The following is a 57671-nucleotide window of genomic DNA, read 5'->3' on the forward strand; positions in this document are numbered from 1 at the left end:
GATCTCATTGCCCGAGGCGTCGTAGAGAGAGAGCAGCGGGTTGCCGCTCACCCCCGAAAGGGACAGCGCCACCGTCGTCGGGCCGGTGACGGAGACTTTATAATAATCATCGGTGTCGGAGGTCCCGACCCAACCGGCCACGGTCTTGGCGGCGGCGGTCAGCGCGCCGAGCGCGGTGGCGTTGGCTCCAGCAATGTCGTTGCCGGCGTTGTCCGTCGCCGACGCGGTCCCGACCGTGGGCGCGCCGGTCCAATAGGACAGGGTATAGGCGTTGTCGTAGGAACTATTGACCTTGACGTAATAGGTCCCGGCGGCGAGCGCGTTGGACAGCAGCGGGTAGCCCGAACCGGGCGAGGCCGAGGCGATCTCGGCGCCATTGGCGTCATAGAGGGTGAGCGAATCCAGGGTCGAGCCGAGCTTGAAATTGACGGTCGCCGCGCTCGCGAGCGTGAACGTATAAAAATCGTTGGGCGCGGCGGCGCCGACCCAGTCGGACACGCTGGCGACCGTCGCCGTGGGCGCCGCCAAGGCGGTGGCGGCGGCGAAACTTTGCCCGGTCGCATTCGGCAGCGCCGTCGCCGAAGCGCTCAGCGTGAAAGGCGTGTCGTTGGTCGAATTGACGTGGAGGTAATAGGTCCCGGCGGCGAGATCGGAGAAAAACAGCGCCGGATTGGACGAAGACGCGGAATAGGAGCGGATCTGATTGCCGTTGGCGTCGAGAAGCGAAATCGACACCGAATCCAGCAACCCCGCCAATTGCAGCGACACATTCGACAACGACCCGACGCTGAACTTGTACCAGTCGTCCGGAACCGCCTGGCCGACGAAATCGGAAACCACCGTCGCCGTCGAAGTGAGAGTCCCCAGCGAAGCGGCCGCAGCGAGAGTCGAAGCGCCAGTTCCCTTTTGCGAAGCGTTTCCAGCCATTGCAGTCCCCTTCTGGTCGCCGCCAGAGCATTGCGAACAAATGCCGTCCCGCGCGGCTGCTGTGGACCAGCAGTTCATGCGGGCGCGTCTTGCAGGACCGGCGCTGGACGAAGAACGTTTGTTGCTGCCTGGGTGGATGGAGCGCTTTAAGAATTATCCAATAATTCCAAAAAATTAGACTCCAAATTCCGCAACACCGAAATCATTCCCCTCAACTCCGCCGCGAAGACGTTCGTTGGTTTCAAATACCTACCTGAAGTTGTGCACGAAAAACGCGCACAGCTACGTTATAGGTTAGAAATAACGAATTAAAACAGCTGCGTCAACAGCAACGAAGCTGATGATTTCACAGCATTTGCGCGAATCTCCAAATGAGAGCTTCGAATTGCCGCCCGCCTCCATATGGAGAATCGGCCCGCACATTTCGCGCCCAATCCAGCACAGAGCAACACGGGACGAGGTCTCAAAATGGCTAAAGACGGCCCTCGCGCCACGCAATGGCCGTTCGCTCACAGACATTGAACGCAGGCGTGTCGCCCGCAACGCGATGAAAGACCTCACCGCCTCCAGAACCGTGTCCGCGCCCTCATCGAACCTTGAAGACACCCCGCCAACTTATATCGCTCAAATACAATGAAAATCCGCCGCTCACCTATTCTAGACACGCCCTACCCCCCAATACGGAGCCACGCGCGCCCACCTTCAATATTTGCGATATTTATTGACAAAAAAACAAAATTATGACCTATTAGTTACTCGGTAGCTGCTTTTACGACAGGCAAGCAATAAAAAAATACAGACAATTGCTGTCATGGAGGTCCATTTGCTCAACTCTTTCAAAGATTTCTACGAAACGATTATCGTCGACCACCACCAACCGGTCGAAATAAAAACCGTCGAAGACTTCAAGAAAACGAACGTCAGCTACGAGCAGAGAATCATCAACGAGAACTGGACTTTCGACACGAAGCCGCGCGACGCCACCGGCCACGAGGCTGCGCCGAACAATAGATTCGTCTTCGAATACCTTATTTTGGAGCGCCGCCTGTCCGGCTATAAGGGCATGGATTACTGGGATTTCATCCGCCACATCGTCAATAGCCGCGAAAACACGCGCATCCTTTCCGTGGGCAGCGGCCCGTGCGCCGTCGAAATGGAAATCGCGGAAAAGTTCACCAAGCCCTATGTCATCGATTGTCTGGACCTCAATGAAAATTTGATCAAGGACGCAACGCGTCGCGCCCAGGAGCGGGGCTTGAATCTCAAGCCAATGGTCGCCAACCTGAACGAGACCGTCTTCACCGAAAAATACGATCTGGTGATCATCTGCGCGGCGCTCCACCATTTCGTCGAGCTTGAGGCGGTACTGGATCGCATCCACGACGCCCTCAACGACAACGGCATGTTCGTGACCTACGAGCCGGTGATGCGCAGCGGCATGTTCCTGTTCCCAGCGACTCGCGTGTTCCTGGGGCTATTGTTCCTGCTGCTGCCTTCGCGGCTGCGGATCAACCACCAGGATTATCCCGGCGAGAAACGCGTCGACCGCTATTACAACGAATACGACCGCAGCGGCTGGACCTTCGAGTGCATCCGCTCGGGCGACATACCGGAGTTGCTGACGAAACATTTTAAGACCATCCATTACGGCCGTGGCATGACCTTCCTGCGTAGGGTTTCGGACAGCATCTACGGCTGCAATTACCGGATGGAAACCGAACGTGACCGCAGAATCGTGAAAGCCCTATGCTGGACCGACCGCTTCATGCGCGCGGCGCGGCTGCTGCGGCCGGAAGGCCTGTTCTTCATCGGCAGCCGCAAGGATCGGCCCGCGCCGATCTGAGGACGCGGACGCCGCCGCGCTTTGAAAAACGGGTATTTCCAGGCATGGCGTGGCGGGTGAACTCAGCCCGGCGGACGCGAATTTTTTGACCGGCTGGCGCTTTGCCGTCACCTTGAACAGCAGTCATTCCTGCCGCAGGATGGAAAATCCGAACGACCCCAAACAACTTCGGTGTCGGCGCCGTCCGAGGTGCGCCGCGAGCGTGTCGCTGATCAGGCCGTTGTAGCTCAAGGCGGAGGCGAAGCCGGCGCGTTGCAGTGAGACAGTCGAGAGCGACGACAGGGTGAATTGGAAGACAACCGTGGCGTCCGTCGCGCCGACCCAGTCGGCATAGGTCTTGGCGGTCGAGGACAACGCGCCAATGGCTTTGGCGGCGGCGAGCGTATTCCCGGCGCCCGTCTTCATCGGCGCCGAATCCAGCAACCCCGTCAATTGCTGCGACACGCTCGACAAAGACCCCATTGCAGTCCCCTTCTGGTCGCCGCCAGAGCATTGCGAACAAAATGCAGTCCCATGCGACTGCTGCGAACCAGGAGTAGAATCGGCCCGCACATTTCGCGCCCAATCCAGCGCAGAGCGACACGGGACGAGGTCTCAAAATGGCTGGAGACGATCGTCGCGCGACGCAACGGCCGTTCGCTCACAGACATTGAACGCGGGTGTGTCGGCCGAAACGCGATGAAAGACCTCACCGCCTCCAGAACCGCGTCCGCGCCCTCATCGAACCTCACGGACGCCCCGTCAGCCTATATCGCTCAAATACAATGGAAATCAGCCTCTTACCTAACGCAAGCCTGACGCAAGCGTCAGCCGCGAGTTTCGCTACGTGATTGTCCCCAAGCGTTTCCTCAGGAATTGTGCCTTGCTCCCAAGTTTCCGATCAGCGCCCCTGGGGCCGATCAAGCAGAAGCTGCTGTCACGCGTCGCTCCAACCGGCGTTGAACGTCGCTTTCCGGAAAGGGACATCATCGTCTCGAAGACCGACCTCAAGGGAACCATCACCTACGCCAATCGCGTGTTCCTCGACGTCGCCGGACTGACAGAGCGGGAGGTCATCGGCGCGCCCCATTCTTTTCTCCGCCATCCCGACATGCCCCGCGCCGTGTTCGCGCTGCTCTGGGAGCGCCTGGCCGCGGGCAAGGAAATCTTCGCCTATGTCGTCAATCTCGCGGCCAACGGCGACCATTATTGGGTCCATGCCCATGTGACGCCGACCTTTGGCGCCAGCGGCGAGATCGTCGGCTTCCATTCCAACCGCCGCGTCCCCCATCCGGCCGCCGTCGAAAAAATCAAGCCGATCTATCGAAAGCTTCGAGAGATCGAGGACAACAACGCCAATCGCGCCAACGGGCTCGCGCAATCGCGCGCCCACCTCAACGCAATTCTCGCACAAGCGGGCGTCACCTATGACCAATTCGTCTTCTCTCTCGCAAGCTGAATGGCTTGTCCGCCTGACCGCCATCGTGGCCCTCGCGGGCGCGATCATCTCCCTGTTCAACGACCGCATCCTCGACGCGGCCGCCCTGGGCGCCGCGAGCCTATGCGCCGGCGTGGCGATGGCGCGGCTCAGGCACGCCCGCGCCACGCTCAAGGCGGTCAGCGCCGTTCTGGCGAGCGCCGCCAAGGGCGATCTCGAGCCGCGCCTCGTGCTGACGCGCGATCGCGGCGAGATGCTGGCCCTGGCCGATGACCTGAACCGCGCGCTCGATCTTGTCGACGCCTTCGTGCGCGAGGCGACGGCGACGCTCGCCTGCGTGCGCGACGGCGAATTCCACCGGCGGATCGTCGAACGCGGCCTCGCGGGAACCTTCGCCCGGGGCGCGCAGACGATGAACGAAGCCGTGGTCACCATTCACGCGCGGCTGAGCGGCTTTTCGCAAGTGATCGGCGAATTCGACCGCACCGTGGGCGCGGTGTCAGGCGTGCTGGCGAGTGAAGTCCAGGTGCTCGACGGCGCGGCGAAGACCATGAACGTGGCCGCCACGGAAACGCAGGAACGGTCCGGCGCGATCACCCAGCAGGCGGCGGAAACCTCGGCGAGCGTGTCCACGGTCTCCTCCGCCTCGGAGCAGCTTACGGCTTCGGCGAGCGAGATCGCCGCGCAAACGCGCCGCGCCCTGGATGTGTCGCGCTCGGCGCAGCAGCAATCCTCCGTCGCCGGCGACGCCATGACCGAATTGACCGCCGCCATTCACGAAATCGCCGAGGTGGTCGAGCTGATCGCCAACATTTCGACCCAGACGCGCACCCTGGCGCTGAACGCCAATATCGAGGCGGTGCGCGCCGGCGATCATGGACGCGGGTTCGGCGTGGTGGCGACGGAAGTCAAGAATCTGGCGGCGCAAACCGCCGACGCGACCGAGCAGATCAAGGCGCGGATCGCCGACATTCAGGCCAAATCCGATCGCGGCCTGCACTCGATTTTCGCCATCGGGCAAACGACCTCGGAAGTGGTCGAAATCGCCTCGGCGATTTCCGCGGCGACCGAGCAGCAATCGCTGGCGACCCAGGAAATCGCGCGGACCATGCAAACCGTCACGGATGCGACGGCGGCGGTGACGAACAATGCGACGGTGGTGAACACGGTCGCCAATGACAGCGGCCGGGCCGCGCATGATGTGGCGAAAATTTCCGGCGCGCTGGCGAACGAAGTCGGACGCCTCGACCAGTCGGTCGCCGACTTCCTCAAACTGGCGCGCGAAGTCGCCAGCGGCCGGCGATCCCAGGCGGCGTGACCCACACCCAATGCGGCTCCATAACCGGGAAGACGGCCATGACGAATGTGATTCAGCCGACCCAGCGCGAAGTCTTTTTCGATCGCGACGAGATCATCGTCTCGAAAACTGACGTGAAGGGACGGATCACTTACGCAAACCGAGTGTTCTGCACTGTCGCGGGCTATAGCGAGAAGGAGCTGATCGGCGCGCCGCATTCCATCGTCCGCCACCCCGACATGCCGCGGGCGGTGTTCAAATTTATGTGGGAGCGCATCCTCGAAGGCCACGAAATCTTCGCCTATGTGAAGAATATGGCCAAGACCGGCGATCACTATTGGGTCTTCGCCCATGTCACCCCGTCCTATGACGGGGCCGGAAATCTGTTCGGCTTCCATTCCAACCGTCGCGCGCCGGACCCAAGCATCGTGAGGGACGCCATTGTTCCGCTCTACGAGACCTTGCTGAAGACCGAGACGGCGACGGCCAACGCCAAAGACGGCCTGGCGGCGTCCTACAAGCAATTCACGGATGTCGTGCAGAGCAAGGCGCGCAGCTACGACGAATTGGTTTTCTCTCTGGTTTAGCAGGCTGCGGAAAGCTGCTGCGCAGCCTCCTCACCATCATGGATTTCTCTATATAGACTAATAAATTAGCCTTCACCCTGAGGAGCCCGCCTTGGCGGGCGTCTCGAAGGGCGGGGGCGGCCCACGGCTTTTTCAGCAGCCTGCCAAAAAACATTTTCGAACGAAGCGGATGCCGGTTCGGCGTGAAGGCTCTGAGGCGGTCGTCGTGACCCCGAGCAAACCATCGATCGCCTTCAGTCCATGAAAACCGGATGATCGTGCTGGTCGAGAACCGCCTCCTGGCGAGGCTGCCTTGAGAACGCCCGAAGGCCGGGTCGAAATCGTGGCGACGACGATCGCGCCGGGTTTCGCCCACAAATGGAAGAAGGACGAAAGCCGACTCGAGGGTGTCGCGCCAAGGGTATGATTTTTTCTAAAACTATGCTTATCTGCCGCGTCGCCCGCACAGGAATCGCCTGATGTTTCGCGCATCCGTTGCTTTCGCCGCCCTCCTCCTCGCTCAAGCTCCAGCGCTCGCCCATTTCCAGGAAATCATTCCTTCCGCGGACGTGCTGCCGGAAGGCGGCGAGGTCACGCTCGATCTGACGTTCACCCATCCGATGGAGCGGGGACCGGTGATGGAGATGGCGCGACCGAAGCGCGTCGGCGCGCTCATCGACGGCAAACCGGTGGATTTGACCAGCGCCCTCACGGAAAAGAAGCTGGAGGGCAAGACGGCCTGGACGCTGGCGACAAAACTGGACAAGCCTGGCGCGGCCGTGTTTTTCGTCGAGCCGCAGCCCTATTGGGAGCCGGCCGAGAAGAAATGGATCACCCATATGGCCAAGGTGGTGGTCGACAGCTACGCGTCGGGCGAAGGCTGGGACAAGCTCGCCGGCCTGCCGGTGGAGATCGAGCCGTTGACGCGACCGACCGGCCTGTGGACCGGCAGTCTGTTTCGCGGCATCGTCCGCGCCAAGAACAAGCCCGTTCCCTTCGCCGAAATCGAGGTGGAATGGGCCAATGACGGATCAGTGAAGGCGCCGAACGAAGCCTTCATCACCCAAAAAATCAAAGCGGACCAGAATGGCGTGTTCGCTTACGCCCTGCCGCATGCGGGCTGGTGGGGTTTTGCGGCCTTGATCGACGGCCCCGCCGCCAAGGCGCCGGACGGCGGCCCGGCGAAGACGGAGCTTGGCGGGCTGTTCTGGGTCAAGGCCACCGATTTCCCTGCGACGGCGGCGGCCTCGGCCAAATAGGATTTTCGAGCCATGGCGCATATTCCCGACGGCGTGCTCTCCGCTCCGGTGCTCATCGGCGGCGCGGTGCTGGCCGTTGGCGGCCTGACGCTGGGCCTGCGGCGTCTCGACGAGTCCGAAATCCCCAAGACGGCGATCCTGGCCTCGACCTTCTTCGTCGCCTCGCTGGTCGCCGTTCCCGTGGGGCCGTCGAGCGTGCATCTGCTGCTGTCCGGCCTGATGGGGCTGGTGCTGGGCCTGCGCGCCATTCCCGCCGTCTTCGTCGGGCTGCTGCTCCAGGCCGTTCTGTTCGGCTTCGGCGGCCTGACGTCGCTGGGCGTCGATCTCGTCAACATCGCCTTTCCCGGCGTCGCCGCCGCGCTGCTGGCGCGCCCCCTGCTGGCGCGGGCGCAGGGTTTTGGCGCCGCGGCGATCGGCGCCGGCGTCGCCGCTTTCTCCGTCCTGGGAACCACGGCTTGCGTCTCGGCGGCGCTCGCCCTGTCCTCGGCGGATTATCTGCCGAGCCTGCGGGTGATCGCGCTGACCTATATTCCCCTGGCGCTGGTCGAGGCGGTGATCACCGGTTTCGTCATCGCCTATCTCAAGCGCGTGAAACCGGAAAGCCTTGGCTTGACCGCACAGCCGGAGGGCGCGGCGTGAAACGGGTTTTTCCGATTTGCGCTGTGCTGCTCGTGCTGGCGGCGCCCCGCCCCGCCTGGGCGCATCGCCTAAAACTGTTCCTCACCGTCGAGGACGGCGCGCTCGGCGGCTACGCCTTTTTCGTCGGCAGCGGCCGGCCGGAAGGCTCCGCCGTCATCGTCAAGGACGGCGGCGGCCATGAACTCTATCGCGGCAAGACCGACGATCACGGCGCCTTCCGCTGGAAGCCGCCCGTCGCCGCGGATTATGCGGTGACGGTCGACGCTGGCGACGGCCATTGGGTCGAAGGTTTTTTGGCGGCCGACAGATTTGGCGCTCCCGCCGCAGCCCCAACGCCAGCCACCCCTCTGCCGCCCTCCAGCGCGAGCGCGCCAAAACCGGAGACCAGCGCCTGCGCGCAACCCGATTCCGCCGCCTTGGCGCGCCTGGTCGAGGCGCAGGTTGACAAAGCCGTGGCGCGCCAGCTGCGGCCTTTGATCGAATCCTATGATCTCGCCGAGGGCCGGGTGCGGCTGAACGATGTCATGGGCGGGATCGGCATGATCGTGGGTTTGGCGGGCATGGGGCTCTGGGGTCTGGCGCGCCGCCGCAAGGCCTCCGACCGTGACTGAAACGCTCTATGGCTGCGACGAGGCGGAGGCCCGCCCCTGGCTGGACCGTTTTGACGCGCGCACGCGGATCGTCACGGCCTTGGCCCTAGTCGTCGCCGCCCTGGTCGTGCGCTCGCCATTTGTCTTGATGGCCGGTCTCGCCGGGCTTTTGGCGTTGGCGTGGTTTTGCGGGTTGCATTGGAAAAACATCGCCGGGCGTCTGCTCCATGCCGAAGGGTTTTTGCTGGTCCTGTTGATCCTGCTGCCGCTGACCGTTCCCGGTCCCGCCGCTTTGTCGCTCGGCCCCGTGGAGCCTTCCGCCCCAGGTTTGGACCGTGCGCTTAAAATCTGTTTGCGCGTCAACTTTTCGGCGCTGGCGGTCTTGATCCTGCTGGCCGGGATGGAGCCGGTGCGGTTCGGCCATGCGCTGGCGGGCCTGGGCGTCCCGGACAAACTCGCGCATCTGCTGCTGTTCGCCGCGCGCTGGGTGGCGCTGATCAAGGAAGAAGGTTTGCGCCTTCACGACGCCATGCGCGCGCGCGCCTTCAAGGCCTCGACCTCGCTGCACACGTTTCGCACGCTCGGCTTTTTTTGCGGACAATTGCTGGTGCGCGCGCTGGAGCGCGCCGAGCGGATTGACGAAGCCATGCGCTGCCGGGGTTTTGCCGGGCGTTTCGTCCTCGCCGCCGAGGAACGGCCGGGCCGAAGCGACGCCCTGTTCGCCGCCGGCGCCGCCAGCGCAATCCTCGCAGCTGTTGCGCTGGACCAGCTGACATGAGCCCATTGTTCAAGCTCGACTCGATCTGCGTCTCGCGCGGCGGGCGAAAAGTGCTCAATGAGGCGTCGATGGAGGTCGCCTCCGGCGAGCGGCTCGCCATCGCCGGCGCCAATGGCGCGGGCAAGACGACGCTGCTGCGCACGCTAGTCGGACTGGAAAAACCAAGCGCGGGACGTTTGATCGCCTTCGGCCAGGAATGCCGCGCCGAAAAAGATTTTCGCGCCGTGCGCGCCCGCGCGGGGTTCCTGTTCCAGGACCCCGACGACCAGCTGTTTTCGCCGACGGTGATCGAGGATGTCGCCTTCGGACCGCTCAACCTCGGCCTCTCCCAGCCGGACGCCCTGCGTCGCGCCGAGGACACGCTTGCCCGCCTGGGCCTCACCCCCTTGTCGCGGCGCATCACCCATCGGCTGTCCGGCGGCGAAAAGCGCCTGGTCGCGCTGGCGAGCGTCCTCGCGATGCGCCCAAAAATCCTGCTGCTCGACGAACCCACCAATGCGCTGGACGAAGCCCATCGCGCCCGGCTGATCGAGATTTTGGCGGCGCTCGACGTGGCCATGGTCATCGTCAGCCACGATCAGGATTTTCTCGCCCGGCTGACGACGCGCGCTTTGTTGCTGGCGGAGGGGCGACTCGGGCGCACGGTGCTGCACCGCCACGTCCACAGCCACGATCATCTGCACATCCACGGCGCCGACGAGGATCACGTCCATCCCCACGCCAAGGCGACCTGAGGGTCAGCCAGCCTCGCGCAAGCTTTTGGTTTCGTGCGCAAGGCTAACCAGCCTCGCGCACATGCGCATGGCTGTGCGGATGGGAATGCGCGCCGCCATGCGGATGGCTCTCGTGCGAAACATTGACGGGAATGACCGTGAGCTGTCCATGACGCACGCCGCGCTCGGCGATCACATGTTCGGCGAAATGCCGGACCTCGCCGCTTTGGCCGCGCAAGACCGCGACCTCCAAACAGGACTCGTGGTCGAGATGGACGTGCAGCGTCGCCACCGACAAGTCGTGATGATCATGCTGGGCGTTGGCGAGCCGTTTCGAAAGCGCGCGGGTTTCGTGATCATAGACATAGACCAGGGCGGCGACGCAGGCGCCCTGCGCGTGTTCGGCGGATCTCTGGCTCAGGCCGGCGCGGGCGAGGTCGCGCAGGGTTTCCGAGCGGTTCTGATAGCCCTTTTCGCGCTGGAACCGGTCGAGTTCCTCGACAAGATCGTCATCGAGCGTCACCGTGATCCTCTGCATGCCTGTCTCCTGCCCGTGTTTTCACCACAGGTTAAAGCATGCGTTCGGCGCGGGTAAGCGTTCACGCGCGTCGCGCCACAGATTTCCGAACGACGGCCGACGTCTCAACCCTGCGTTTTGGAATAAAATTCCAGCGCGTCAAAAAAACATAAAAATTTCCGCTTATTAACTCCATTCCTAATGTCAGGTTCACGCTTACTTTAAAAAGCAAGACCTTAATTGCACGCCTTGATTGTATCTGGGTCGCCTGATGGTTTTGGGTCTTGGCAAACGGTCGCTCCTCTCCTTCCTCGCGGATACGCGCGGCGGCGTGATGGCGTTGAGCGCCTTTCTGCTCACGGGGCTGATCGGTTTCGCATCATTGGTCGCCGAATTCGGAGCGGGGCTCGAGCGGCAAACGGAAAATCAGAGGATCGCGGATGTGGCGGCCTATTCCGCCGCCACCTATTACGGGGCCAATACCGGCGCCTCCAACGCAATGACCACGGCGACCTTGGTCGCGCAAAACGTCGCCGCGATGAACGGCGTGGCCAGCAATTACGTAAGCGTCAGCCTGGAGAATTCGCCGGTGGACGCGTCGAAAAATGCGATCAAGGTTTCGATCGCGACGCCGCAGACATTCGGCCTCGGCGCGCTGCTCGGCGCCGCCAAATCGCTCAATGTCAAGGCGGAGTCCTATGCGCAGATAGGCGGTTCGCCGACCACGGCGTGCATCACGGCGCTGAACGCCGCGGGCGGCATCACGCTGAGCGGCGGAACTGCGATCAGCGCGCCCAATTGCGGCGTCGCCTCGAACGCGTCGGTGACCGTGCCCTGCGGAACGACAATCCGCGCGAAAAGCCTCACCTACGGGACCAGTCTCAGCCAAGGCTGTTCCGGAGTCACCGCCGGCACGATCAAGCAGGCCTCCGTCACGGATCCCTTGGCGAGCACTTCGGGCGTGAGCGCCGCCGAATCCCATGTGGCGTCGATCTCCACCCTGACCTCCCCGTCCGCCCCCAGCGTTCCCACCGGGACGATCTCCTTCAATTTGGGCTGGTATCCGACCACCACCCAGACCTCCGGCTCCTGTTCCGCGTCCAATTCCGGATCAACCTGGACCATCAATTGTCCCGCGGGCGGGACGTATAATTTCTCCGGCATCACCCTTGCCGGCGGCATGTCCCTGAACTTCAACCCCGCGGGCTCAGCGAGTTCGACCTACACATTCAGCTCAAACTTCAACAGCACGGGAACCGTCACCTTCGGCCCCGGCAATTATGTGTTCGCGAAAGGGCTGACGATCAGCGGCGGCAGCGTGGCGAGCTTCACCTCGGGGGGAAGTTTCAGCTTTGGTCCGAATTCGACCTCCTGCAATGGGCAGAACTACAGCATTTGCAACACATCCAGCCTGACCTTCGCCGCTGGAAGCAGTTTCCAGATTTCCAACGGCGTTTACGTCTCCGGCGGGTCCAAAACCGTGATGGGGTCGGGGTCGAACAATTCCTTCCAGATCGGCGCCGCCGGCGACGGCAACGCCTTTTGGGTTGGCGGCGGCGCGACCCTGACGCTTGGCGACGCTACGGGCTCCAACTCCGTGTTTCAGGTCGCCGGCGTCATCGACGCGGCTTCGGGCGGCGGCAGCTGCATGACGCTTCCCGCCGCCTCCCAGCACAACATCAAGGGATCGTTCAAATCCGCCGGCGGCACGATCCTGGGCGCCGGAACCTACTCGATCAACGGCTACATCGCCTTCGGCCAGAACGGCGGCGGCTCCGTGACCTGCAACGGGTCGACCGTCGGCCTGAGCGGAACCAATGTCACGCTGGTCTACAACGCCGCCAGCGCGGCGGTCGGCGGCGTCTGCGACAAAGCCGGCCTTTGCTTCGCCGCCGGCTTCAACTATGTCACGCTGAGCGCGCCGAGCTCCGGAACCATGTCGGGCCTGCTGTTCGTCGGCCCGCAGTCGGGCTCGGCCAGCGCCGTGTTCACCGGCGGCTCCGGCGCCGCCATGTCCGGCGCCATCTATGTGCCCAGAGCCGATTTCAACATGTCGGGCGGCGCCAGCATTGCGACGATCCCAGGCGGATGCCTGCAAATCGTCGCGTCGACGATCGCGCTTTCAGGCGGCACGACCGCCGCCTCGGCCTGCGTCAGCGACGCCAGCGGCGGCGGCGGATCGGGCAAAGCGCAGGTGGTGCAATGATGGTGCAAAACCTTTCCTCATGGCTGCGCGCGCAAATGCGGAAAATTTCGCGTGACGAGCGGGCGGCGGCCGCGGTTGAATTCGCCTTTGTCGCGCCGATCCTGTTTCTGACGCTCGGCTGCGTCGTCGACTTCGGCTTGGCGTTGCGCGCCAAATTCAAACTCTCCAGCGCGCTGTCGGCCGCCTCGGCCTATGCGCTCGACAACGCCAGTTCGGTCAGTTCGACGGGAGGCGCCGGATTGGCGTCGACGCTCGCCACATTGATCGCCTCGTCCCATGCCGCCAATTGGGCGGATGCTTCGGTCGTCGTCAACAATGGCCCCTCGGCGCGGGTCTCGTCGGGCGTGGCCACGGCGAGCGGCGTCGCCGGGGCGGCGGATTCCTGCTACTGCCCAACCGGCAGCAAGAGCGCGCTGAACTGGGGCGCGGCGGTGTCCTGTGGCGTGGCCTGCGCTTCAGGGGCGCCATCGGGCAAGTTCATCCAGCTCACCGCGACCAAAGCTTACACGCCCTTCATCCTGCCCTCCGGTTTGATCGGCTCGCCGATCACCGGCGTCAGCGTGGTGCAGGTCCAATGAGGAACAAAGCCTGCAAGCTTTGCGCGGCTGCGCAACGGCTGCTGTCCTGCGCGCGTGGCGCATCCGCGGTCGAATTTGCGGTGCTGGCGCCCGTGCTGCTGCTGATCTCCTTCGGCGTCGCGGAATTCGCCCGCGCGATCTGGATCGAACAGGCGCTGAGCAGCGCCGCGAGTTACACGGCCCGCTGCGCTGCTCTCTCGCTTTCAAATTGCGCGGCGTCCGGCGCCTACAATTCCTCCGCGACGACAAGCTATGCGCAGACGCAGGCGGGCAAGTGGGGCGTCAGTCTGACCTCGTCGAACATTGCGGTGAGCACGGCCACATCCTGCGCGGGCATGAGCGGCTCGAGCGCCTATGTCCAGGTCACGCTGAGCGCGCCGTTCTCCACCTTCATCGCCTCGCTTTTCCCGGGGCTGGTGAACAAGACCTTGACCGGAACGGCGTGCTTTCCGGCGCCCAGTTCATGAAAATCTGCGAGGCGCGCGTCTCTCGCAAAACACTCTCCTGATCATGGACCGACCCATGCGTGTGTTGCTTGTTTTTCTCATTCCCAGCGCGCTGGCGCTGTTCATCGCCAACAGCGTCTACTACGACATCGGCTATCTCAACGGGTCCGAGGATGACTTCAAGATCTGGGCGCGGCGGTGCACGTACATCAAGCTGTTCGGAACCATCGAAACGCGCCAGCAGCCTGGGACGACCTGCCCGTCCACGGTGAAGAACATCACCCGCGAATACAATTATCGCCTTCACTGATCTTCGACGCTCTGTCGCAGTCCAGAAGAGGCCTGGCGCGGTTCTGGTCTGCGAAAGCTGCGGCGGCCTCACCCGCGTCGAGGAACTGGCGGACGAGGCCAAGGACCCGCCTCGTTCGCATGCGAAGCGATTTAGCGCGATGCGCCGTCCTCGGGCGGTTCCGGCTTGGCCCCGTCGTCAGCGGAAAATCGCGCGGCAGGCAGATTCCAGCCGTGTCGGATGGCAAGGAAGCGAAGGATGAAGCAGAGGGCGGCGCCTACAGGAGCCGAGACTCCATAGGGAACATCCAACATATGCCCGATCACGACGATGGAGGCGCCGGCCAGCGCCGCCACCGCGTAGAGGTCCGAGTGCAAGACCTCGGGAATGTCCCTGAGGAGCAGGTCCCGCATCATGCCGCCGCCGATTCCCGTCAACATGCCGAGAAGCGCCGCCATGACCGGGCTCAGCCCGAACTCGACGGCCTTTTCCGCGCCGGCGACAGCGAAAAACGACAGGCCCACGGCGTCGAACCAGAGCACCGGACTGCTGAGCCGGGCGACGCCAGCGTAGAGGAAGAAGGTGAGGAGGCCGGCAAGGACGGACACCAGCAGATAGCGTCCGTCGGTCAGCACAGCGGCCGGAGTCGCACCGATCAGCACATCGCGCGTGATCCCGCCGAAATTCCCGGCGACGAACGCCAGGACGAGAATGCCGAAAAGATCGAGGCGGCGGTTGACGGCGGCGACCGCGCCGCTGATCGCGAAAACGAACGTGCCCCCCAGTTCGACCACGGGCAAAAAAGTCTCGATGCCGATCATCATGCGCCACCAACCAGTCCTTCCCTCCCCTTTCAATAGATGAAGGCGCATGAGCGATAAACCCGTCCTCCTTGCCGCGAGATTTGCTCTCCAGGCGCACATTCGCGCGCAACTCGGCAGACGCGCCGCGCGACGGTTGTGTCTTTTACGCCGCCCGCCCCATTGGCTCGCATCGCTTTCAGGCGCAATGAATCACCGACCGTCTGCGTTTAGGTCCGGATGCGACTGATTCGTATGCGCCGGTTCAAGCAGAAGTCGTGGGGCGGAGGTCGCCGGCTCAGTTTTACCCAAAAGAGGTAGGCTTTTCCCACCACAAGACGTATTGAAAAATACGTATTCAAACATCCGCTGTATCAATTATATTGAATAATCAACGCATCACGAAAACGTGTAATCATAGTCGTGTCCGCCACATTTTTGACCTAAACCGTAACGATTTTGTCCCCGAAATTCATCGACGACACAAGAAAATCTAATCCTGAGGGGTAGTTATGGCTTCGACTGGTCCGACGACTTCACTGCATTACGCGGCGAATGGAAATTTCGTGAATGGCGAGTATGCGCCGGCTTCGGCCGGTTTCAACCTTGCCGACGTCGGTTCGGCCGACGAATTGAACACGCTGCCGTCAGGTGTGAAGGGGCTCGTCTATCTCGGCATGACCGACGGCGTCACGGCGGCGTTCAAGGCCGCGGTGGACGCCTGCAAGGGCAATCCCAACCTCTACGGCTTCTATCTCGCCGACGAGCCGGACGCGAGCGCCACGACCGCCGCAAACCTGAAAGCGGAAGCGGCTTACATCAAGGCCAACATTCCCGGCGCCATCACTTACATGACTGAGCAAAACCTCAGCAGCAACACGAATCCAACGTTCTACTACACGCCAGCGAACACCGGAATCGACCTCTATGGCCTCGATCCCTATCCGGTGCAGACCAACGTGCCGAACAATCTCGATTACAACATCATTCCCCTGGCGGTCGCGGCCGCGGAGAAAGCCGGCATTCCGCTCGCCAGCATCGTGCCCGTCTATCAGGCGTTCGGCGGCGGCGGATATGACACCTACATTCTTCCGACGCCCCAGCAAGCCCAGCAGATTCTGGCGACCTGGGCGTCGGTAGTCCCCCATCCCGCCTTCGACTACGCCTACAGCTGGGGCGCGCAGAATGGCGATACGGCGCTCGCGACGGACCCCAGCCTGCTCGCGGTCTTTGCCGCGCATAACAGCGCTGCTTCGACCGATCCGATCCCGTCTCCCACGCCGACGCCGACCCCGACCCCGACCCCGACGCCAACGCCGACGGTCGATCCACACCCGACCCTCGCCATCGCCGACACCTCCCTCACGGTGGCGGCGCACGGTTCCGTCGACCTGGGACTCACCGAGAGCGCGCCAGCCGGCGCTACGAACGTCAAGGTCACGATCACCGGTCTTGCGCGCTATGAGTCCATTACGGACAAGCTCGACGGCAAGACCTTTTCCGGTTCGTCGATCACGCTGACGCAGGACCAGGTCAACAGCGGCCTGACCCTGACGTCGAACTATCGCCGCTCCGGCCATCCCACCGCCACACTGACGATCACCGCCAGCGATACGGTCGCGGGGGTCGCCTACAGCTCGACCGCGCAGACGATCACGATCGCCACTGGCGCGACCGCCGCGCAGACGAGCCAGCTCGCCTTGCTGAACCAGGCGATGGCGGGCGATGTCGGCGCGACCTCAGGCGCGGACACGCTGAGCGTCGGCGCGACCGGGCATCACCAGGCCCACGATTTCCTGTCGTCGCCGCGTCATTACTGACCGGATCTTTCGCGCGCCCTCGGGCGCGCTCCTCATCTCAGTCGATGGCGGGGCCATGTCTCGGCAAGAAAATTCGTATGCCCTGGAATCCGACGCCGAGGCGCTGTCGTTCTTCTTGCGTCTGAGCGGCGTCGCCGAGGCGCGGGCGGAGGCGGCGCGCGGCGCGGGGCCAGGGCGTTGCAGTCCGCGAGTCCTGGCGGCCCGCGCGCATGCGGCGGGACTTCGCGCGCAGGTCCGCTCGACGGATTGGGCCGGCCTGGCGGCGGCGCCCCCTCCGGCGCTGGCCGAATTGCGCGACGGCGGCTACCTCGTCGTCGGACGCGTCGGCGACGCTGGCGTCGCCGTCGTGCGCCGGGCGGAGCGCGGGCCCAAGGTCGAGCTCATGCCCCGCGCGGTTTTTGAGCGCGTCTGGACGGGCCGCGTCGTCCTCGGCGCGCCTTCGCAAGATTCGATGCCGCGCGTCGCGCGCGCCGTCGCGCCTCTCCGGCGGTTCGGCCGCGCGCTCGTGAAGAAATGCAAGGCCTTCTGGCCCGCGTCCCGCTCGGAGCATATCGCCTTTGAGGCGGGCGCCGCCGAGGGCGACCAGACCGGCCTTGGCGCCTTTGTTCTGCTGCTGGGCTGCCATGGGATCAGCGTCGACCCCACGCAGATTCTCCACAGGCTGGGGGCCGCGCAGGTCGGTCTGGTCGAAATGCTGCGCTGCGCGCGCGACCTGGGCCTGAAAGCCAGCGTGCGCCGGATGGACTGGGACCGTCTGGCGCGCGCGCCGCTGCCGGGCGTCGCCGCGTTGCGCGACGGCAGTTTTATCATCGTCGGCAAGATCGCCGATGGCGCGGCGCTCGTTCAGAGGCCGACCGCGCCCGGCCCGGAAAAGATCACGCGCCACGAGCTCGAGCAGCTTTGGGACGGCCGCCTGTTGCTGATGGCGCGCCGCAGCGCGCTCGCGGACGTCACGCGCCGGTTCGACATCAGCTGGTTCGTCGGCGCCATGCACAAATATCGTCGCCTGCTCGGCGAAGTGCTCGTCGCCTCCTTCTTCCTCCAACTGTTCGCCCTGGTGTCGCCGCTGTTCTTTCAGGTGGTGATCGACAAGGTTTTGGCGCACAGGAGCCTGAGCACGCTCGACGTCCTGATCGGCGGCCTCGTCGCCGTGACGCTCGCGGAAGGCGTTCTCGGCGCGCTGCGCACCTATCTCTTCACCCATACGACCAATCGGATCGATGTGGAGCTGGGCGCGCGGCTGTTTCGTCACCTGCTCGCGCTGCCCATCGCCTATTTCCAGGCGCGCCGGGTCGGCGATTCCCTGGCGCGGGTGCGCGAACTCGAAAACATTCGCCAGTTCCTGACGAGTTCGGCCCTCACGCTGGTCGTCGACCTGTTCTTCACCCTCGCCTTTTTCGCGGTGATGCTGAACTATTCGCCGGCGCTGACCGGGATCGTGCTCGCTTCGATCCCGCTTTACATCGGCATTTCCGTGTTCGCTGCGCCGCTGTTCCGCCAGCGCCTCGACGAGAAATTCCGGCGCGGCTCGGAGAACCACGCTTTTCTCGTGGAATGCGTGACCGGCGTCGAAACGCTGAAATCCATGGCGGTCGAGCCGCAGATGCAGCGCCGCTACGAGGAGCAGCTCGCCAGCTATGTGGCGTCGAGCTTCAAGGTGCTGACCCTCAACAACAACGCCAGCCAGGCCGTGCAGACCATCAACAAACTGGTCGTCGCCGCAACGCTTTATGTCGGCGCGCGCCTGGTGATCGACGGCGACCTGACCGTCGGCGAACTCGTCGCCTTCAACATGCTGTCCGCCCGCGTCTGCGCGCCGGTGTTGCGTCTGGCCCAGATGTGGCAGGAATTCCACCAGGCGCGCCTCTCCATCGATCGCATGGGGGATATTCTCAACACCGCGCCGGAGCCGAGTTTTTCGCCCGGCCGGGTCGCGTTGCCGGCGATCCGCGGCGAGGTGACTTTTGAACACGTGAGCTTCCGCTACCGCATCGATGGCGTGACGACGCTCGACGACATCACGTTCACCGTGCGCCCCGGCGAGATGATCGGCATCGTCGGCTCGTCCGGCTCCGGCAAGAGCACGCTCGCCAAGCTGGCGCAGCGGCTGTTCGTGCCGGAAAAGGGCCGCGTGCTCGTCGACGGCGTCGATCTCGCCATGGTCGACGTCGCCTGGCTACGGCGCCAGATCGGCGTGGTGATGCAGGACGCCACCCTGTTCAACCGTTCGATCCGCGACAATATCGCGCTCGCCGACCCGTCGATTCCGATGGACCGCGTCATCGCCGCCGCCAGTTTCGCCGGCGCGCACGACTTCATCCTCGAACTGCCCGACGGCTACGACACGATCGTCGGCGAACGCGGCGGTTCGCTTTCGGGCGGGCAAAGGCAGCGCATCGCCATTGCGCGCGCGCTGGTCACCGATCCGCGCATCCTGATCCTGGACGAGGCGACGAGCGCGCTCGACTATGAAAGCGAGCGCGTCATTCAGCAGAACATGAAGCGCATCGCCGCGGGCAGAACCGTTTTCGTCATCGCGCACCGGCTCTCGACCGTGCGCAACGCGGACCGCATCATCACGCTCGAAAATGGGCGAATCGTCGAAGACGGCTCGCATGAGCAGCTGTTGCGGCGCGGCGGCCGCTACGCGTCTCTGCACCAGATGCAGGCGGGGATTTGATGACGTCGCCCAGCCAGAAGATCGTCCCGTTTCCCCTGCGCAAAACCGCGCAGCCGACTGCACAGGACATCGCCTTCCTGCCCGCCGCGCTGGAAATCACGGAGACGCCGCCGTCGCCTCTCGGACGCGCCGTCGGCGCGACCATCGTGGCGATCTTCTGCTTCGCGCTGATCTGGGCGACCTTCGGCCAGGTCGACATCGTCGCGACCGCCAGCGGCAAGCTCGTGCCGAGCGGCCGCACCAAATTGGTGCAGCCTCTTGAGGCCGGCGTCGTCAGCGCCATCCATGTCCGCGACGGACAGCGGGTGAAGGCCAATGAAATCCTGATCGAGCTCGATCCGACCACCACCGGCGCGGAGCTCGAACATTTGCGCGGCGATCTTCTCTCCGCGCAACTCGATGTGGCGCGCTTGCGCGCGGCGTTGAACTGGCTCGCTCAACCCGATGCGAACCCGGCGGATTTTTTCACGCCGCCTCCAGGCGCGACGCCGGAACAGGTCGAGACGCAGCGCCAGTTCCTGACCAGCGAAACGTCGGAACAGGCGGCGAAGCGCGCGGAACTCATGCGCCAGGAGGGGCAGAAAGAGGCGGAACGCGCAACGGTCGACGCCCAGATCGCCAGGATCGAAGCGACCATCCCGGTGCTTCAGGAGCGCGTGGACGTGCGCAAAACCCTTTACGACAAGGCGCTCGGCAGCAAGCTCGTCTATCTCACCGAATATCAGGATCTCATCGGCATGAAGCATGACGCAGAGGTGCAGCGGAGGCGGCTGCGCGAGGCCGACAGCGCGATCGCCGCCCTGCGCGAGGTCCGCGGCCGCACCGAGGCGGAATACCGCCACGCCGTCTACGCCGATCTCGCCAAGGCCGAACAGCGCGCCGCGGGGCTTGCGCAGGACGCCTTGAAGGCCGAGCGCCGCGCCGGTCTGCAAAAGCTCGCGGCGCCGGTGGATGGCGTCGTGCAACAACTCGCCGCGCATACGGTGGGCGGCGTCGTCTCGCCCGCCGAGACGCTGGCGGTGATCGTGCCCGACGGCGACGCCGTCGAGATCGAGGCCACGCTCGGCAATCGCGACGTCGGCTTCGTGCATCCGGGCCAGAACGCGGAGATCAAGGTCGAAACGTTCAATTTCACCCGCTACGGCTTGCTGCGCGGCGTCGTGGCGCATGTCTCCCAGGACGCCGCGCCTCAGGCCAAGCCGGCTGAGGCGCGGCCGTCGCAGGGCGGCGAGAAACAGGCGCCCGCGCTCGACTATGTCGCACGAATCGCGCTGGACAAGGCTGAGATGCAGATCGACGGCAAGCCGACGCCGCTGCGTCCCGGCATGGCCGTGACGGTCGAGATTCGCACGGGGTCGCGGCGCATCATCAGCTATCTGCTGTCGCCGCTCGAAAAGGCCGGGCAGGAGGCGCTGCGCGAGCGGTGACGCCGAGCCCATTCAGACGAATTTGAAATCGGCCGGGTTGGCGATCAGTTGAGACGCCGTCACGCCGCTGAGCGTAATCGCGGTGTTGGCGTCAACCGTGATGACCGCTCCCTGGGCGCTGTCGCTGATGCCGTTGACCAGGCTGATCCAGTCGGCGAACACGCTTTTCGAGAACTCGATGGTGTCGTGCTCGGAACCAGAAACGGTGAAATCGGCGATGACGTCCTTTCCGAAGCCCGGGTTGAACACAAAAGTGTCCGATCCCGTTCCGCCGATGAGCGTGTCCGCGCCGCCTTTGCCCTCGAGCCGGTCGTTGCCTGCAAGCCCGTTCATGTAGTCGGAGCTCGAACTGCCGTTCATGACGTTATCGCCGCTGGCGAGCAGCGGATCGGCGCCTTGACGATCGATGGTGTAGGTGTCGATCAGCGTTCCGCCGTTAGCGACGGACCAGAACTCGAACGTGATGGTGGCGTCGCTGGCCTGAATCAGCATGGTCCCGTCGTTGGCGTTGTAGCGGACTTGGCTGCCCGCGACCGGCGTGCTGAACCCGTACCTTTGGGCCCCGCCCAGCCCCGTGACGAAATAGGGCATGACGCTGCCATCCGAATTGTCATCGCGCATGACCCGTTCGTAGTCGTGATCGTGCCCGCTCAGAACGGCGGTGGCGCCCCAATTTTCGAAAGGCCATTGAGCGGACGTTTGCGATCCATGTTCCACACCCGAGGAGTAAGGCGGATAATGGCCGAGCACCAGGTTGAAGGCCGCATCCGAACTCGCAAGTCCTGACTGTAACCAACGGGCTTGGGTCGAATTCGCCGTGTACCCGTCCGGCTCGTATTGCGTGTTGTTCAGCGAGAAGAAGTGGATGGAGCCCATCTGAAAGTCATAGTAGCGCTCGTTGTCCGGCAAGTTGAAGTAATTGTAGTAATTGATCGCGTTCGCGCCGCCGGCGGGATCTTCATATTCGTGATTGCCGATTGTGGGGAAGAAGCGGTTGATGGCGCTTCCGGCGCCATAGGCGCCACCATAGTTCCCGATATAATTCGAGTAGTAGCGCCCGATCTGCTCATCGATGGGCGCGCTGACGTACACATTGTCTCCGGTCGTGACAATGAAGTCGACGTTCATGGCCGAAACCAGATTGGCGACGGCCTGTACCCCCGAGCCGTTGCCGCCCTGATCGCCGAACGCCGCAAACCTGACCTCGGCGACATCCCCAACAGCGACACTGAACTGCTTGGTAAAATTTAAGCCGCCCTGATCGGTCGAGGTGACGGATAGATTGACGCTGGGCGTCCGCTCGTAATCCAGACGCTGCCCCGCCTTCAGTTTAAGCGTATTGCCAACGACCTCGAACCGCGAATCGTCGACCGTGTAAGTATGCGTGTCGCCGGGGTCATCCGTGGTGGCCAGCGTTCCAACCACTGCGCCAGCGACGTTTTCCTTGAATGATTGAGTCGTGGTCAACGCGATGTTGGTTGGCTGGTGGTTGACGCCGCCGCCGTCGTCGTTCCTGATGGTCCCCACGCCTTGCGCAACGGCGATGACGCCGCCGTTGGTGGCGTTGGAGAGATTGACGAAGAAGGATTCGTCAGGCTCGACCGCCGTGTCGCCGTTGATCGTCACCGAGATCGTCTGCGAGGTCTGGCCTTGCGCGAAAGTCAGCGCGTCCGAAGCGGCGACGTAGTCGCTTCCCGCGGTCGCGGTTCCGTCCGCCGTCGCATAGTTGACGGCGAAGGCGGCCGTTCCCGTGCGGCTCACCGTAAAGGTCGCCGTCTTCGTTCCAGAATCCCCTTCAGTGATCGACACGTCGCTGATCGAGATGTCGCCAACGACCAGAGGCGCCATCGTATATTCGATGTGCAGCAGCGGGGCGGCCGCGGCGTTGCCGTCATAGGCCCAGGCCGTGCGCGTGCCGGACCCGGTGACAATGAACGCCATGCTGTTGAGCGCGGCCCAGCCGCTCGTGTTGACGATCTGCTGCACGACCGAGGTCAGGTCGGGCGTGCGCTGGTCGACGCCGGCGGCGCCGATCGTGCTCCAGGGTGCGATGCTCCAGCCGACGCTCGCCGAGGTTTTGGTCCGCGACGAGACATTGTTCGTCGCCGTGGTGAAGGCGGCGGCGTTGGCGCTGGCGTCGGCGCGGATAGTAACCGAGGTCGCTCCGGTCCACACTTCCTTGGCCTGGAACTGGATGTAGGCGTTGGTGATGGTGGCGCCGACGGGAATGTTCACCCCGGTGAAACGGATGCCGACGGTCTGGCCGGTCCCTCCCGTGGTCTGGACGTCGTCGGTCAGTTCGAGATCGGAGCTGTTGGTGTAAACGGAGCCGGAAGCGAACTGCTCGACATCGTCGATCGAGGCGGACACGCGTTTTTCAAACGTGACCGGGGTCGCCGAGACGTCATCATTCGTGAGTGTTCCCACGCCCTGCGCCTTGGTGAGGACGCCGCCATTGGTGGGGTTGGCGAGATTGACGAAGAAAGTTTCGTCGGGTTCGATCGTCGTGTCGCCGTTGATCGTCACCGAGATCGTTTGCGAAGTCTGGCCTTGCGTGAAGGTAAGCACGCCCTGCGTCGCGACATAGTCGCTGCCGGCGGTCGCCGTTCCGTTGTCCGTCGCGTAATTGACGGAGAAGGCCGCCGTTCCCGTGCGGCTCACCGTGAAGGTGGCGACCTTCGTTCCCGAATTGCCCTCCGCGATCGACACGTCGCTGATCGAAATGTTTCCGACCACGGGCGCCGCATCATCGTTCGTGATGGTCCCCACGCCCTGCGAAACGGCGATGACGCCGCCGTTGGTGGCGTTGGTGAGATTGACGAAGAACGTTTCGTCGGGCTCGACCGTCGTGTCGCCGTTGATCGTCACCGAGATCGTTTGCGAGGTCTGGCCTTGCGCGAACGTGAGCGCGCCCGACGCCGCGACATAATCGCTGCCGGCGGTCGCGGTTCCGTCCGTTGTCGCATAATTGACGGCGAAGGCGGCCGTTCCCGTGCGGCTCACCGTAAAGGTCGCCGTCTTCGTTCCAGAATCCCCTTCAGTGATCAACACGTCGCTGATCGAGATGTCGCCAACGACCAGAGGCGCCATCGTATATTCAATGTGCAGCAGCGGCGCGGCCGCGGCGTTGCCGTCATAGGCCCAGGCCGTGCGCGTGCCGGAGCCTGTGACGATAAAGGCCATGCTGTTGAGCGCGGCCCAACCGCTGGTGTTGACGATCTGCTGCACGACCGAAGTCAGGTCGGGCGTGCGCTGGTCGACGCCCGCCGCGCCGATCGTGCTCCAGGGCGCGATGGTCCAGCCGACGCTCGCCGAGGTTTTGGTCCGGGACGAGACATTGTTCGTCGCCGTGGTGAAGGCGGCGGCGTTGGCGCTGGCGTCGGCGCGGATCGTGACCGAGGTCGCTCCGGTCCACACTTCCTTGGCCTGGAACTGGATGTAGGCGTTGGTGATGGTGGCGCCAACGGGAATGTTCACCCCGGTGAAGCGGATGCCGACGGTCTGGCCGGTCCCTCCCGTGGTCTGGACGTCGTCGGTCAGTTCGAGATCGGAGCTGTTGGTGTAAACGGAGCCGGAAGCGAACTGCTCGACATCGTCGATCGAGGCGGACACGCGTTTTTCAAACGTGACCGGGGTCGCCGAGACGTCATCATTCGTGAGTGTTCCCACGCCCTGCGCCTTGGTGAGGACGCCGCCATTGGTGGGGTTGGCGAGATTGACGAAGAAAGTTTCGTCGGGCTCGATCGTCGTGTCGCCGTTGATCGTCACCGAGATCGTTTGCGAGGTCTGGCCTTGCGCGAACGTGAGCGCGCCCGACGCCGCGACATAGTCGCTGCCGGCGGTCGCCGTTCCGTTGGCGGTCGCGTAATTGACGGAGAAGGCCGCCGTTCCCGTGCGGCTCACCGTGAAGGTGGCGATCTTCGTTCCCGAATTGCCCTCCGCGATCGACACGTCGCTGATCGAAATGTTGACACTCGTGTCCGCAAACAGGCTGATCTGGGCGATGGACGTCTGCCACCAGTTGTTGGCCACATATTCGTTCGAGATCCAGAAGCCGTTGGGGTCGGCCGGGTCGGCAACGGCCGTCGAATATGCGCCCCACCTTTGCGCGCCGGCAGCCCCGGAATCAAAATAGCCCGAGCTCGCCTGGTAGAGAACCGGGGCGCTGAAAACGGTCTGTCCCGCCGCAAGGTAGACGTAATAATCGGAAGGATACATCGAGGCGCTGCTGGCGGTGAAATTCACCAGCAGGTCCCCGGCGGCGTCGACCGCCAGCGAGCCGTTGAAGACGCCAACGCCTTGGCCGATGGCTGCGCCGGTGATGTCGCCTTGCGCGGCCACGGTTGGCGCGGCGGCGTTCGTCACGTCCAGCTTGAACCAATGAATGCTCGGCGTGTTCGCGCCCGGAAGTTTGACCTCGCTCAGCCCGTAAAGAAAGTTGCCGCTATAGGCCAAACTGGCGAGCCGCGAATCGTACGCATCGAGCAGAAGCGTCGTGCCTTGCTGTTCGATCGTATAATTCGCTCCGCCCGTTCCCTGATCGCTGTTGCCCAGGGCCAGCGTGGTGAAGGCGCTGAAAAGGGTGTTCGAGACGTTGTAGGTCTGGAAAGACAGCACGCTTTGGCCGTTCTGCGGCGTGACGGCGACGTAATAGGTCAGGCCGTTCCCGCCGGCGATATTCCTGTAAATGCCTTGCGCTGGCGGCGCGACTTCGCTGGCGACCGTCGTCAAGGCGCCGCCGTCATAGATGCTGTGGCTGAACACCCAGTTTTGCGTGCCCTGCAGCCCCGAACCATATTGCGGTTCGCTGACGTAGATATTCGCTCCGTCCACCGAGAGATATGGCATGTCGGCATAGGTCGCCACGCCATTGATCGTCAGAAGCGCGTTGGCCGAGCCGACCCACCAGCCGTCGTTTGGATTGGCGGTCTTCGAGACGGCGATGTTGATGTTGCTGACCCCGGATCCCAGATTCATCGCCATGACGACGAAGCGCTGGTTAATGGAATCAAAGACGACGCGGGCGTCGAGCAACGAATTGCGTTGCGCCGCCGGCAGCGCGGCGAACACGTTATAAAGAGACGTGTCCACGACAGCGCCGCCGGTCAGGTTCGTCCAACGGATTTTGGAGCTTTCGGCCGTCACGATGAACGCCCCGCTGACCGCCAGGGCGTTTTGCGGCGGATAATTGTTCGGATCGGAGAGTCCGGACAGGACGAGATCTATGGTCGATGTGGTCATCGCAGCCTCCCGCCGCAGCGCGCCGCACGAGACGGCGGCGCAAGTCTAGCCGAGGAAGAGCGCGTCCGATCATCTCATCGGAGGTACGCCAAGGATGACGATCCGGTCCACATCCATACGCCTTGAGCGTCTTTCGTGCGCCTCGCTGATCGAAAGCGGTAGCTTCGGAGGACCGGCGGGGATGGAACCGAATCGCTGCGGCGCTTGCGCCTTTTTGCCACCTTGCGGCAAGGGAGCGAGAAGCGGTTTTAAAATCAAGGGTTTTAATGGAAAGCGTTACGGCGGCGCGCTCAGCTTCAGCACCAAAAAAGCATCAAGGTCGACTTTGGGTGACATGCTGTGGCTTGGGATTATAAACGGAATTTTCGGCAACCTTATGATTCACAAAGGTTCTGTGAGCAAGTTGGGTCTTTTCGCAAAGGTGTGATTTAAACTTTTGCGAAATTGCAATTATTGATTTCTCAAAAATGAAAAATGATTGTCACAAAATAATCATATAATTTCTGGAGGGCGAATTATGTCTTATATTGGCGACAACTCGAGCTTGAGCTTAATTGATCGTGAGCTCATGCTCGCGCGCTTGGAGCTCAGTTCCACACCTTGCGATCCGGAAGCGGCGGGCCGTGCATTACGTCACATGTACCATGCGCTTCGCCTCATCAGCGAGGAGATCGCCGACGACCCTCAAAACTTTGAATCTTCATTGAATTTCCCCTGTGGATTCGCCTAGCAGCCAGCCGTGTCGACGCGATTCGCTGTTAGTGTCCTCAGAGTTCACGGAGCGCCAGATGGCCTCTCTTTACTTGCCTGAAAACTTTCGGGCGCTGCAAAATCCTCCCCGCCAGGACTCGAGCGACCAAGACGCCGTTTCCTCTCCAGGGCAGGCGTCAGAGAAGCTGACCCAACATCCGCTGGTCATCGTCATCGAGCGCAACATTTTCCTTCGCGCCTGCATTGTGCGCAGCATTTCGCATCATGTCGCCGATCACGTGAAAGCCTATTCGAGTCTCGCCGAGCTCGCGGAACAGGACATCCAGTCGCCATGCACGGTCGCCCTGTTGTCCACCCTGCATTTGAGCGCCGAAGAAGCCGACGCGGAGTTCGCCATCCTCACGAACCTGGGCTCGCGTCTGCGAACCATGGTTCTCGCGAAGACCGACGATCTCAACGACACCCTGCACGCGCTCAGTCAAGGCGCGAACGGCTTCATTTCCGTGAATGTCGACTTCGATGTTCTGATCCAGGCCCTTGGCTTCGTGGCGGCAGGCGGGACCTATGTTCCCGCGCAATGCCTCCTCGCCGCCCGCGCCAACCCGTCGCCGCCCGCGGAAACGCAGGCGGCCAATGCGATTACCAGCCGTGAGAAGGCGGTGATCAAGGCGATCCGCGAGGGCAAGTCGAACAAGGTGATCGCCTATGAACTCAATATGTGCGAAAGCACGGTCAAGGTTCACGTCCGGCACATCATGAAAAAGCTCCACGCCAAAAACCGCACCGAACTCGCGATCAAGAGCATGGATCTGTGAGAGCGAAGGTTTTCCGGCCGCCGGGGCGGCGGCCGAAACCGCTTATCGCAGAACCGAGACGGAGGTCGGCGGCGACGCCTCCTTGATCTTGATCTCCACCACATCTCCTGGAGTGAGTTGGGTGTCGCGATCCACGTTCATCGTGGACACGCGGCCCTTGGTCTCGCGCGCGAGCCGGATCTCCAGGCGGGAGTTGTCATCCGCAAGCAATTGCGAGCGCGCGGTCGAGGTGAGCTTCAGCTTTTCCTGAGCCGCGTCGCGCTTGATCCGCGTCTCGGCGAGGGCGGCTCTGGCCTCCTTCAATTCCTTCAGCAAGCCCGTCTTGCGGTCGTCTTGCAGATGCTGCAGCTGCCGGGTCAGATCCGCGGATTGCTTTTGCAGCTGCAATAAGCCGTCGGTCACCTGCAGGGCGCGAGTCTGGGAAAAAAGCAGCGCGCGCCGCGCTTCGAGAACGCGCGGATTCGCCACGTTTCCCATCTTGAGCAGTTCGACCATCCGGCGCAGGTCTTCGTTGTCCGCTTTCGCGGCCTCCTCCTCGTCACGCTGCCGCGATTGCAGCACGGCGGTGCGCGAGGACAGTTGGTTGATGGAGTCGCGCAGGAAGTCCTGCTCGCGGGCGTAGTCGAGCGCGCGCGCTTGCATGATGTCGTTCTCGATCTGGATCATGTGCGCGTCCACGGTCCTGGGCGGCGCATCGCCGGACGGGTTCATGTCGAGGCGCTGCGCGCCTTTCAATTCGCCTTCGATCCGGGCGACCTGCGCCTCCGCCTTGGTCATCTCGACGCAAAGGGTGTCGTATTCCGCCTTGTAGGACGCCATGTCCATGACGGGGTTCGCGGATTTCCAGGCCGCCTGATCGACGCCGCCGGCCAAGGCCACCGCCTGGCGCACCGTCATCTCAGGCCGGTACGGGATCTCGCCGGGGCGCGCGACGTCGCCGTCGACGTAGACAGGCCGGTAATCGGCGACGGCGGCGCTGACTTCGTCGCGCTGGATGACGACGAGGAGCTCGCGTCCATCCGGCGATCTGCGGCGGTAGACTTTTCGCGCGAAGCGGGCTTGCACGGCCTGGCGCAGCTCTTCCGTCGACAGGCCGGCGACCGTCAGCGCGCCGATCAGGGGAAAGGCGACCGCGCCATCGGGTTGAACCCGGTTGCGCATGTTCAATTCCGGCAAGCCGGCGACCGAGACCTCGATCACGTCGCCGGGATGAATCCGGTAGGGCGGCCGATCCGGCGCCGCCGCGCTGCCATCCGGCCCCGCACAGATGAGGAGGGAGGCCACGCCAAGCGTGGCCAAGCCGGTGAGACATCTTGAACGATCAAGTGGAGAGGACATGGCGTTTCCCTTACCGGAACTCGGGATTGGCGAGCTGGAGCTGGCTCGCGACGGGCGTCTGGGCGCATACGAGCTTCTGGTCATTCTCCAGCAAGCGCGCCGGGAAGGATGCGCCGCGGCGGGCGCCCGCGGTCCGGGTCCCCGAACGACACTCGCCCAGGCGGCGTGTGCGGACAAATTCCGGCACGACCGCGATCAGCTTGCGCTTGACCTCCTCAACGTTGCGCGCATTCGCGGCCGCGAGCAGGCTGTCGATCAGTTGCAGCTTCGGCGCCGGATCGAATTGCGGAGCCGCGCTGCGCACGCCTTCCACCTCTGTCGGCGTCAGAATCTCCCAGTCGTAATTGAGGACTTCGTGCAGTTTTTCTCCCGGACGCATGCCGACGAATTCGACGCCGATGTCCTTGAAAGGGGTCAGGCCTGCGCGACGGATCATCTCGACGGCGAGGTCGAGGATGAGGACAGGCTTTCCCATGTCCAGGATGTAAAGGGCGAAGCCCGTCTGCGGGAGCGATGACGCCGCGAGCACAAGACGGACCGCGCCGTCGATGGACATGAGGAAGCGGGTCATTTTGGGATGCGTCACCGTCACCGGGCCGCCGTTCTGGATTTGCCGCTGGAACAGCGGCACGACGGAGCCGGATGAGCCCACGACATTGCCGAAGCGCACCAGGCTGGTGCGAATTCCGGAAAAGCGCAGGGCGCGATCATGGACGTAAAGTTCCGCGACGCGTTTGGTCAGGCCCATGCACGAGGAGGGATTGACCGCCTTGTCCGTGGAGATCATGACGAAATCAGCGCCGAACGCGCAGCACAGATCCAGCGTGATCTTGGTTCCCAGCACGTTCGTCCGCACCGCTTCGATGACATTGTGGTCTTCGAGCAAGGGAACGTGCTTCAAGGCGGCGGCGTGAAAGACGATGTCCGGATTTTCGCGCACAAAAAGATCGCGCATCGCCGTTTCATCGCGAATGTCGCAGATGCAGGCGGGAGCGGCGAGCTTGGGATGGTTCTGCGCGGTCGCGTAGCTGACCTGATACAGATTATGCTCGCAGGAGTCGATCAGGCACAGGCGCGCCGGGTCGAAACCGGCGATCTGGGCGACGAGTTCCGAGCCGATCGATCCGCCCGCCCCCGTGACCATCACACGCTTGCCGGCGATGCGCGCATGATGACCGTCCTTGACCGCGATTGGTCCGCACGCATTGCGTGGCGCGTCCATCGGGAGCGCGTCTTTCGCGTGGTTCAGGGTTCGCGGTTGTTGGAAAAACGAATGTGTGTTCATTCATGAGCCTCCAAGTGCCGCCTCGACCCATGGGCCGGATGGCGCGCCTTCCCGCGTTTCCGTCGGGACATCGAGCCACGTGGGCTCTCGAACTCTGGAGCCTCGAGCTTAGAAACAAACGTTGTGCGATCGCCAGAAACGAAACGGACATTTTTTGGTTGGCTTTCGAGACGGCGTTGTGTCGAAAGGCGTACGCCGACACGAAAGAATTAACCCTGCGCCAAAAAGGCCAGCTATCGCCGACGCGCCGGTTTCCCAATTCTGATCACGCTCAACCCGCATGAGGGATCAGATGTCCGTGCCATTCTTTCGCCCGTTGATCGGCGACAATGAAATCGAGGCGGCGGTCGCCGTGCTCCGTTCGGGCTGGCTGACCACCGGCCACAAATGCCAGGAATTTGAAAGAGCTTTCAGCGCCTTCCTCGGCGAGGGCGTCGAAGCGGTCGCGGTCAATTCCGCCACCGCGGGTTTGCATCTGGCGGCGGAGGCCTGCGGGGTGCGCGCCGGCGACGAAGTGCTCGTGCCGACTTTGACTTTCACCGCGACCGCGGGCGCCTTTCACCAGATGGGCGCCGAACCGATCCTGGTCGATGTCGATCCCAAAACCCTGACCATCGATTTGAACGATGCGGAGCGAAAAATGACGCCGCGCTGCAAGGCGATCGTCCCGGTCCATTTCGGCGGATGGCCGTGCGACATGGACGCCATTGTCGCCTTTGCGCATCGCCACGGTCTGCGCGTCATCGAGGACGCGGCGCACGCGCTTCCCGCGGCCCGGGACGGCCGGCTCGTCGGGGCCGGCCCGTCCGACGCCTGCGTCTTCAGTTTTTACGCCAACAAGACGATCACGACGGGCGAAGGCGGCATGCTCGTCACGCGAGATTCCGAAATCGCCGGGAGAGCGCGAATGATGCGCTCGCACGGGTTTGATCGCGACGCGTTCGATCGCTTCAAGCGCGTCGGCGCGGCCTGGCGCTATGACATCATCGCGGCGGGCTACAAATATAATCTCACCGATCTCGCCGCCGCCATCGGCCTGGAGCAACTGAAGCGCGTTTTCGAATTCCAGGAGGCGCGCCAGCGCATCGCCGAGCATTACACTTCGGCGCTCGCAGGCTTGCCGATCGAGCTGCCGGCGCCGGCGCCCTCGAACGGACTGCACGCTTGGCACCTGTATCCGATCCGCGTTCGGCCGGAGGCGCGATTTGGGCGCGACGAACTCATCAAGCGGCTGAACCAGGCCGAGATCGGCGTATCCGTGCACTACCTCCCGCTGCACATGACGAGCTACTGGCGGGCGCGGCCGGGCGCCGTCGGCGATTTTCCCGTCGCCTCCCGGCATTTTGAACAATCCGTGACGTTGCCGCTGTTTCCCGGCATGAGCCTGGACGAGGCGAACCAGGTGATCGAGGTCGTCAAAACGCTGGGGTGAAGCCGCATGACTTTCGTCGCTCAAGGGGCCGTGACAGGCCGGCAAGGAAGAGCCGAAATGGCGAAGCGGGCGCTGGACGTCTTCGCCTCCGCTTGCGGACTGGCGGCGCTGGCGCCGTTGTTCATGGTCGTCGCCGTCGCGGTGAAGCTCGACAGTCCCGGGCCAGCATTTTTCCGCCAGACCCGCGTCGGGCGCGACGGAAAACCGTTTCGCATCTGGAAATTCCGCAGCATGCGCGCGGCGGGGCGCGGTCCCAGCTTTACCGCAGAAGGCGATGCGCGCATCACCCGCGTGGGCGCCTGGATCCGGGCGGCCAAGATCGACGAGCTGCCGCAGTTGATCAATGTGTTCGTCGGCGACATGTCTCTGGTCGGGCCAAGGCCGGAAACGCCCGACCTGCTCGAGTTCTACGCGCCGGACCACCGCGCGCAAATGCTTTCCGTGCGGCCGGGCGTCACCGACTATGCCTCGCTGTTCCTGCGCGACGAGGGCGCCTTGCTCGCGCAGTCCGACGACGCCGCGCGGTTCTATCGCGAGAAGCTGATCCCGATGAAGGCGCTGCTCTTGAGGCGCTACCTGGCGGAGATGAGCCTGCGCGCCGACATCCGCATCGTCCTTCTCACGGTGGCCGCGCTGTTCCGGCGCGGCGCCAGAACCGAGGAAGAGGCGCATGCGCTTCTCACGGAGAAGCCATGGTCGCCAAACATTTAAGTTCAAATGGTTTCAAACTGAGATTCCAGCGCGGCTCGATCTTCCGCAAGACGGCGAATCTTTCCGTGATGACGGCCGCGGGGCAGTTCACGTTCGTGCTGTTTCTTCCCCTGCTGTCTCATCTCTATACGCCGGCGGATTTCGGCGTGTTCACGGTCTATCTTTCGCTCGTGAACATTTTGGGACCCGTGGTCTCCCTGAAATTCGATTCCGCGCTCTACGGCGCCGCGTCGCGCGAGGAGGCCCGCCCCTTGCTGCTGCTGGCGCTGATCTCCAATGCGCTGGTGTCCCTGATCGCGGTCGGTTTTTTCGCATCGCCCGTTTCGGTCGCCCTGGCGATGCCGTCCACGGGCCTCCTGGTTCCGATCGGCCTCGTCTTGACCGGATTGTGGAGCACCACCTCCGCCTGGGCCATCCGCAACGACGCGCTGTCGACGCTCGCGACCGCGCGCTTCGTCCAGCCTGTCCTCATGACGATTCTGCAGGTCGTCGGCAGCCTTGCCGGCTCCTCGTCCACGATCCTGATCGTTGCGCATATCATCAGCCATTCCGTCTATTCCGGCCTCATCTTCTGGAAGACTCTTCATAAGGCCGATCTGAAGCAGGCGATCTGGAACGACGCCGCATTGCTCAGAGGCAAGGCCTGGGACAACAGGCTGTTTCCGCTGTTGGTGACGCCAGCCAACGTCGCCTCGCAGCTGGTCGCGAACGCGCCGCCGATCCTGATGGGGCTGCTTTACGGAGCGGAGATCGCCGGCTTGTGCGGCATGGCGCTGCGTTTCGTGTTCGCGCCGATCGCGATCATATCCTTGCCCTTGGGCCATGTCTTCACGTCGCTGATCTGCAATTCCAGCGATCCAGCGGAGGTCAGGAGACTCGGGCGGAAAATCCTGGCGACCAGTTTTCTCATCGTCTGCGCGCCGCTTCTGGTCTTTGGCGCGCTGGCGCCGCTGTTCGCCGGACCGCTGCTCGGCGACAAATGGGCGGCCACCGGGCAGATCGCTTCGGCGCTCGCGGTGTTCGCGGCCGGCATCGCGCTGGTCACCCCTTTCAACGAAACGACGTCCATCTTCCATTTCCAGAAACTGCGCTTCATCGTCGAGGCGATCACCAGCGTCCTGGTGTTTGCGACCGCGTTCGTTAGCGCTTTCGCGGGCGCGAGCGCCCTGACGACGATCTGGCTTCTGTCGGCGGCGGGCGCCTTCGGTTCGATCTACGGCATGTTGCGGATCTGGTCGATGCTTCAGACCGCGCTGGCGAGACGGCGCTCGCCGGAGTCCGCCCTTGAAGCCGCCGGACGGGAGCCCTCCCGGACGCCCGCCTATACCCCTTAAGCGGTAGACGCGGCGCATTCGGGTCTCCCGAAGCGTCGATCGGCGTCCATCCAAATGGCGCCGCGGCGGCCAAAGACGGAATTGACCCGATCAGGGTTCGGCCGGAGCATCTTGTGACAACGCCCGCGTCCGCTTCTCGCCAAGCCGATGCGCAAGACCTTGGAAAGGAAGCGTCGTGCCCGCGCATCTTCTCTTTATCGGCGGCGAAGATCACCACATGCGTTTGCCGTTCATGCTGGCCTTGAAGGCGCGCGGCTACCGCATTTCCGCGGCGGCGTCCGGCGATCCCGGCCCCTTCGCCAAAGCGGGCCTCGATTTCTGGCCCATCACCTTCGATCGTTACATCTCGCCGTTCAGCGATTTGAAAAGCGTCGACCGACTCGCGAAGGCGCTGCGCCGCATCAATGCGGACGTCGCCCATTGCTTCGATACGAAGCTCGGCGTGCTGACGCCGCTGGCGGCCGCCGAGCTGCCACGCACGAGGATCGTGCGCACGATCAACGGGCGCGGCTGGATGTTTTCCTCGCGGTCGCCGGTCGCGCTCGGTCTGCGCCTGCTCTATCCCGCCTTGCAGCGGAGGGCTGCCCGGCGCACCGACGCGACGGTGTTCGAACACGATGGCGACCGCCGGTTCTTTGCGCAGCATCGCCTGCTCGACCAAAGCGTTTGCGAAGTCATTCCCGGCGCGGGGATCGACGTCGAGGGCTTCGACCGCTCGCGCGCCAATGGCGTTTCGCGCACAGACCTGCGGCAGATGCTTGATCTCGGGGATGCGCCCGTGGTCTTCACCGCCACGCGCGTCACGCGGCAAAAGGGCATCCCGGCGCTGCTGAAAGCCGCCAGACTTGTGCATGGCCAGCGGCCCGACGTGCGGTTCGTCATTGCCGGACCCTGCGAGGGAAGTGGTCGGTTCGCAATGCGCCCCGCCGATTTCGAAGCCCATGCGCCCTATGTGGTCTATCTCGGTTCGCGCAGCGATGTGCCGTCGCTCCTCGGCATGGCCGATATCTTCGCCTTCCCCTCCGAATATGCGGAAGGCGTTCCGCGCGCCGTGATGGAGGCGGCGCTGGCGGAACTGCCGATTGTCGCGACGGAGCTGTCGGGCTGCCGCGAGATCGTCGATCCCGGACGAACCGGATTGCTGACGCCGCTGCGCGACCCCAAAGCGCTCGCGAACGCCGTTCTGGAGCTTCTGCGCGATCCGGTTCGGGCGCGACGGATGGGCGCAAACGCCTCCCCGCTCATTCGCGGCGCCTTCGGTCTCGACAATGTCGTCGCGCGGCATGCGGCGCTCTACGAGCGCCTGCTGCGGCTTCCCTCGTCAGAGAGCCCGCGAGATGTGCCGAGGCGGAACGAATGCCTCCTCGATCCGGCCGCATGAGCAGGGGCGAAGCCTCGCGCCAGAGTTTGAAATGGGATCGCGTCATGGTCGCCAAGCGCTTGCAGAACAGTTCCGATTGGTTCCTGGCCCTGGGCGTCCTGCTGGCTTTGTTGACTCAGTTGCGCTCGAATGCGTCCATCCTTGGACCCGGTGAAATCTTCCTCGCCTGCTGGCTCTGCGTTCAGGCGTTCCAAGCGCTTGCCGGCATGCCTGCGGCGCAGGGTTTGGCGCCCGTGGCGATCTTTTGGGGGCTGTTCGCCTTCGCGCTGTGCCTTGGACTGATCCACAGCATTGTCTCCGGCGTTCCGCTGGATTCCTCGCTGGTGATTCACGATGTTTTCGCGGACCTGCTGCTTGTCGCGCTTTGCGTCCTGCTTGCGCCCGTGGTCGCGGACCAACGTCGCCTGAGCCGGCTGTACCTGAGAATCATGACGGCCGGCGTCGCGATGCTCGCGCTGCAACTCGCCAATGCCGCTGGCGTGTTCGCCCTTGGCGGCGTCGACCCCTGGTATTGGGAGCGTCTGCGCGGCTGGACCGCAAACCCCAACCAATTCGCGCTGCTGTGCCTGTTGATCGGCTTTCTCGCGCTGCATGTCGCCGAGCGCGGATCGCGCGCCGGAGCTTTCGCGGGCTGGGCCTGCGGCCTGCTGACCCTCGCCTCGGGTTTGCTCGGCATGAGCAACGCCTATGTGCTTGTGGTGATGCTCGGCCTGGGCGTGCTGTTCGCCGCGAAGGTCCTGCGCTGGATGGCGCGCGAGGAAAGGCGCGGTTTCCCGGCGGCGTGGCTGGGCGTCTCGCTCGCCGCCGCCCTGCTCTACACGGGCCTCCTGCTCGCGCCGCACGTGATGAGCGAGAGCGATCTCATCCGCTCCGCCGGGGGCATGGCCCGGGACACCTCAAAGGAACTCGAGGATTCCACGGTGCGCCTCATGCTTTGGCGTCAGGCGCTCAAGCGCGGCATGGAGTCCGGAATGATCGGCTACGGGCCGGGGCCGCATCTCGAAATTCCCGCCGTGGTTCTTCAGGGACGGCGCGCAGGGGATCTGCCCAAGAACATGATCACGCCGGAATTGGGGCTCGCCGCCAATTTCGAGGCGCACAACACGGTCCTCGAACTTTTCGTGCAGGGCGGTTTGCTCGCCGCGGGCGGATTTCTTTGCATCGTCGGATTGGCGATCGTGCGCGCGTTCCGCGCCGGCTTCGACGCGCTCGCCGCGGGGCTCATCGCCATCAACGCTTTCGGCAGCTTCCATGTCATCTTCAGACATCCCTTCTTCTGGCTGCTGATGGTCGGGGCGCTGTCCGCGCGCAGCGCCTGCGCGACATCGCGGGCCAAGCCCCGCCCATTTGACGACTTTGCCTTGCTGAAGCCGATGAGGATCAATCAATGACGGAGCAGACTGCTTACACGCGTTGGCTGGACCGGGCCGTGGCCTCCGCCGAAAGTTTTCCTCGCAGCGCGAGCGGCGGCGGCGTTCAAATGGGCCTGCGCCAGATTTTCTCGCTGGTGTTGCGTCGCAAGGGGCTGGCGGTCCTGATCGTCGCCGGCAGCGTCGGCCTCGCCACGGTGTCGTCGGTGTTCCTGATGCCGCGCTATACTGGAAAAGTGCTGCTGAGCGTCGGCGAAGGCGAGAATGGTCCGGCGGACCGCCGCAACGAGGACGCCATCGACACGCATCTGGTTCAGCTGGGCTCGCACGCCCACCTGGCGCAGGTCCTCGCCGCTCTCAGGAAAACGCCCGCCTATCATGACCGATACGCCGGCGTGAGCGACCTCGAGCGGCGCCTGAAGGTGATGCAGGAATCGCGCTCGCGCCTGATCTCGGTGAATTTCACCGCCAAGTCTCCCGAGGAGGCGGCCGACGTCGCCAATCTGACGGCTCAGCTTTACGTGGACAAGATCCTGTCCGCGGACGACGCCTCCGGCAAAGCGATCGAGCGGCAGAAGGAGCGCGTGGAGGATCTGGAGAAGACCGTTCGCGACCTCAGGGCGCGCATCGAAAAGCCGGGCGTGGGGCCGACCGGCGCTCAGGACGCCCGTGAGGACGCCAGCCGCCTGGCGGAGTTGGAAGATACGCTGGAAAAAGAATCGACCCGCCTGAGCCTGATGCAAAGCCAGGTCGAGAACCGCAAGCAGAGCCTGCTGCTGTCGCCCCCGATCCAGATTTACGCGACGGCTGACAAGCCCGAACTTCCCAGCACCACCCGACCCGCATTCATCATCCTCCCCGCCTTCCTGGCGTCGACCCTTTTCGCCATAGGTCTGAGCGTGCTGCTGGGCCGGCTGGATCGGAAGATTCGTTCGACGGACGATCTGCGAAACGCCTTCGGGCTTCCCGTGATTTGCGACGCGCCGTCGAGAGGCGCGCCGAGCGAGTTCGCCGCCGACCCGTCCTACGAGCGCGAGTTGCAGAACGCGGCCCTGAAACTGTTCTTGAGCACGTCGCCGGGCAACAAGCAGGTGGTTCTCGTGATCGCCGCGGGCGATGCGGAAGGTCCGACCTTCGCCGCCGATCTCGCCGAAGCGGCGTCGCAGATCAGACCGGTCCTGGTCCTCAGCGCCGACGCCGCGCTCACGATGCATTCGGCGGACCCGGACCCGGGTCTCAAAGAGCGTCCTCAAATCGCTTTTCGCTCCCTGGCGCAAAGCCCGCAGCATCTGCTCGCAATGGCCGGTTCAGGCCCGCTCGCCGCCACCCTCACCCGCCATCGCCAGCACCACGACCTGATCATCATCGCCGCGCCGCCGGCGACGGTTTCGCCCGCCGGCCGCATCCTCGCGTCGATGGTCGATGCGATCATCGTTCCCGTTGAGCTCGAGTCCGTTAACTACGACGACGTCGCCGAGCTCATGCGCGATCTTGGCCAGGAGGGCGGTCTTTGGAACGAGGGGGCGCCGCGCCGTCGCGTCGCCTTCGCCGCGGTTCGCCCCTAGCCCGCCTTTGCAGCAATTCATCGAAAAGAGGAGCGACGCCATGAGTCTCGCCGTCAGATTATCTCCCGTGCCGGAAGTTCTGCGACCGCCGGCCATTCTGGCGCGGCTTTTCGAGGCGTTCCGGCAGCAGGGCGTTGCTTACTGCTGTTGGAAGAATCCGCGCCGCCTGCCCGAAAGCTTCGCCGGACATTCGGACCTCGACCTGCTGATCGCCCGCACGGACCGCACGGCCGGGCTCCAGACGTTTGCAGCGTGCGGCTTCAAGCACGCGCCGGACGCGTCCTGGAATGACGATCCTTGCGTGCTGAGTTTTTTTGGCTTCGACGAGTCCAGCGGCGCGTTGCTGCATGTCCACGCCCATTTTCGTCTGGTCGTCGGTCCGCCGCTTTTCAAGAATCATCGTATTCCCTGCGAAACAGCCTTCCTGTCTCGTGCGCTCATGCTTGAGAATCAGATCCGCGTGCTGTCGCCGGAGGACAGGGCGCTCCTCCTCATCATCCGGGCGCAGTGCGAATTGAGTTGGGCCGATCCGGTCGTCTGGCGACACGGGCGCCGGATCAGGCAGAAATTTCGCGAGGAGTTTTGGGACGTCGCCGCCGACATCAGGCCCGAGCTCTTCCTGAGCGCCGCCACGCAAGTGTTCGGACCGGAACTTGCCCAGGACGTGCTCGCACTGGCCCATACGGCGAAGGCGCCCTTCGCTCCGTTCGGTCTGCGCACGCGGGTCCGAAGCGCGCTGGCGCCCTATCGCAAATGCGGCGGCTTCGAGGCGATGCTCACTCAGGGCTTCCGGGCGATCGACCTGGTGTTCGGGGTGCTCAATCGCAAGCTTTTGCAGACCCCACGCACATGGCGACGTCGCGCGCCCGGGGGAGGCGTCGTGATCGCTTTCGTCGGCGTGGACGGATCGGGCAAGAGCACCGCGGCGGCGACGGTGCGCCAGTGGCTGGGCGGCGAAATCGACGTGCTGCGCCAATATTTCGGAACGGGCGATGGCGCGCCATCGCTGGTGCTGGCGCCGTTCAAGCTGCTCGCCCGCGCCATTTCGCCCTTCATCAAAACCAAGCCGAAAGGCGCGTCGCACGGCACAATTTCGGATCGCGCGCCGGGCCCGCTCTACTCGGCGCTTTTCATGGTTTGGGCGCTCGCGGTCGCCTTGGACAAGCGACAAAAGCTCAAGAGCGTCCAACGCGCGATTCGCCGGGGTTTTGTGGTCGTCACGGACCGCTATCCGCAAAACGAGGATCCGAAGTTCAACGACGGGCCGCTGTTGCCGCGTTTGCCGCTCGTTCCCGAATGGCTTCGTCGCTTCGAAGCGTCAGTCTACGAGCAAGCGCGCCGAACGCCGCCCGATCTTGTCGTCAAATTGCTGGTCGGACCGGAAACGGTGATGCGCCGAGAGCCCGACATGAACGTCACCGTCATCAAGGAGCGGCTCGCATGTGTCGAAACCCTGCGGTTCCAGGGTGCGAGGCTCGTCGCCATCGACGCCAAGGCCTCGCTCGCTGAAGTCACCCTGGCGGTGAAGCGCGCCGTGTGGAGCATCATTTGACGAGGCCTTTCGTGATCGTCGAGTTCTTTGGACCGCCCGGGGCTGGCAAGACGACGCTTTCACTGGCGTTGGCCAAGAGCTTGAGCGAAGACAGCCGCAGGGCGGTCTTGCGCTTGAGCGCAAGGCCAGGCGAACAGGGAGGCTTCAACGAAACGCCCCACCCGTTCAACGCCGCGGCCTACCGGCTCATGAAGCCGATTGTCGAACTGATCCTCGGCGCGACCAAGCAACCGGGTCTCCTGGCGAACAACAGCATCGCCGCCGTCCTTTCGGCGGCGCTGCCGCCGGGGCACATCGTACGCTCCCTACGGATGCGGCAATATCTGGTGCGACTCTCGCGAAGCTGGACGCAGTCCATGAGGAGCGGAGATATCCATATTTTTGACCAGGGCTATGTCCAGGCGGTTGCGACCATCATGATGGCGCAACCCAATCTTACCGACGCAAACCTCAGGGAATTGTTGAACGTGATTCCTGCGGCTGATCTTGCGATCGGAATCGAGGCGACGGCCTCCGAAATCGATGCGCGTCTGGATCGCCGCCGGCGCGCCATAGGGGGCGTCGGGCGTTTTTTCGAGGAACCGCCGGTTGGCGTCGAAAAGCAGAATGAGATCGCCGCGCGGATTGCGGAACACTTGCCGCGCTGCGGTCATCGGACGCTCTTGCTGCGGTCGGAGACTGGAGCGTTGGAAGAAAACGCGCAGACCGCCAAGCGGGCGATTCTCTCCTTGCCCGTCGCCGCGCGGGCTGCTGGATAGGGAGAAGCAAGCCAATGCTGGAGCACGGATGGAGGTTCATGGCCAAGGTTGTCGTCTTGAGCGCGACCGCGCTCCTGACTTCGGGATCGAGCCTGGCGCCTTATCAGCCAAGACCTTCGCTTCATTTCGCCTCCAACGGCAATTTCGATGAAGCCGGTCGTTTCGCGCCGAAGGACTTTGGTTTCAACATCGCCGATGTCGCCAGCGCCGAAATGCTGGATGCGCTGCCCGACGGCGTCTTCGGCATGATTTGGGCGGGTCGTTGCGAGGGACCCGATGCGCGGTTTCAGGAGACCGTGATGTCCGTCATTCAGCATCCCAAGCTCTTTGGTTTCTATCTCGCCGACGATCCCGATCCGTCGGGACGATGGCGCAAGACATGTCCGCCTGAAAACCTGAGGTCCGAGTCGGACTGGATTCACGCGCGGCGGCCCGACGCCTTGACCTTTGTCGCGCTCATGAACCTTGGCGACGAGGCCAAACCCCGGTTTCATCCGGAGCTTCGCCCGGAAAACACTCATGTCGATCTCTATGGAATATCGCCCTATCCGTGCCGACGCGATTGGCCGGAATGCGATTTCACGATGATCGACCGGTTTGTCGACGCGGCGCTGGCAGCCGGGATTCCGAATTCCGCGATCGTGCCTGTCTACCAGACGTTTGGGGGCGGGAGCTGGACGGCGAAGGGGGGAGGCTATCGGATGCCGAACGCCGCGGAATTGCGCGAGATGCTTGTGGCGTGGCGCCGGCGCGCGCCGAATCCGCGATTTGATTATGCCTATTCCTGGGGGACGCAGAAAGGCGACGTCGCGTTGAGCGTATCGAGTTCGCTGCGCGAGGTGTTCAAGCAGTTCAACGGGAACTGAACGTTCAGGGCGTCAGGGCGCGTTGATCTGCATGGACGGACGTCGCCGGTTTGCGCCGCACGTGATCGCCTCGCGTGACCCCAAGGCGAGGGAATATCGTCAGCGCTCACGAAAGATTCGCAGGAGCTGATCGCTGAGCGGCTTGAAGAGATAGCTGAGCATGGTCCGGCTTTCGGTCACGAGCATGACCTCCACGGGCATGCCGGCGATGAGTTTCAGCCCGCCGAGGCGCTCGATGTCTTCGCGCGAGAGCGCAACCCGAACCAGGTAGAAGGTCCCGCCCTGAGCGTCGCGCTCCGCGTCGGGCGAGATGAAGGCGACGCGGCCCGAAATTTCGGGAGTGGTGCGCTGGTTGAAGGCGGGGAAGCGCGCCTGCGCCGTCTGGCCCAGATGCGCCTGGTCGATGTCGCGCGGCGACAGTTTCGCCTCGACCAGAAGGTCGTCGTGTTCGGGCGTGATCTCCGCCAAAACCTCGCCCGGCGCCGCCACGCCGCCGAGCGTGTGCACGGCGAGTTGATGCACCACGCCCGAGGCTGGCGCGCGTATGTCGAGCCGCGTGAACAGGTCGCGCGCGGCGACGGCGCGCTCTGTCAATTCGGCTTCCCGGTCCTGGGATTCGCGCAGGTCTTTCATCACTTCGGCGCGAAAATCCTGATCGAGACGCGACGCCTGCAATCGGGCCTCATCGATCTTCCCCCGCGTCTCCGCCGCGTTCGAAACCAGTTGCCCCTGCACGCCGTCGAGTCTCGCCGTCTCGCGTTGCAGGGCGGTGAGGCGCGCAAGCGGAACGAGTTGCTTTTGGTAGAGTGTTGAGACGCCTTTAAGTTCGGTCTCGATCAGGGCCCGCTGCGCCGCCTGCGACTGCATCTGCGCATCGAGTCCGCGCAGCTCCTCTTCAAGCTGTCCGATTCGCCCGACCAGCAGGTCCTTCTGACCGACGCGCGCGGTTTTTCGTGCGGCGAACAGGTTTTTTTCCGCAGCGACGATGGCGGCGTCTGCGTCGGAGATCGACGCGGGCATATCCTGACCGTCGCGTTCGGCCAGCAGCCGCGCGATGCGCGCGCGCATGGCGTCGAGCTGGCCGACCACCACCTGGAGATTCGCCTTGGCGGCGGTATCGTCGAGGCGAATGAGGGGCGCGCCCGTCTCGACCCTGTCGCCGTCATGAGCGTCGATCCGCGCGACGACGCCGCCGGTGGGATGTTGCACCTTCTTCACATGCGATTCCGAAACCAGCGCGCCCTGAAGGATGACGGCGCCCGACAGCGGCGCGAAGCCGCCCCAACCGCCGACCAGCAGCGCGCCCGCCACGATGATCCGCAATCCCGCGCGCAACTCCTGATGGCAGGTGGCTTCGAGTTTGCGCGCAAGCTCGCCTCCGGTCGCGGCGGATGTGATCGGGCGCTTGGGCTCCGCCGGCGGAGCCATCCGCCGGGCGGGCGTCGGAAGCACGGGCGGCAAGTGCGAAACGCGGTTCATGCCGCTCCTCTTTGAGCCATGTCGGAAACCGCCCCTTGCGCCGCCGCGTGAGCGCGCGCCAAGGCGCCCAAGACCTGATCGCGCGGGCCGAAGGCCTGCATGCGTCCATCGACCAGCACCATGGTCATGTCGAGCGCCTGCAACGCATTGGGGCGATGCGAGACGACCACCACAATGCAATTGCGCTTGCGCAGCGCGAGAATGGCGCCGGTCAGCGCGGCCTCGCCGGCGGCGTCGAGATTGGCGTTGGGCTCGTCGAGCACCACGAGGAAGGGCTCGCCGAAAATCGCCCGCGCCAGACCGATGCGCTGACGCTGTCCCGCCGACAGGGACGCGCCGCCCTCGCCGATGCGTGTCGCGTAGCCCTGCGGCAGGCGCAAAATCATCTCATGCGCGCCCGCGACATTGGCCGCGTCGATGATCTGCTCAGGCGTCGCAGATTCGTCGAAGCGCGCAATGTTCTCCGCCACCGTGCCATCGAACAGGGCCACGTCCTGCGGAAGGTAGCCCAGGCTCCGGCCGAGGTCGTCGGGCGCCCATTGGTCGAGCGCGGCGCCGTCGAGCCGCACCGCCCCGCCGAGCGCGGGCCAAAGGCCGACAAGCGCCTTGGCGAGGGTCGATTTTCCGGAGGCGCTGGGGCCGAGCAGCGCCAGACCCATGCCGGCATGGAGCGAAAACGACACGCCGGAGACGGTGGCGCGCCCCGTTCCTGGCGGCCCGACCGCGAGGGCCTCCACCGCGAGTTCGCGCGTCGGCGCGGGCAGGCGCAGGGCCGAAGTCACGCTCGTCGTCGCGCGCAAAATGTCGCGCAGACGACTCACCGCCTGACGCGCGGCGACCATCTGCCGCCAGGTTCCCAACGCCACCTCGACAGGCGCCAGCGCCCGGCCCATCATGATCGATGAGGCGATCATGACGCCGCCCGACGCCTGCTCATTGACGACGAGAAAGGCGCCGACGCCGAGCATGGCCGATTGCAATACGAAGCGCAGCATTTTGGCGACGGCGCCGAGATTGGCCTGCACGTCCATGGCGCGCAGATTTTCCTCGAGAAAATGCTCGTTGATCGCGGACCAGCGGGCGGTGAGGCGGCGCGTCATGCCGAGCGCGCGGATCGCCTCGGCGTTGACGCGCGTGGCGTCGGCGAGCACCTGTCTTTGCGCGGCGCGCTCGGTGGCGGCCAGCGCCGGCGCGCGGCTCTGGCGCTCGGTGATCAGGGTCATGGCGACGAGAACGGCGCCGCCAAGCAGCGCGACGGCGCCGATGACGGGATGGAACACGAACAGGGCTATCAGGAAAATCGGCGTCCACGGCATGTCGAGAAAGGCGGTCGGCCCCATGCCGGCGAGAAAGGCGCGGATCTGGTCGAGATCGCGCAGCGGTTGTTGGGCGACGATGGGACGGACGCCCCGGAGCGGCAACGAGGCCAGCGCGCGATGGATCGGCTCCTGCAAGGACACGTCAAACAACGCGGCGGAGCGCGCCAGCATGCGCGCGCGCAGCGCGTCGAAATAGGCCTGCGCGAGATAGGCGGCGAGCGCCAGCCCGGACAGGCCGAGCAGAGTTCCGACGCTGCGGCTCGGAATCACGCGGTCATAGACCTGCAACATGTAGATCGAGCCGGAAAGCATGAGCAGGTTGACGACGCCGCTGAACAGCGCGACGCCGCCGAACCGCTGGACGCTGGCGCGCAAGCCGGCGCCGACAGGGTCTTCCGCTTCGGTTTCGCTCATTGCGGCCTATTGCGTTGATGTGGGTTCATGGGGGCGAGCGCCGCGTCCCGAAGGCCGCGGCGCGAGGTCGCATTTTGCAGGCGATCAGCCCCAGAAATGGCCAAAATGATGTTGGGCCACATCGACGGCTTGATGATGCTGAACGTCCACGGGCAAGGGATCAGCGGGACCGCCGGCATGGGCTGCGCCGTTTACCGGGCCGCCGGCGGGGTTGCCCGCGTTCGCGGCGCCGCCCGCCGCGGCCACGCTTCCGGCGTTCGCCGCGCCACCCGCAGGTGCCGCTCCCGCCGCCGCCAGGTCGGGCGCGGCCGTCGTCGGCGCGGTGGTCTTGTTGAGCGCGTCGGCCACGGTCAGGCCGGCCGTGTTGTAGGTTCCGCCATTGACCGGGACATTGTTGCTGGAGACGTCGGCGGCATTGGCCATCATCTGGTCGGCCCCCGCCTTCACCTCGGCGGCGGCGCCAGTCTGCAGGCCGTGGATGATCGCGTTGACTTCGGCGCCCGTGGTGCTCTTGTTGGCGAGCAATTCGTTGTCGAAGCGCGCCGAGAAGATGCCGCCCTGGGCATGGTCGAAAGTCTCGGTGTTGGTTTCGAAATTCTGCAGCTTGGTCACCAGCGCGTTGATGGCGGCTGTGTCGTGAGAGCCGATCAGCGCCGTCGCCTGTTGGGCCAGCGAATTGGAGCTGGCGACAAAACCGGCCCAGAAATTGGTCTGTGCGGCGTTGTCCTGGTAGGGCGTGGTGGCTTTCAGCGGGTCGGGCGTCATCGCCCAGCCGTTTCCGGCGTGTTGCGCCAGAACCGAATCGCCCTGAATGATGTCGACGATGTCCAGCAGGTTGTCCTGGGCTCCGCGTGCCGAGATCGACGAGGAGCCGGCGGCGTTATTATAGTCCTTTTCCAGTTCGAGCTGGTTGACGATGGTGTTGAGGTGCACGGTCGCCAGGGCGCCGGCGTCGCCTTGCAGATATTGCTGGTGACCGGCGACCAGTTGCTTCAGGTCGGCCTGAATGCCGCTGATTTCCGCGTTGAGCCCCGGCGCCGTCGTGGCGTTGACGCCGCCGTAGGATTTGGCGACGACGTCGTTGAACAAGGCGCCGATCTGCGCAAGCGTCGTGTGCGGCGCGTGGGCGGAGTCGGCCAGCGCGGTCGGAACCTGGGTGACGCCGGCCTGGGCCAGCGCGGGATCCGCCGCGACTTGCGCGAGAATATCCATATGCGCCGTCTGCAGCATGTGCTGCGCGGCGGCGACGCCCGCGCCGTTCCCGATCGTGTTGGGAGCGGCGTTCAAGGCGTTGCTGATGTCCGTGAGAATCGCCGTGACATGGGCGTCGGGTGTGGCGACGCTCTTGAGTTCGGTCTGGATGACGGTCAGGTCGTTCTGATAGCGCGCCAGCGAGCCGGCGCCCTGGTTGCCTTCATTGCCCGTTTGCGACCACAAGCCGCCGTAAAGCGCGCGCGAGGCGTCGTTGAGTTCGCCCGTCAGCTTCGCGAATCCTGCATCGCCAACAGCCGCGCCCGCATCGGCCGCTCCGCCGGCCCCGCCGCCATTCGCCGCGCCAGGGACTTGGAAGTGGCCGCCATTGAATAATCCGCCCGATTGGACGGCGCCGCCGCCAAAATTGCCCGCCGCCGCATGAAGCTGTCCGGCGAGACCGCCCTGGTTGAAATTGGCCATTCGTCATTCCTCCACATCAATTTTTGGACGCCGGTCGCGCCGGAGTCGGGTTGGCGCGCTCGAAAGCGCGTTGCTCTTGCGCCTTGCTTCAGGCGGTCGCGCGCTTGTCGTCGGACCGCCGCAGCAATTGCAGCGGAGACACGATGGCGCGCGAAAACGCGTCCCAAAAACCGTCGCCGGCGTTATGTGCGGGGACAAAGGGATCGGAATGGCAGGTTGCGCCCGACGCCCGGGCGATTGCGCCGACCGCCTCGACCATGCGCGGCGCGCCGCAGGCATAGACGATGTCATGGGACGACAGCGCCGGGATAAAATCGACCGGGCTGCCCGCCGGCAAATCGGGGTGGCGGCGGTCCGCGTGGCGCAGCACCGAAATCACCTGCGTTTTCGGAAAGGCGACCAGCCGCCACAGCGCCGGCGCCATGTAGAAATCCGCGACAGAGCCCGCGCCGACCACCACCACAATCTCGCGGTCCGGCATTTCGCACAGCGCCGCATGGGCGATCGACCAGATCGGCGCGAAGCCCGCGCCGCTCGCCACCAGAACCAGGCGATTGGTCTGGCCAGGGCGCAGCCAGGCCGAACCATAGGGGCCCACGACCTTCGCCTTGTGGCCGGGACGGATGCTTTGACCCAGCGCCGAGGACACCCGTCCGTCACGGACGCGCTTGATCTGCAGGCGGATCGTTCCGCGCTCCACCGGGCCTTCGAGCGGCGCGGTCGGGCTGTAGCAGCGCGCGGGGAAGCCGGCGAATTTGACCTGCACATATTGGCCGGGCAACATTTCGAAAAACCCCTTCACCGCGAGCGTCACTTCGGTGATATCGACGGAAAGGTCGCGAAGCGCCTTCACCGTCGCCCCAAACGTTTCGACCGGCGGCGTCTCCTCGACGATGATTTCGAGATCGGACATGACCTTCGCCTGGCAGGCGAGAACAGCGCCCGGCGAATCGGTTTCGCCGCCTTCGACCGAACCCGACGACAAGGTGCAGCGGCAACTGCCGCAGGTCCCGGAGCGGCAGTCATGCGGCATGTCGATGCCGTTCATGAGCGCGGCGTCGAGGAGATTTTCGCCCGGTTTTGCGCGAAACGATCCCATCTCGCCGATCGAAACCTGAAAAGTCTTCATCGCTGCATCTCCAGTTTGAAGGGCCTGATGTGGCGGGTGTGGTTGGCGGGCGTGTGGTCGAATACGCCGACCCACATAAAGGTCTGATCGCCGAGGACGATGTCGTCGTCCTGCTTCGTGTCGAGCTTGCGCTGCGCCAGCAGCGTCCAGCGGCCGGCGGCCCAGCGCGCCGTGCAAAACACGTCGGAGGGTTTTGCACGCGGCGGGGTCGCAATCATGCCGGGGATGATGGCGCCGACCGGAATGCGCGCATCCATGTCCGCCGTGTAGGGCGTCGACTCGTCTTCGCGCATCGCCCAGCGCGCGTTTTCCTGATCGCCATGATCCGGGTCGAGATCAACGGCGCCCATGGCCTCGCGCGTCGCGGCGAGATCGCGCGGCAGACGCAGGGGCTGCGCCTCCGCCGAGGGGTCGCGCGGCAATTGCTGGGCGACGTTCTCATAGGCGACCGCCTGCTCGGGCTTGGACGCATAGCCGCCCTTGTACGGCGCCTCGCCATGCCGCTCCGCCTGGGACGGCCGGGTCGCGGGTCCCACGCGGTTGTTCTCGCAGCGGCCCGACTCGATCCCCGAGGCGCGCCACAGCCAAACATTCACGCTGCCGCCGTCCTCGGTATAGTGCAGCCCGCGTCCGGACGACGATTCCGGCTTGTCGGGCAGCGGCTTCTTGCCGGGATGAAAGGCGCCGGGGCCGAACGGCTTTTCGACATTGGCGAGCATGAAGGCGAACTTGTCTTCGTTGAGCGCGCCCTCGAAATTGGCCTGTTCCGCGCGCAGATCGTCGGAGCGCAGCGCGACGTTTTGCAGGCGCGCCCGCCGTTCGCCGCGCGATTCGGAGAACAGCGCGCGCCAACCGTTCTCCGTCTTGATCAGCGGCGCGTGCTTGAGCGAGCGGGTCGGGTCTTCCCAGGTGAAGGCGAAATAGATCGTGTCCTCGTCGTGGAGCGCGCGAATCTCCACCAGCGAGGCGCCGGAGCCGTCGAGGTTCACGCCCTGGTTGGTGTGAATGGCGAGCGACGGCGCATCGCGCCACGCGGACGCCCAAAGGTCCGGGCCGAGCGGCGCGGCGGCGGCCTTGTCAATGCGCTGGACATGGAGGACGTCGCGCGACGCCCGGTCGGCATAGAGATAGCCACCGCCGGCCAGACCGCCGATCAGCGCGCTCAGCAAAAAGACCAGCGCGCCGCCGAGCGGCGCCGGCCCAGAGGCGGCGACGGGAATTTGCGTCGGACGCAGGATGCGCAGCGCCTGCGTGAAACCGCCCATCGCCAGATGCGTCAGCACATGCGCGACGGCATAGCCGAGGATCGCCCAGGTCGCCCAAAGGTGCAACTGGCAGAGCGCGCCGCCATGGCCGCGATGCAGCAGGACGCCGGTGACGATCTGCGAGACAAGGCAAAGGAAGAACAGCCAGTAGAGCAGGACGTTGACGGCGCTCCAGCGCGCGGCGCCCGGGCTTTTGAGGGCGGCGAGCCGCGCCCGGTCAAGGGCGACGCGTCTGAGCAGCCCCGCATTGCGCAGGTAGAACAGGTAGGCGACCGCGAGACCCATCAGACCGACGCCCGCGGCGATGTGAATGATCCAGAGTCGTGAGACGGGGAGATACGGGGCGATGGCGTCGAGATAGCCAGTGTCGGGCATGTCCACGGCGAAGCGCAGCCCGGTCAAGACGCTGAGCGCAAGACAGATGACGAGCGACCAGTGGAGCACGACCGTGCCGGCGTCCGTTCGTTTCGTCTTCTTGTATCTGAACTGCATTCCGGCGGCGCCTCCCTCGACGGGCGCGCGGAAATGCGCGCCAGCCCGGAAGACCCGCCACATTCCGACGCGCTGTGGTTACGCCCACGTTTGGCGTCCTGTTTGGCTAAAGAGCTAATATGGCTAGATAAAGATGAGAGACTGGCGCCAAAAAGGCACAGTCAACATCGGAATGCGCGCGGAAGATGAAACGGCTTTTCACACCGCGCGCGCGATCGGGCTGGTGAATCGTGCGGAGAAGCTGAGCCGGCGCGGACGCAGCGACCCTGGATCTCAGTTCCCGGTTTTCCCGAGCCCATCCGCGCCTGGCGATGCCAAAGTGTACGAAAATGTGATTGTCCGCAAAAGTGCGTTCGGGCGCGAATGGCGCAGAAAGTCGAAGACAGCGATTTCGATGAAAAAGGCCGTCGCATGAGCGACTTCGCGCTCCAAAACGGGCGTCTCGGCGGTTTTCGGCGCCTGTCCGCTCGATTCGGCGGCCTGCGACGCTGCGGCATCGACATCTGCGCTGGCCGAAAAGGCGCAGCGCGCACAGGTTGCGGCTCAAGACTTGAAGCAATTTCGCGGCTTTTTAATCTCGGATGCTATAGCTTTTTTGCGTCTATCGGCGTAAGAAGCGATCAAATCAATGTCACGCGATAATCGATGCAGGCCATATGTATGAGAAGCTGGAATATCTCCTCGCACTAGCCAAAGAAAAGCACTTCGGCCATGCCGCCGAAGCCTGCGGCGTATCACAGCCAAACTTTTCGCTGACCATTAAACAGCTGGAAACCACCCTCGGCGTGACGCTCGTTGATCGCGGCGCGCGCTTCCTCGGTTTCACGCCGGAGGGCCAGCGTGTGCTCGAATGGTCGCGGCGCATCGTCGCCGACACCCGCGCCATGATCGCGGAAGTCGAGGTGATGAAGAACGGGCTGTCAGGCCAGTTGCGGCTGGCGGCGATTCCGACCGCCCTGCCCCTCGTCCTGCGCTTCACCACCAGTTTTTCGGCGCGCTATCCCGGAACGCGGTTCCACATCGCCTCGCACACCTCCAACGAAATCCTGGCGATGCTCGACAATCTCGACGCCGATGTCGGCTTCTCCTATCTCGACAGCGAGCCGATCGGAAAAGCGATGGAGGTCCCGCTCTATAGGGAGCGCCATCACCTGGTCACCGCCGCGGGCAATCCGCTGTCCGACCGCGCCACCGTGACCTGGGAGGAGGTCGCCGGGCTCGAACTGTGCCTGCTCTCCCCGGACATGCAAAACCGCCGGATCATCGACCGCATTTTCGCCGAGGTCGATTGCAAGGTCGATCCGGTGCTGGAGACCGGGTCGATCGTCGTCGTCGTCTCGCATGTGCGCGCCGGTCATTGCGCCACCATCATGCCGAATCTGATGGCCGAGGAACTCGCCCTGCCCGCGAACGTGAAGAAAATCCCCATCGTCGCGCCGGAGGTTTCGAGCCTGGTCGGCCTCGTCGCGCCGCGCCGCGATCCGCAACCGCCGCTGACCGCCGCCTTCATCGCCCACGCCCGCGCCGTGGCCGCCGAACTTGACGCCATAGCCTGAGCAAACCCTTCCGCGCGGAGATCCGTTGGACCTCCGCGCGATCCATCCCGACGCCGGAATGGCGCCGGGACAGTATGGGTCAGCCGCCTGTGCTCCACATGCCGCGATCGAGCGGGATGCGCTCGGCATGGTCGAATGCGTGCCGGCGGGGTTTGGCGCCCATGGCGGCGGCGATGGCCGCCTGCAGCGCGGCCTCGTCGTCCGGTTGTCCGCGCAAGACCGTTTTGAGATCGACCTGCTCGCGCCGGCCCAGGCACAGCACGAGACGGCCGTCGCAGGTCAGCCGCACCCGGTTGCAGGCGTCGCAAAACCCCTTGCTCATCGGCGTGATGAAACCAAGGCGTCCGCCGGTTTCCTCGACCCTGACATAGCGCGCCGGCCCGAAGGCGCGCTCCGGCGCGTCGGTCAGCGTCCAGCGTTTTTGCAGATCGGCGCGGATCTCCGACAGCGGAACGCCGGGCGGCCGGTCGCGCGACACGCCGGGGGTGGGCATGGCCTCGATCAGCGCCAGCCCCATGCCGCGCCCATGGGCGAAGGCGATGAGATCGTCGATGGCGCGATCGTTGACGCCGGCCTGCACCACGGTGTTCAGCCGGACGGCGAGCCCGGCGCGGCGGGCCGCGTAAAGCCCAGCGAGCACGTCGGACAATTTGCCGATCCGGCTCACCCTGGCGAACATGGCCTCGTCGAGCGTGTCGAGCGACACATTGACGCGCGATAGACCGGCGGCCGCGAGGTCCTCCGCCATGTCCGAGAGCAGCGAGCCATTGGTCGTCATGGTGACTTCCTCGAGCCCGCGCCCGAGATGGCGCGACAGCGAGGCCACCAGCGAGACGATCCCGCGCCGCGTCAAAGGCTCGCCGCCTGTCAGACGAATGCGCTTCACGCCCAGGCCGACGAAGGCCGAGGCGATCCGATCGATCTCGTCGAGCGACAACACCTCCTGTTTGGGCAGGAAAGTCGGGTGCTCGGACATGCAATAGGTGCAACGGAAATTGCACCGGTCGGTGACCGAGACGCGCAAATATTCGATCGAACGGGCGAAGCGGTCGACCAGAGGGCCGGCGTGTGAAGCGGACATTGGGAGCTCCCGAAGGTTAGCCCTTCGCGTTGCAGCAGCAGGGGAAATCGGCGACGCGTTCGCCGGTCTTCTCGATGAGAATGCGAATGTCCGGCCCATCGCAGATCGGCTCGCCGATCACCCGATGGCCGTGGCGCACGACCTCGAAGGGGATCGAGCGCAAAGCGGGCGGACAATCCGCGACCACCAGCAACACCTGCCCCGTCTGCATCCGGTCGAGCTGTTCCAGCGTCAGCATCACCGGATGCGGGCAGACTTCTCCGCGCAGGTCGATGGATGCATCGGCGCGCACCGTTTCTTCGATCATGGTCATGGTCAAGCCTCCGAGGTCAAAGGGGTCACGGCGGGGCGCCGCACTGTCTGCAGATAGCGCGCCTCGCGGAACACGACGAAAGCGTAGCAAGCCGCGAGAAAGGCGAAGGTGGCGGCGAGCGCGCCGGTCATGCCGAGGGTTTTGACGAGGTCGATCTCCGGCCAGGCGACGGCGAGCGTCTGCGCCAGGCCCCAATGATCCCACCCATAGGCCAGAACCGTCGCGCCGATCACATTGCCGAGGGCGACCGCGACGAAATGCGTCTGCCCCTCCATGAGGCGGTACATCCAGCCGGTCTCGCAGCCGCCGGCGATGACGATGCCGAGCCCGAACATCACGCCGCCGAACAGCGCGCCGGGGCTCGCCCAATGGATGATCGGGGTCATGCCGCGCGCGATCAGGATCGCGGTGATCACGGTCTGCGCGGCCATGCCGAGGATGATCGCCTTGGCCATGGTGGTGCGCCCGGTCAGCCAGAGATCGCGCAGCGCCGAGGTGAAGCAGATCTGGCCGCGCTGCAGCAGCACGCCGAAGGCGGCCCCGGCGACCATCACGCCGGCGAATTTCGCGTGGCCCAGGTAGAGATTGAGCATCGCCAGCGCCAGCAGGACCGCGACGCCGAACAAGCCGGCGAAGGAGGCGCGCGAGGTCGCGGCCTGCGCAACGACATAGACGGGCGTTTCGCTCAGTTTCGGCGCGCCCCTGAACCATGCGGTCATGACAAGGCGCGAGGCGATCCAGGCGCCGAACGCCGTGCCGACGATGAACAGCCAGGAATGCAGCGAGAATTGCGGCAGGCCGGTGAAGAAGGAGGCGAGGTTGCAGCCCATGGCGAGACGGCTGCCAAAACCCGCCAGCAGGCCGCCGATCAGGCCCTGAACCCAGCGCCTGTGACGCGCGGGCGCGCGAAACTTGAATTCGCGGCTCGCCAGAGCGCTGGTCATCGCGCCCAAGAACATGCCGGCGATCATCCAGCCGTCAGGCCGGTCCCAGGGGTGTCCCTTCAGCGCCACCGCCTTGAAATAGGCCCAGGAGCCGACGTCGACGCCGCAAAGCTGCAGCAGGTTGCCGCCCCAGCGGGTGAACTCGCCGGTGACGGCCCAGAGGCCTCCGGTGAAACCGTAATAGAGCGCCGCGAGCAGGCCGGCGGCGACGAGCGTCGGGGTCGGGCGCCAGTGGCGCGCGAACAGCGCATGGATGGGATGGGTCACGGGATGCTCCTGTGGACTTGGGTCGGCCGCCAGCGCGGGGAGGCTGGCGCTGGCGGCCTTGGGCTCGCGCGCAACGGACGCGCGAGCCGGAGCCGTCATTCCGCGGGGACGACGCTGGACGACGGTTTGGGGGCGGCGGGATGCAGGGGCGTCAGGCCGCCGAGACCCTTGCGATAGATCAGCCAGTAGACCGCGCCGACGAACACGCCGCCGCCGACGATATTGCCGAGCGTGGCGAATTCGAGATTGTGCAGGATCGCCTGGGGCGTGATCGCCGAAGCGTCGAAGCCCGCGGGAACATGTCCGGTGATCACCATCAGCCAGGCCATCGGCAGGAACATCATGTTGGCGATACAGTGCTCGAAGCCCGCCGCGACGAAGGCGGCCACAGGCAGGATCATGCCGAGCATCTTGTCGGAGACGGAACGCCCGGCATAGGCGAGCCACACGCCCAGGCACACCAGGATGTTGCACATGATGCCCTTGAAGAAGATCGTCACGCCGTCCGGCGACACTTTGGACACCGCGAGCTTCAGCATGCCCAGACCGACATTGCCGCCGTTGAGGTCGGGGAAGTGGCACATCCACAACAGGAAGACGAGGCCGAGCGCGCCGACGAGATTGCCGAACCAGACGGTCATCCAGTTCTTGATCACCTCATAGGTCGAGATCTGACGGTTGGCCCAGGCCATGGTCAGCAGGCAATTGCCGGTGAACAGCTCAGCGCCGGCGATCATCACCAGCGCCAGGCCGAGCGAGAACATCAAGCCGCCGACCACACGCTGGGTGGCATAGCCGAGCGTGGGATCGCCGAGCACGATGCAGAAAAACATGCCGCCAAGGCCGATCGATCCGCCGGCGACGATGGCGAGCACGAATTCGGGCAGGAAGGGCATGTGCGCCTTCTTCACGCCGAGCTTTTCGACCTTGTCCTGTATTTCGGCGGGCGAGTAGGCGTCAGAGCCAAACATCTCAGCCATTTTGAATCTCCTGGGAACAGAGCGAGCCTTGTTCGTTTTCAGTCACGCCACCGGGGCGAACCCGGCCGGATCCTCGCCGGCGGCGAGCCGGCGATGGAGGTCCTGGACGCCGGCGCGCACCGCCGGCGTCATGTCTTCGTAAAAGGCGACCCGCGCCGGCTGCACGCCGACGAAGACGATGTCGGGCACATCTTCCGCAAGCGACGCGATCAGGAAGTCGAGCGGGATGGCGTGGGTGTCGATCAGGAATGTGTCGGCCACCTGCGCCGGATCGATGCGGCGAACGGCGCCATGGTCGAGCCCCATGTCGGCGGCGTCGACCAGAAGCAGTTTTGACGGCGCGGCGGCGCGCACGGCATGCATGACATTCTCCGGCGCCGAACCGCCGTCGATCACCGCCCAGCCGGGCGCGGGATCGCGCTCCAGCAGTTCGGCGAGCAACGGGCCGGCGCCGTCGTCGCCCATCATCGCATTGCCGACGGTGAAGACGAGGTTGGTCATGGCTTGACGCGCCCCATCAGATAGATCGCCGGCTCCGCCTCGATGGCCGCGAGGGCGACGATGAAGCGCGAGGCCCATTGCCTTTCCTCGCTGTCGAGCGCGTCGCGAATGCTGTTGAGCGCGCCGCCGAGCAATCTTGTGTGGGTGCGGTCGACGATGATTTCGCCAAAACGCTTCAAGCCGTCGAACTTGCGCCGCGCCTCGCCCGCCGGCAATTTGGCGACGAGGCGGTCGAACAGCGAATCCTCGCAAGCCAGCATCGGGTGGAACGTGTCGATCACGCCGACATGATGGCCGATGGCCAGCGAGTAATAGACGACCTGTTTGGCTTTCTCGGGCACGTCGGAGGCCCGCTCCAGAATCTTGGAGCCGAGCTGGTAGAAGATGACTTCGCTCATGACGCCTGCTCCACCACCATGGCGCGCAACACGGCGCGCAACTGGCCATAGATCTCGACGACGCGCGGGTCGCTCTCCTGCGCGGTCAGCGCGGCGAGGCGCGCCTCGACACTCGCCGGTTCGGGCGCCGCAAGCGCGGCGAGGAACGCCTCCGCGATCACCTTGCCATGGAGATAACCGGCCATTTCGCGGGCGCGGCGCTCGACGGCGACGCGCAGGGCATAGGGGATTTCGGGATGGATCAGCGGGACGCTCTCGCCCTCGCCCTCGACATGATGCGTCTCCTTGAGTTTTTGGTCGAGCAGGCCGAGCGCCATCGCAAAACCGTAGATGGTCGCCTGCGGCGAGGGCGGGCAGCCCGGAATATAGACATCCACCGGCACGATCTGGTCGGTGCCGCCCCACACGCAATAGAGGTCATGGAAGATGCCGCCGGTATTGCCGCAGGCGCCGTAGGACACGACGATCTTCGGCTCCGGCGCGGCCTCATAGGCGCGCAGGCCCGGCATGCGCATCGCCCGCGTCACCGCGCCGGTATAGAGCAGGATGTCGGCGTGGCGCGGCGAGGGCACCACCTTGATGCCGAACCGCTCGGCGTCGAAGATCGGCGTGATCGCAGCAAAGATCTCGATCTCGCAGCCGTTGCAGCCGCCGCAATCGACGCGATAGACATAGACCGAGCGGCCTATGCTTTTCAGCAGGCGCCCCTTCAGCGCCGCGACCTCGTTGGACATGGACAAGCCCTGCGGCTTGATGGTGAGGTCATCGCGAAAAATCGGCGCGTTCATCACAGACACTCCATTTGCCGCACGGGATTGGCCTGCGCCATTTCCTCGACATCGAGGCGGCGCTTGCAGGCGGGGCAGATTTCGGCGTGGGCGCGGATGCGCTCGGCCTCTTTGGGCGTCTCGGCCAGCGCGCCGAGCAGACGGGCGACGTAATCGACCTCTTTCAGGGTGGAGAAGGCCGCGCCGCATGTCCGGCAATAGGCCAGCTTGAAGGTCGCCCTTGTGATCAGGTCGTCCTTGCGCGCCACGGCGAGTTCGAACTCGGTCGTCAGAGCGATCGCATTGGTCGGACACACCTCCTGGCAGCGGCCGCAGAACACGCACTGGCCATAGTTGATCGCCCAGGTGCGCGTCCCCGCCGCGACATCGGTCTTCATCGACAGCGCATTGGCCGGGCACGCGCCGGTGCAGGCCGCGCAGGCGATGCATTTGACCGGATCGTGTTCGGGCTTGCCGCGCGAATCCTTGATGGTCTGCGGCGGCGCGAAGGGATAGAGCGCCGTCGCCTGCCCGGTCCGAAAAATTTCCTTGAGAAGCTTGAACATGGCGCCGCCTCCTTACTTGAGGGGCGAGCTTGTGCGCTCGCGGCAGTAGCGTTCCATCTCCTTGTAGGCGACGGTTTTTGTGGTCGACTTCTTCACATCGACCACGGTGACGCGATCGGTGCAGGAGTAGCAGGGGTCGATGCTCGCCACGATCAGCGGCGCGTCCGAAACCGTATTGCCGCGCAGCATGTGGCGCAGCACCGGCCAGTTGTTGTAGGTCGAAGCGCGGCAGCGCCAGCGATAGAGTTTCTGGTTGTCGCCGAGCATCGACCAGTGGATGTCCTCGCCGCGCGGCGCCTCCGTGAAGCCGAGCGCGAACTTGTAGGGCGTGTAAGTGAAATCCTCGGTGAGGATGGGACCGGCGGGCGTGTCGTTGAGCAGGTTTTCGATGATCGCCATGCTGTCGAACACTTCAGAGACGCGCACCAGCGTGCGCGACAGCACGTCGCAACCGGTCTGCACATTGATCGGCGTGGCGCCCGACAGATAGCCGGCGAACGGGTGGTCGGCGCGGGTGTCGCGGCGAAAACCGCTGCCGCGCAGCACCGGACCGACCGGCGAATGGTCGCGCGCCACTTTGGGGTCGAGCCGGCCGACATTGGTGACGCGGCCGCCAATATTCGGCGTGGACAGCAGGATGTCGACGAGCCGCCGCACCTCGCAGCGCAATTCGCCCAGCGTCTTCAGCGTGGTCAGCTTTTGCTCCGCCAGAATGTCACGCCGCACGCCGCCGATCAGATTCATCGAATAGGTTTTGCGATGACCGGTGAGCATCTCCGCCAGCATCATCGTCTTCTCGCGGACGCGGAAGAACTGCATGAAGCCGGAGTCGAAGCCGACGAAATGGCAGGCGAGGCCGAGGTTGAGCAGATGGCTGTGCAGACGCTCGGTCTCCAGGAGGATCGAGCGGATCGCCTGGCCGCGCTCCGGCACGACAATGCCCAAAGCGTTCTCGACCGAATTGGCGTAGGCGACGGAATGGGCGTAGCCGCAAATGCCGCAGACGCGATCGGCCAGAAACGTCACGTCGTGATAGCCCATCCGCGTCTCGGCGAGCTTTTCCATGCCGCGATGCACGTAGAACATGCGGTAGTCGGCGTCGATAATGTCCTCGCCGTCGACGAACAGGCGGAAATGGCCGGGCTCGTCGGAGGTGACATGCAGGGGGCCGAGCGGGACGACGGTGGTCTCCTGCTTGGCGTCGTTGATGAACGGATAGTTTTCCGCATCGGTGGTCGGCGCCGGCCGGAAGCGATAGTCCATCGAATCCTTGCGCAGCGGATAGAGGCCGTCCGGCCAGTCGTCGGGCAGGACGAGGCGACGCGCGTCGGGCAGGCCAACCGGCTCTAGCCCGAACATGTCGCGCACCTCGCGC

Annotated in this window: 51 protein-coding genes (1 of these 51 running past the window's edge); 30 read left to right on the forward strand and 21 right to left on the reverse strand. The window is 64.4% G+C overall.

Translation table 11 applies throughout. From position 1 onward, the window contains the following. A partial coding sequence (locus M2320_RS15580; protein ID WP_264598049.1) for a pre-peptidase C-terminal domain-containing protein occupies nt 1-927 on the reverse strand: 927 nt, incomplete at its 3' end. Nucleotides 928-1750: 823 nt separating this feature from the next. Between M2320_RS15580 and M2320_RS15585 the strand changes: the two genes are divergently transcribed. Next, nucleotides 1751-2770, forward strand: coding sequence for a class I SAM-dependent methyltransferase (locus tag M2320_RS15585; RefSeq protein WP_264598050.1), 1020 nt, complete (start codon nt 1751-1753; stop codon nt 2768-2770). A 123-nt stretch (nt 2771-2893) separates the two neighbouring features. Here M2320_RS15585 and M2320_RS15590 read toward each other — a convergent pair whose 3' ends face one another. Next, the gene (locus M2320_RS15590; protein ID WP_264598051.1) at nt 2894-3232 is read right to left on the reverse strand and encodes a hypothetical protein; all 339 of its coding nucleotides are present in this window, start codon (nt 3230-3232) and stop codon (nt 2894-2896) included. A 448-nt stretch (nt 3233-3680) separates the two neighbouring features. Here M2320_RS15590 and M2320_RS15595 point away from each other — a divergent pair, with 448 nt between their 5' ends. The 8 genes from M2320_RS15595 (at nt 3681) to M2320_RS15630 (ending at nt 10050) form a co-directional block, all read left to right on the forward strand. Continuing rightward, nucleotides 3681-4208, forward strand: a complete 528-nt coding sequence (locus tag M2320_RS15595) for a PAS domain-containing protein (RefSeq protein ID WP_264598125.1) — start codon at nt 3681-3683, stop codon at nt 4206-4208. Next, entirely contained in the window at nt 4177-5505 is a 1329-nt protein-coding gene (locus M2320_RS15600) for a methyl-accepting chemotaxis protein (protein ID WP_264598052.1), read from the forward strand. Before M2320_RS15595 ends, M2320_RS15600 begins: the two co-directional genes overlap by 32 nt. A 38-nt stretch (nt 5506-5543) precedes the next feature. After that, nucleotides 5544-6071, forward strand: a complete 528-nt coding sequence (locus M2320_RS15605; protein WP_264598053.1) for a PAS domain-containing protein — start codon at nt 5544-5546, stop codon at nt 6069-6071. Nucleotides 6072-6529: 458 nt separating this feature from the next. Beyond that, nucleotides 6530-7309, forward strand: coding sequence for a DUF4198 domain-containing protein (locus tag M2320_RS15610; protein WP_264598054.1), 780 nt, complete (start codon nt 6530-6532; stop codon nt 7307-7309). Nucleotides 7310-7321: 12 nt separating this feature from the next. Beyond that, on the forward strand, nt 7322-7948 hold the full coding sequence (gene cbiM, locus M2320_RS15615; RefSeq protein WP_264598055.1) for a cobalt transporter CbiM: 627 nt from the start codon (nt 7322-7324) through the stop codon (nt 7946-7948). Then, nucleotides 7945-8559, forward strand: coding sequence for a cobalamin biosynthesis protein CbiM (locus M2320_RS15620; RefSeq protein ID WP_264598056.1), 615 nt, complete (start codon nt 7945-7947; stop codon nt 8557-8559). Before cbiM ends, M2320_RS15620 begins: the two co-directional genes overlap by 4 nt. Further along, complete coding sequence (gene cbiQ, locus M2320_RS15625; protein WP_264598057.1) at nt 8552-9316, forward strand: cobalt ECF transporter T component CbiQ; 765 nt, start codon at nt 8552-8554, stop codon at nt 9314-9316. The genes M2320_RS15620 and cbiQ overlap by 8 nt, the downstream gene beginning before the upstream one ends. Continuing rightward, entirely contained in the window at nt 9313-10050 is a 738-nt protein-coding gene (locus M2320_RS15630; protein ID WP_264598058.1) for an energy-coupling factor ABC transporter ATP-binding protein, read from the forward strand. The genes cbiQ and M2320_RS15630 overlap by 4 nt, the downstream gene beginning before the upstream one ends. Nucleotides 10051-10093: 43 nt before the next feature. Here M2320_RS15630 and nikR read toward each other — a convergent pair whose 3' ends face one another. Next, entirely contained in the window at nt 10094-10567 is a 474-nt protein-coding gene (nikR, locus tag M2320_RS15635) for a nickel-responsive transcriptional regulator NikR (protein WP_264598059.1), read from the reverse strand. A gap of 250 nt (nt 10568-10817) precedes the next feature. Here nikR and M2320_RS15640 point away from each other — a divergent pair, with 250 nt between their 5' ends. From M2320_RS15640 to M2320_RS15655, 4 genes are read left to right on the forward strand one after another with little or no spacing between them, the layout of a single operon-like run. Further along, on the forward strand, nt 10818-12752 hold the full coding sequence (locus M2320_RS15640) for a hypothetical protein (protein ID WP_264598060.1): 1935 nt from the start codon (nt 10818-10820) through the stop codon (nt 12750-12752). After that, nucleotides 12749-13330 carry a TadE/TadG family type IV pilus assembly protein gene (locus tag M2320_RS15645; RefSeq protein ID WP_264598061.1) on the forward strand — a complete coding sequence of 194 codons (582 nt, stop codon included), beginning with the start codon at nt 12749-12751 and terminating at the stop codon, nt 13328-13330. The genes M2320_RS15640 and M2320_RS15645 overlap by 4 nt, the downstream gene beginning before the upstream one ends. After that, the gene (locus M2320_RS15650; RefSeq protein WP_264598062.1) at nt 13327-13797 is read left to right on the forward strand and encodes a TadE/TadG family type IV pilus assembly protein; all 471 of its coding nucleotides are present in this window, start codon (nt 13327-13329) and stop codon (nt 13795-13797) included. Before M2320_RS15645 ends, M2320_RS15650 begins: the two co-directional genes overlap by 4 nt. 55 nt (nt 13798-13852) lie before the next feature. After that, nucleotides 13853-14086, forward strand: coding sequence for a hypothetical protein (locus M2320_RS15655; RefSeq protein WP_264598063.1), 234 nt, complete (start codon nt 13853-13855; stop codon nt 14084-14086). A gap of 131 nt (nt 14087-14217) precedes the next feature. Here the strand turns inward: M2320_RS15655 and M2320_RS15660 are convergent, their stop codons facing one another. Then, nucleotides 14218-14886, reverse strand: a complete 669-nt coding sequence (locus M2320_RS15660; protein ID WP_264598064.1) for a trimeric intracellular cation channel family protein — start codon at nt 14884-14886, stop codon at nt 14218-14220. A gap of 545 nt (nt 14887-15431) precedes the next feature. Between M2320_RS15660 and M2320_RS15665 the strand changes: the two genes are divergently transcribed. The 3 genes from M2320_RS15665 to M2320_RS15675 are packed head-to-tail and all read left to right on the forward strand — an operon-like array spanning nt 15432 to nt 20792. After that, nucleotides 15432-16685, forward strand: a complete 1254-nt coding sequence (locus M2320_RS15665; RefSeq protein WP_264598065.1) for a hypothetical protein — start codon at nt 15432-15434, stop codon at nt 16683-16685. Nucleotides 16686-16740: 55 nt separating this feature from the next. Beyond that, nucleotides 16741-19365 (forward strand): type I secretion system permease/ATPase, encoded by a 2625-nt coding sequence (locus M2320_RS15670; protein ID WP_264598066.1) that lies wholly within the window; start codon nt 16741-16743, stop codon nt 19363-19365. Continuing rightward, on the forward strand, nt 19365-20792 hold the full coding sequence (locus M2320_RS15675; RefSeq protein WP_264598067.1) for an HlyD family type I secretion periplasmic adaptor subunit: 1428 nt from the start codon (nt 19365-19367) through the stop codon (nt 20790-20792). The genes M2320_RS15670 and M2320_RS15675 overlap by 1 nt, the downstream gene beginning before the upstream one ends. A 12-nt stretch (nt 20793-20804) precedes the next feature. Here the strand turns inward: M2320_RS15675 and M2320_RS15680 are convergent, their stop codons facing one another. After that, complete coding sequence (locus M2320_RS15680) at nt 20805-26033, reverse strand: Calx-beta domain-containing protein (RefSeq protein ID WP_264598068.1); 5229 nt, start codon at nt 26031-26033, stop codon at nt 20805-20807. A 94-nt stretch (nt 26034-26127) separates the two neighbouring features. Here M2320_RS15680 and M2320_RS15685 point away from each other — a divergent pair, with 94 nt between their 5' ends. The 3 genes from M2320_RS15685 (at nt 26128) to M2320_RS15695 (ending at nt 27559) form a co-directional block, all read left to right on the forward strand. Further along, on the forward strand, nt 26128-26460 hold the full coding sequence (locus tag M2320_RS15685) for a hypothetical protein (RefSeq protein WP_264598069.1): 333 nt from the start codon (nt 26128-26130) through the stop codon (nt 26458-26460). Between the two features lie 90 nt (nt 26461-26550). Continuing rightward, on the forward strand, nt 26551-26763 hold the full coding sequence (locus M2320_RS15690; RefSeq protein ID WP_264598070.1) for a hypothetical protein: 213 nt from the start codon (nt 26551-26553) through the stop codon (nt 26761-26763). A gap of 58 nt (nt 26764-26821) precedes the next feature. Next, nucleotides 26822-27559: a LuxR C-terminal-related transcriptional regulator gene (locus tag M2320_RS15695; RefSeq protein WP_264598071.1), complete on the forward strand. Its 738-nt coding sequence runs from the start codon at nt 26822-26824 to the stop codon at nt 27557-27559. A 42-nt stretch (nt 27560-27601) separates the two neighbouring features. Here the strand turns inward: M2320_RS15695 and M2320_RS15700 are convergent, their stop codons facing one another. After that, nucleotides 27602-28897: a polysaccharide biosynthesis/export family protein gene (locus tag M2320_RS15700; protein WP_264598072.1), complete on the reverse strand. Its 1296-nt coding sequence runs from the start codon at nt 28895-28897 to the stop codon at nt 27602-27604. Between the two features lie 10 nt (nt 28898-28907). Then, nucleotides 28908-30119 carry a polysaccharide biosynthesis protein gene (locus M2320_RS15705; protein WP_264598073.1) on the reverse strand — a complete coding sequence of 404 codons (1212 nt, stop codon included), beginning with the start codon at nt 30117-30119 and terminating at the stop codon, nt 28908-28910. Nucleotides 30120-30474: 355 nt separating this feature from the next. Between M2320_RS15705 and M2320_RS15710 the strand changes: the two genes are divergently transcribed. The 9 genes from M2320_RS15710 to M2320_RS15750 all read left to right on the forward strand — a co-directional run bounded on the left by M2320_RS15710 (nt 30475) and on the right by M2320_RS15750 (nt 41151). After that, nucleotides 30475-31614 (forward strand): DegT/DnrJ/EryC1/StrS family aminotransferase, encoded by a 1140-nt coding sequence (locus M2320_RS15710; RefSeq protein WP_264598074.1) that lies wholly within the window; start codon nt 30475-30477, stop codon nt 31612-31614. Between the two features lie 57 nt (nt 31615-31671). Next, entirely contained in the window at nt 31672-32325 is a 654-nt protein-coding gene (locus tag M2320_RS15715) for a sugar transferase (protein WP_264598075.1), read from the forward strand. Further along, on the forward strand, nt 32307-33659 hold the full coding sequence (locus M2320_RS15720; protein ID WP_264598076.1) for an oligosaccharide flippase family protein: 1353 nt from the start codon (nt 32307-32309) through the stop codon (nt 33657-33659). Before M2320_RS15715 ends, M2320_RS15720 begins: the two co-directional genes overlap by 19 nt. Nucleotides 33660-33834: 175 nt before the next feature. Next, on the forward strand, nt 33835-35040 hold the full coding sequence (locus tag M2320_RS15725) for a glycosyltransferase family 4 protein (protein WP_264598077.1): 1206 nt from the start codon (nt 33835-33837) through the stop codon (nt 35038-35040). Beyond that, the gene (locus M2320_RS15730) at nt 35037-36431 is read left to right on the forward strand and encodes an O-antigen ligase family protein (RefSeq protein WP_264598078.1); all 1395 of its coding nucleotides are present in this window, start codon (nt 35037-35039) and stop codon (nt 36429-36431) included. The genes M2320_RS15725 and M2320_RS15730 overlap by 4 nt, the downstream gene beginning before the upstream one ends. Further along, nucleotides 36428-37975 (forward strand): hypothetical protein, encoded by a 1548-nt coding sequence (locus tag M2320_RS15735; RefSeq protein ID WP_264598079.1) that lies wholly within the window; start codon nt 36428-36430, stop codon nt 37973-37975. The genes M2320_RS15730 and M2320_RS15735 overlap by 4 nt, the downstream gene beginning before the upstream one ends. Before the next feature lie 40 nt (nt 37976-38015). Next, nucleotides 38016-39527, forward strand: coding sequence for a hypothetical protein (locus tag M2320_RS15740; protein ID WP_264598080.1), 1512 nt, complete (start codon nt 38016-38018; stop codon nt 39525-39527). A gap of 11 nt (nt 39528-39538) precedes the next feature. Beyond that, on the forward strand, nt 39539-40285 hold the full coding sequence (locus tag M2320_RS15745; protein ID WP_264598081.1) for a hypothetical protein: 747 nt from the start codon (nt 39539-39541) through the stop codon (nt 40283-40285). A 38-nt stretch (nt 40286-40323) separates the two neighbouring features. Then, nucleotides 40324-41151 carry a hypothetical protein gene (locus tag M2320_RS15750; RefSeq protein WP_264598082.1) on the forward strand — a complete coding sequence of 276 codons (828 nt, stop codon included), beginning with the start codon at nt 40324-40326 and terminating at the stop codon, nt 41149-41151. A gap of 99 nt (nt 41152-41250) precedes the next feature. Here M2320_RS15750 and M2320_RS15755 read toward each other — a convergent pair whose 3' ends face one another. The 5 genes from M2320_RS15755 to M2320_RS15775 all read right to left on the reverse strand — a co-directional run bounded on the left by M2320_RS15755 (nt 41251) and on the right by M2320_RS15775 (nt 48923). Continuing rightward, nucleotides 41251-42630 (reverse strand): HlyD family type I secretion periplasmic adaptor subunit, encoded by a 1380-nt coding sequence (locus M2320_RS15755; protein WP_264598083.1) that lies wholly within the window; start codon nt 42628-42630, stop codon nt 41251-41253. Next, the gene (locus tag M2320_RS15760) at nt 42627-44363 is read right to left on the reverse strand and encodes a type I secretion system permease/ATPase (RefSeq protein WP_264598084.1); all 1737 of its coding nucleotides are present in this window, start codon (nt 44361-44363) and stop codon (nt 42627-42629) included. Before M2320_RS15760 ends, M2320_RS15755 begins: the two co-directional genes overlap by 4 nt. Nucleotides 44364-44447: 84 nt before the next feature. Next, nucleotides 44448-46037 (reverse strand): hypothetical protein, encoded by a 1590-nt coding sequence (locus M2320_RS15765; RefSeq protein ID WP_264598085.1) that lies wholly within the window; start codon nt 46035-46037, stop codon nt 44448-44450. 88 nt (nt 46038-46125) lie between these two features. Then, entirely contained in the window at nt 46126-47166 is a 1041-nt protein-coding gene (locus tag M2320_RS15770) for a 2Fe-2S iron-sulfur cluster binding domain-containing protein (protein ID WP_264598086.1), read from the reverse strand. Further along, nucleotides 47163-48923 (reverse strand): ethylbenzene dehydrogenase-related protein, encoded by a 1761-nt coding sequence (locus M2320_RS15775; protein WP_264598087.1) that lies wholly within the window; start codon nt 48921-48923, stop codon nt 47163-47165. Before M2320_RS15775 ends, M2320_RS15770 begins: the two co-directional genes overlap by 4 nt. Nucleotides 48924-49056: 133 nt before the next feature. Between M2320_RS15775 and M2320_RS15780 the strand changes: the two genes are divergently transcribed. Further along, entirely contained in the window at nt 49057-49338 is a 282-nt protein-coding gene (locus M2320_RS15780; RefSeq protein ID WP_264598088.1) for a hypothetical protein, read from the forward strand. Between the two features lie 241 nt (nt 49339-49579). Then, a complete protein-coding gene (locus M2320_RS15785) occupies nt 49580-50479 on the forward strand; it encodes a LysR family transcriptional regulator (RefSeq protein WP_264598089.1) in 900 nt (299 codons plus the stop codon). Between the two features lie 79 nt (nt 50480-50558). On the opposite strand, the gene moaA is transcribed toward M2320_RS15785, so the two are convergent. The 9 genes from moaA to M2320_RS15830 all read right to left on the reverse strand — a co-directional run. After that, nucleotides 50559-51560 (reverse strand): GTP 3',8-cyclase MoaA, encoded by a 1002-nt coding sequence (gene moaA, locus M2320_RS15790; protein WP_264598090.1) that lies wholly within the window; start codon nt 51558-51560, stop codon nt 50559-50561. A 16-nt stretch (nt 51561-51576) separates the two neighbouring features. Next, on the reverse strand, nt 51577-51873 hold the full coding sequence (locus M2320_RS15795; protein WP_264598091.1) for a sulfurtransferase TusA family protein: 297 nt from the start codon (nt 51871-51873) through the stop codon (nt 51577-51579). Nucleotides 51874-51875: 2 nt separating this feature from the next. After that, nucleotides 51876-53084, reverse strand: coding sequence for a selenium metabolism membrane protein YedE/FdhT (yedE, locus tag M2320_RS15800; RefSeq protein ID WP_264598092.1), 1209 nt, complete (start codon nt 53082-53084; stop codon nt 51876-51878). Between the two features lie 95 nt (nt 53085-53179). Further along, nucleotides 53180-54064 carry a formate/nitrite transporter family protein gene (locus M2320_RS15805; RefSeq protein WP_264598093.1) on the reverse strand — a complete coding sequence of 295 codons (885 nt, stop codon included), beginning with the start codon at nt 54062-54064 and terminating at the stop codon, nt 53180-53182. A 42-nt stretch (nt 54065-54106) separates the two neighbouring features. Then, nucleotides 54107-54565: a hydrogenase maturation peptidase HycI gene (gene hycI, locus M2320_RS15810; protein WP_264598094.1), complete on the reverse strand. Its 459-nt coding sequence runs from the start codon at nt 54563-54565 to the stop codon at nt 54107-54109. Continuing rightward, nucleotides 54562-54963, reverse strand: coding sequence for a formate hydrogenlyase maturation HycH family protein (locus tag M2320_RS15815; RefSeq protein WP_264598095.1), 402 nt, complete (start codon nt 54961-54963; stop codon nt 54562-54564). Before M2320_RS15815 ends, hycI begins: the two co-directional genes overlap by 4 nt. Beyond that, nucleotides 54960-55751 (reverse strand): NADH-quinone oxidoreductase subunit B family protein, encoded by a 792-nt coding sequence (locus M2320_RS15820; protein ID WP_319801441.1) that lies wholly within the window; start codon nt 55749-55751, stop codon nt 54960-54962. The genes M2320_RS15815 and M2320_RS15820 overlap by 4 nt, the downstream gene beginning before the upstream one ends. After that, entirely contained in the window at nt 55751-56296 is a 546-nt protein-coding gene (locus M2320_RS15825) for a formate hydrogenlyase complex iron-sulfur subunit (protein WP_264598096.1), read from the reverse strand. Before M2320_RS15825 ends, M2320_RS15820 begins: the two co-directional genes overlap by 1 nt. Before the next feature lie 12 nt (nt 56297-56308). Then, nucleotides 56309-57671: the 3' portion of an NADH-quinone oxidoreductase subunit C gene (locus M2320_RS15830; protein WP_264598097.1), read on the reverse strand. Its footprint extends 353 nt past the window's final position; the window shows 1363 of its 1716 coding nt (coding positions 354-1716); its start codon lies off the right edge, out of view — the gene reads right to left on this strand; its stop codon occupies nt 56309-56311.

It is taken from the genome of Rhodoblastus acidophilus (assembly GCF_025961575.1).
GTDB classification, from domain to species: domain Bacteria; phylum Pseudomonadota; class Alphaproteobacteria; order Rhizobiales; family Beijerinckiaceae; genus Rhodoblastus; species Rhodoblastus acidophilus_C.

Excerpts from the sequence above, each read along its gene's own strand:
- M2320_RS15590 (WP_264598051.1), bottom strand. The coding sequence starts at position 3,232 with ATGGGGTCTTTGTCGAGCGTGTCGCAGCAATTGACGGGGTTGCTGGAT.
- M2320_RS15600 (WP_264598052.1), top strand. The coding sequence starts at position 4,177 with ATGACCAATTCGTCTTCTCTCTCGCAAGCTGAATGGCTTGTCCGCCTG.
- M2320_RS15605 (WP_264598053.1), top strand. The coding sequence starts at position 5,544 with ATGACGAATGTGATTCAGCCGACCCAGCGCGAAGTCTTTTTCGATCGC.
- M2320_RS15610 (WP_264598054.1), top strand. The coding sequence starts at position 6,530 with ATGTTTCGCGCATCCGTTGCTTTCGCCGCCCTCCTCCTCGCTCAAGCT.
- cbiM (WP_264598055.1), top strand. The coding sequence starts at position 7,322 with ATGGCGCATATTCCCGACGGCGTGCTCTCCGCTCCGGTGCTCATCGGC.
- M2320_RS15630 (WP_264598058.1), top strand. The coding sequence starts at position 9,313 with ATGAGCCCATTGTTCAAGCTCGACTCGATCTGCGTCTCGCGCGGCGGG.
- nikR (WP_264598059.1), bottom strand. The coding sequence starts at position 10,567 with ATGCAGAGGATCACGGTGACGCTCGATGACGATCTTGTCGAGGAACTC.
- M2320_RS15640 (WP_264598060.1), top strand. The coding sequence starts at position 10,818 with ATGGTTTTGGGTCTTGGCAAACGGTCGCTCCTCTCCTTCCTCGCGGAT.
- M2320_RS15645 (WP_264598061.1), top strand. The coding sequence starts at position 12,749 with ATGATGGTGCAAAACCTTTCCTCATGGCTGCGCGCGCAAATGCGGAAA.
- M2320_RS15650 (WP_264598062.1), top strand. The coding sequence starts at position 13,327 with ATGAGGAACAAAGCCTGCAAGCTTTGCGCGGCTGCGCAACGGCTGCTG.
- M2320_RS15655 (WP_264598063.1), top strand. The coding sequence starts at position 13,853 with ATGCGTGTGTTGCTTGTTTTTCTCATTCCCAGCGCGCTGGCGCTGTTC.
- M2320_RS15660 (WP_264598064.1), bottom strand. The coding sequence starts at position 14,886 with ATGATCGGCATCGAGACTTTTTTGCCCGTGGTCGAACTGGGGGGCACG.
- M2320_RS15670 (WP_264598066.1), top strand. The coding sequence starts at position 16,741 with ATGTCTCGGCAAGAAAATTCGTATGCCCTGGAATCCGACGCCGAGGCG.
- M2320_RS15675 (WP_264598067.1), top strand. The coding sequence starts at position 19,365 with ATGACGTCGCCCAGCCAGAAGATCGTCCCGTTTCCCCTGCGCAAAACC.
- M2320_RS15680 (WP_264598068.1), bottom strand. The coding sequence starts at position 26,033 with ATGACCACATCGACCATAGATCTCGTCCTGTCCGGACTCTCCGATCCG.
- M2320_RS15685 (WP_264598069.1), top strand. The coding sequence starts at position 26,128 with ATGACGATCCGGTCCACATCCATACGCCTTGAGCGTCTTTCGTGCGCC.
- M2320_RS15690 (WP_264598070.1), top strand. The coding sequence starts at position 26,551 with ATGTCTTATATTGGCGACAACTCGAGCTTGAGCTTAATTGATCGTGAG.
- M2320_RS15695 (WP_264598071.1), top strand. The coding sequence starts at position 26,822 with ATGGCCTCTCTTTACTTGCCTGAAAACTTTCGGGCGCTGCAAAATCCT.
- M2320_RS15700 (WP_264598072.1), bottom strand. The coding sequence starts at position 28,897 with ATGTCCTCTCCACTTGATCGTTCAAGATGTCTCACCGGCTTGGCCACG.
- M2320_RS15705 (WP_264598073.1), bottom strand. The coding sequence starts at position 30,119 with ATGGACGCGCCACGCAATGCGTGCGGACCAATCGCGGTCAAGGACGGT.
- M2320_RS15710 (WP_264598074.1), top strand. The coding sequence starts at position 30,475 with ATGTCCGTGCCATTCTTTCGCCCGTTGATCGGCGACAATGAAATCGAG.
- M2320_RS15715 (WP_264598075.1), top strand. The coding sequence starts at position 31,672 with ATGGCGAAGCGGGCGCTGGACGTCTTCGCCTCCGCTTGCGGACTGGCG.
- M2320_RS15720 (WP_264598076.1), top strand. The coding sequence starts at position 32,307 with ATGGTCGCCAAACATTTAAGTTCAAATGGTTTCAAACTGAGATTCCAG.
- M2320_RS15730 (WP_264598078.1), top strand. The coding sequence starts at position 35,037 with ATGAGCAGGGGCGAAGCCTCGCGCCAGAGTTTGAAATGGGATCGCGTC.
- M2320_RS15735 (WP_264598079.1), top strand. The coding sequence starts at position 36,428 with ATGACGGAGCAGACTGCTTACACGCGTTGGCTGGACCGGGCCGTGGCC.
- M2320_RS15740 (WP_264598080.1), top strand. The coding sequence starts at position 38,016 with ATGAGTCTCGCCGTCAGATTATCTCCCGTGCCGGAAGTTCTGCGACCG.
- M2320_RS15750 (WP_264598082.1), top strand. The coding sequence starts at position 40,324 with ATGGCCAAGGTTGTCGTCTTGAGCGCGACCGCGCTCCTGACTTCGGGA.
- M2320_RS15755 (WP_264598083.1), bottom strand. The coding sequence starts at position 42,630 with ATGAACCGCGTTTCGCACTTGCCGCCCGTGCTTCCGACGCCCGCCCGG.
- M2320_RS15760 (WP_264598084.1), bottom strand. The coding sequence starts at position 44,363 with ATGAGCGAAACCGAAGCGGAAGACCCTGTCGGCGCCGGCTTGCGCGCC.
- M2320_RS15765 (WP_264598085.1), bottom strand. The coding sequence starts at position 46,037 with ATGGCCAATTTCAACCAGGGCGGTCTCGCCGGACAGCTTCATGCGGCG.
- M2320_RS15770 (WP_264598086.1), bottom strand. The coding sequence starts at position 47,166 with ATGAAGACTTTTCAGGTTTCGATCGGCGAGATGGGATCGTTTCGCGCA.
- M2320_RS15775 (WP_264598087.1), bottom strand. The coding sequence starts at position 48,923 with ATGCAGTTCAGATACAAGAAGACGAAACGAACGGACGCCGGCACGGTC.
- M2320_RS15780 (WP_264598088.1), top strand. The coding sequence starts at position 49,057 with ATGAGAGACTGGCGCCAAAAAGGCACAGTCAACATCGGAATGCGCGCG.
- M2320_RS15785 (WP_264598089.1), top strand. The coding sequence starts at position 49,580 with ATGTATGAGAAGCTGGAATATCTCCTCGCACTAGCCAAAGAAAAGCAC.
- moaA (WP_264598090.1), bottom strand. The coding sequence starts at position 51,560 with ATGTCCGCTTCACACGCCGGCCCTCTGGTCGACCGCTTCGCCCGTTCG.
- M2320_RS15795 (WP_264598091.1), bottom strand. The coding sequence starts at position 51,873 with ATGACCATGATCGAAGAAACGGTGCGCGCCGATGCATCCATCGACCTG.
- M2320_RS15805 (WP_264598093.1), bottom strand. The coding sequence starts at position 54,064 with ATGGCTGAGATGTTTGGCTCTGACGCCTACTCGCCCGCCGAAATACAG.
- hycI (WP_264598094.1), bottom strand. The coding sequence starts at position 54,565 with ATGACCAACCTCGTCTTCACCGTCGGCAATGCGATGATGGGCGACGAC.
- M2320_RS15815 (WP_264598095.1), bottom strand. The coding sequence starts at position 54,963 with ATGAGCGAAGTCATCTTCTACCAGCTCGGCTCCAAGATTCTGGAGCGG.
- M2320_RS15820 (WP_319801441.1), bottom strand. The coding sequence starts at position 55,751 with ATGAACGCGCCGATTTTTCGCGATGACCTCACCATCAAGCCGCAGGGC.
- M2320_RS15825 (WP_264598096.1), bottom strand. The coding sequence starts at position 56,296 with ATGTTCAAGCTTCTCAAGGAAATTTTTCGGACCGGGCAGGCGACGGCG.